The organism is Tenacibaculum aquaeponti, assembly GCF_052084715.1.
Classification (GTDB): Bacteria; Bacteroidota; Bacteroidia; order Flavobacteriales; family Flavobacteriaceae; genus Polaribacter.
Map to the genome: position 1 here is coordinate 3,641,372 of NZ_CP197288.1, position 57,671 is coordinate 3,699,042.

The following is a 57,671-nucleotide window of genomic DNA, read 5'->3' on the forward strand; positions in this document are numbered from 1 at the left end:
TGAAAAAGATTTTCAAAAAGCAATCGCCGCAGGAAAAAAATCAGATGTTATTGTTTTTATTGGTGGAGAAGAAGCAATTCTTTCTGGTGAAGCGCATAGTAGAGCGAATATAGATTTACCAGGAGCGCAAGAAAAATTAATTAAAGAATTGGCAAAAACAGGAAAACCAATTGTGTTGGTTATCATGGCAGGTAGACCAATTACATTAACAAATATTATTAACGATGTCGATGCTGTTTTAATGGCTTGGCATCCAGGAACTATGGGAGGACCTGCTATTCACGACATGCTGTTTGGTGTAAAAGAGCCTCAAGGGCGTTTACCAGTTACATGGCCGAAAGTAGCAGGTCAATTGCCATTGTATTATAATCATAAAAATACAGGAAGACCAGCAATTCCAAAAGAGTTTGTGCAAATGAACAATATTCCTGTAGGAGCTTGGCAAAGTTCTTTAGGTAATACTTCTCATTATTTAGATGCGGGTTACACGCCTCATTTTCCTTTTGGTTATGGTTTAAGTTACACTTCTTTTGAGTACAGTAATTTAAAATTATCAACGAATAAATTAACTGATACAAATGAAATAACTGTTGAGGTTACTGTAAAGAATACTGGTGAAAGAGACGGTGAAGAATTAGTACAGTTTTATGTGCAAGATGTTGTTGGAAGCATAACAAGACCTGTAAAAGAATTAAAAGGATTTAAAAGAGTAAGTTTAAAGCAAGGAGAAGAACAGAAAGTAAGTTTTTCTATTGGAGTGAAAGATTTAAAATATTACAACAGCGAACTTATTTACGGAGTAGAAAAAGGAGATTTTAATGTTTGGATCGGAAAAAACTCTGCAGAAGGATTAAAAGGTAGTTTCGTTTATGAGTAGTAAAATTATCATCTTAATGGGAGTAAGTGATAATGGAAAATCTACTTTAGTAATTGCTGTATTTTCTGGTGTATCAATAATGTCTCATGTTAACGATAGTGGATTTTGGCTCGTTGGAAAATATTTAGGATTAACAGAAAAACAAACGTTTAAAAGTTGGACGGTAATGACAACTATATTAGCTTTAACAAGTTTTACTATAATAACCATTTTATCATTACTCGTTTAAGCCATGATTACACTAAAAGATTTAGCCAAAGAATTAAATGTATCGATATCTACTGTTTCTAAAGCATTAAACAATAGTTACGAAATAAGTGAAGATACCATTGCTAAAGTTAAAGAATTAGCAAAAAAATATAATTACAAACCAAACAAAGCTGCGCTAAGTCTAAAGAAAAGTAAAACAAGAACCATTGGTGTTGTTTTACCAAATATTTTGAATCCATTTTTTGCAAGATCACTTCATAGTATAGAGCAAGAAGCTTCTAAACGCGATTACAGTGTTATTACCTGTATTTCAAATGAATCTATCGATAAAGAGAAAAAGAGTATCGAGCTTTTAACTGATGGAAGTGTAGATGGATTTTTAATTTCTGTAGCAGAAGAAACGCAAACTTCAGGTGAAGTAGAACATTTAGAAGAATTAATGTTATACAATCGATTACCTGTGGTAATGTTCGATCGTTTTATAAAATCTATCGATTGTGATAAAGTGATTATCGATGATTTAAAAGCTGTTTACGAAGCAACGAATTATTTAATTTCTGAAGGAAGAAAAAAGATTATACTCTTAGATTCTTTAACAGGATTAAATGTTGGAAAGTTAAGAGTAGATGGTTATAAAAAAGCAATTGAAGAATCTAATTCATATAAAAACTCACCAATAATTCTTGAAGTTACTAACGACGCTAATGTCGATGATAGTATTGAAAAAATCATGGCAGCAAATAAAGATATTGATGCAATAATTGCAATTGATAATGTGTTAGGTGTAGTTGCATTAAATATTGCTAGGAAATTCAACATTTCAATGCCTTCAGAACTTTCTATCATAGGTTTTTCAGGAAAGAATGTAGTGGTTTTTACCAATCCAAAATTAACAACGATAAGCCAACATACCGAAGAAATCGGAAAAAGAGCTTTACAGTTATTAATAGACAGAATAGAGAAAAAAGACGTGTCAGAAAACAAAACTTTAGTTATCGATACCAGTTTAATACATAGAGAAACAACCAAATACAAATAAAGTATATGTCAGAATTAAGTAAACTATCATTAAAAGAAAAAATAGGCTATGCCTTAGGAGATACAGCAGCTAATATTGCATGGAGGACAATGGGACCTTTCTTACCAATTTTTTATACCGATGTTTTCGGATTAGGAACGGCAGCTGTAGCAACATTGTTATTGGTAGTTCGCTTAGGAGACGGAGCAACAGATTTAATCATGGGAAATATTGCTGATAGAACCCGAACAAAATGGGGGAAATTCAGGCCATGGTTACTTTGGACAGCTTTGCCGTTAGGTGTAGCTTTAGTATTACGATTTACAACTCCCGATTTAAGTTTAGGAGGAAAAATTTTCTGGGCATATGCAACGTCTATATTTTATATTCTCGCGTATACGGCGAATAATGTTCCATATTCTGCTTTGATGGGAGTAATGACGACGAGTCAGAAAGAAAGAACAGTGTTATCTTCTTTTCGCTTTTTTGGAGCCTATTTAGGAGGTATAATTGCTACTATTGGTGTAATTACTTTAGTTGACTTTTTAGGAAATGGAGATAAAAATTCAGGCTATCAATACACTATGTATGTGTTGGCATTTGTTTTAGTGTGTTTTTCTTTGATCACTTTTTATACTACAAGAGAGCGTGTGAAATCTGTTGAAACAGGCGATTTATCAAAAGATTATAAAGATTTAGCAAATAATAAACCGTGGTTAATTTTATTATTTATTGGTTTTGTATTTGTTACATACAACATTATTAAGCAAAGTTCAATAATGTTCTATTTTACACATTATGTGAATGATGAAAATAATTTCTTCGGAAGTTTAACGAGTTGGGGTGGTAAAAACGGATTAGCAGGTTTGTATTTATTATCACTGTTAGTTATTTCTATGATTTCTACATTTTTTGCTCCAACTTTAACTAAGTTTTTTGGGAAAGTAAAATTATTCATTTTTAGTATTTTATTTTCTGCAGCTTCTGTTGCTGCAATGTATTGGTTAGAAGCAAATCAAATAGGTTCCATTTTTACTTTAGGAATTATCTCAGAATTCGGAGCAGGTTTAATGCCCATTTTATTCTTTGCAATGTTAGGTGACGCTGCTGATTATTCAGAGTTGAAAAACGGAAGAAGAGCTACAGGGTTAATTTTTTCTGCAGGAACTTTTGCTATGAAATTCGGTGGAGGTGTAGCAGGAGCTATCACTTTAGCAGTTCTGAATTTATATAACTACGACGGACAAGCAGCTGTCAAAACAGCAGAAATGTTACAAGGAATTAAACTAAATATGAGTATTGTTCCAGCGGTATTTGTGTTGTTAGGTGTTGTGGCATTATTAGCTTATCCATTAACTCAAAAAAGAATGAAAGAGATCGAAGAAGAGTTAAAAATCCAAAGAACAGCAGAAAGTAATTAACCAGTTTTTAAATGTATTCTTTAAAAGAAGAAATGATTGCTGTACTTTCAGAAGTCATGAGTTTTTGGTCTGCAAAAACTCATGATTTTAATCATGGAGGTTTTTATGGTAAACTTGATTTTTATGGTAATCCTATAGCAAATAGTGATAAAGGAATTATTTTAAATGCTCGATTGTTATGGTCTTTTGCAAAAGTGGCAAATCATTTAAAAACTGAACAGTTTTCTATATGTATAGAGAGAAGTTATTTATACATACAAAATCATTTTTTAGATATAATTCATCAGGGATATTTTTGGAATGTTGATTATAAGGGGAGGTCTATAAAGAGAAATAAAAAAGCGATAGCTCAGGCTTATACTTTATTGGCATTTACAGAGTATTATTTGTATTCTGAAAATGAGTTTGTAAAGAATGAATGTGTTGAATTATTTATGTTTATTGAAGATAATTTTTATGAAGAAAAATGTAATTTTTATTTAAGCGAAATAACATGTGATTTAAAAATAAATAGAGAGATAATAAATTTAGGAACTCATTTGCATCTTTTGGAAGCATATACTAATCTTTATAGATTTTATAAAACAGATCAACTTAAAGATCGAATTCAGAATTTATTTGAAATTTTAATGAATAAATTTCTACATCAAAATGAGTTTTGTGAGCTAGATTTTGATAAGAACTGGAAATCAAAAACTGAAAATATTTCAATTGGACATAACGCTGAAGTTCCTTCTATGTTGTTAGATTTTTCAAAGTTGGTTGATGAACATAAACTTCAAGAAAAGTTAGTTACTAAACTTGAAAATTATTGTCAACTTTCAATGGAGTTAATTGACGAAGTAGGAGGTATATATATGTTTCAAAATGTAAAAAATAAAAATTTCATTAAAGAGTTTCAATGGTGGATGCAAATTGAAACTATTATTGCTTTTCAAAAGCTTTATGAGTTTACGAAAAATGAAAAATATCTAACATATCTAAATAAGTTATTTAATTTTACCAAGAAATATTTTATTGATAACGAAAATGGTGAGTGGCATGAAAAGTTATCTGTAGATAGAAAACCAATAATTGTACCTAAAGTTACCATGTGGAAATCACCATATCATATCGTTAGAATGTGTACTTCATTTATTTAAAATTATGAAAAACCTTAGTGTGATTTTAGTTCTATTGTCTTTGGTTTCTTGTAAAAAATTTAGAAATCAAATTATTATAGAAGACGATTTTGAAACTTATGCAGTTGGTCAAACTATTTTTTTTCCTTGGGAAACATCAGGAAATGGTACAATAGAAATAGATTCTTTAAAACATGTTTCAGGAAATAAATCTTTAAAGTTTGTTTCTGGAGAAGGATATGATAATCGTGCATTTTTATCTTTTTCAAGTGAAAAATTAATAAAGCAATATGAGTATTATGGAAGTTTAAAAATGTTTGTTGAAGAAGCTTCGCCAGATGGAATTCATTGGACAATGATTCAAACGAGTGGTAAAACAGCTCAAGGTTTTTATGCTGAGGTTCGTTACGGTGGACAACATCACAAATGTTTAATGGCAAATTACGATACAAACCCAATAAAGTCAGATTGTTGGGATCATACTAAAGTGAAAATTCCAGAAAATGAATGGTTTGTTGTAAACTGGTATGTAAATAGAAAAACTAACAATATGCGATTGTGGATTAATGAAGAATTAGTTCACGATTTAAAAGAGCATCAATCTTTTGATAAAGGTTGTTTAGAAAATGGAAATAATGGAGAATGGAGTTTTCCTGTCTTTGAAAAAGTTACGTTAGGCTGGGTAGATTATCAAAAAGGAGGAGGTAATCGAAAAGTTTGGATAGATGATGTAATTTTGTCGAAAGAAAAATTATGAGAGTAGCTTTAATCTTAGTAGCTTGTATCTTATTTTCTTGTGGTGAAAAGAAACAAGAAGATAAAATGATTGAAAAAGTTATTACAACTAAAGAAGAGGTAAATCAACCTAAAGAAAAACTTCTTGAGAAAGAACAGCGTTTAGAAAAAGAACGAAAAGAACTTCGTCAAAAGTTGTTAGCTTCTAAACCAGACGAAAATCTTAAAAATAGTCTGTTGGCTGAATTGTATTTAAGAAATTTAATTCATAGAAATGAAGAATCTTTAGAGTTCAATTTAGTGTTCGATTTGCACGGTTTTGACTGTGGAGCTCCAGATTGTTATAGAACAACAATAAAGTTTAATATTCCTTATGTAAACCCTATTTCATTTCCGAAAACAATACTTTTTAGTTTTACAGAAGAAGGTTGTGGAATAGATAAAGAAATTTTAAGAACAGGAACCTTCCAACTTCAAGAGGAATCGGAAATAGGAGTGAATTATTATTCAAAATCTGAGCAAAGTAATCTTGTTATTCAGAAAGAAGGTACCCAAACAAATCTGTATTATTTCCCAAATACCACAGAAGGAAAAGTTCAATTAAAAAGTTTAAATCAATTTATTGAAAGTATAGATGAAACAAATAAAGAAAATAATGCACCATACACTTCAGGTATTATGAATATTCACGATTACTCAGTATTTCTCCAAAACAATTAATTAGTTCTTTTGTAATAAAGACACTGCTTTATTAATATTTTCCGTAGGTAATTTGCAAGTCTTGTTTTCACAAACATAAATCAAAGTCTTTTCATTATTATATTTCCCTTTTAATAGTGGTAAGTCACTATTTTCCATACTTCCAATTATTAAATGATTTGGAATGTAATTTAGATGTAGTTCTTTTAATGTATTCAAAGCATTTTTACCCGAAATGGCTGTTTCATAAAAAGGATAACTTAAGTTCAAATAAGAATCTAACCAGTTAGAATAAATATGCGGATACTTTTCTATTTTAGGTAACATTTTTTGTAGCATTTTTTCGCTTAATTTTAAATATTCATTATTCCCAAAATAATGCCCAAGCTTGAAAAGATTTTTACAAGCTACAGAATTTGAAGAAGGAATTACAATATCTTCAATCTCAAAGTTATTAGAAATTAATTGATCACTATTTTTAGCAGTGTAGTTAAAGAAATCATTTTCTGTATTAAAGAAATTTGTAAAAGTAGTCTCAGTAATTTTTTTTGCTTCCTGAAGCCATTTTTCATCTAAAGAAATTTCATAAAGAGAAATAAAACTCTGGGTCAATAAAACATAATCTTCTAAATATCCTTTAATATTTTTATCGGTAGTTGTAACGCTTCTTGTAATTTCTCCGGTATTAGAGATTGCTTTCTTTTTAATGGTTTCTGAACATTCTATCGCTTTCTTTTTAAATTTATGATCACCAAAAACTTTATATGCATCTACAAATGATTGTAACAATAAAGCATTCCAAGACGTTAAAATCTTTTGATCTGTAGTTGGTTTAATTCTTTTATTTCTAGCGTTTAATAAGGTAGAGGTCCATGAGTTGATTTTTAGTTGTAAATCCTCTACAGATAATTGATGTTTTTTACTGAAAGCGTCATCATTATATACTTTTATTAACGTATGTTTTCCTTCAACAGTTTCAACGCTATCAATTCCAAAATAAGATTCGAAAAGATTAAAATCAGTGGTGATTAATTGCTGTAAATCTTCTTTTTTCCAGGTATAATAAGCACCTTCTTCTAACTCACCATTTTCATTCTGGCTATCTGCATTTAAAGACGAAAAATATAATCCGTCGTTATAAAGTTCTTGATCTATAAAATCTAAGGTTTTATAAACAACTGCTTTATATTTCGGGTTTCTAGTGAGTTGATAAGCATAAGAAAAAAGAGAAATTAATTGTGCATTATCATAAAGCATTTTCTCAAAATGAGGAATATGCCATTTATTATCTACAGTGTATCTTGCAAAGCCTCCAGCTAAATGATCATTTAATCCACCATTAGCCATTTTGTTCAAAGTTTTGTAAATAAATTTTTCTAGTTTTTTATCTTCTTTTTGATAGGCATACCTTAATAAGAATTGATAATTATTAGCTCTCGGAAATTGGTTTTTTCCAATTAAACCCCCATTAATAGAATCTATTTTTTTTTTCCAATTAGATATAAAATTATCAAGTTTATCTCTAGAGAACTCCTGATTTAAATTTGTGTTATTAAATTCTTGTAGTGATTTTAAATCGTCTGTTAATTGATTAGCAAAACCTTTTGCTCGTCCAGGATTTTCTTCATAAAGTCGTTGTATCTCTTTTAAAGAAGTTAGCCAGTTTTCTTTGTTAAAGTATGTTCCTCCCCAAATTGGTTTTCCATCAGGTAAAATAACACAGTTTAAAGGCCAACCACCATTTCCTGTCATTATTTGAACAGCTGTTAAATAAGTTTTGTCAACATTAGGATGTTCTTCTCTATCGATCTTAATATTAATGAAATTTTTATTCATAAAATCTGCAACTTCTTTGTCTTGAAAAGTTTCTTTTTCCATAACGTGACACCAATGACAAGAAGAATAACCAATAGACAATAGCACTAATTTGTTTTGTTTTTTTGCTAAGTTCAAATACTTTTTATCCCAAGGAAACCAATTTACAGGATTATGCGCATGTTGTAATAAATAGGGACTAGATTCGTTAATTAAAGAGTTAGTGTATTGGTGTATATCTGATTTTTCTTTTTGTTTACAATTATTTGTGAAAAAAAGGAAGAGAATTAAAAAGAAAATATAAGTAGTAATTGTTGTTGTTTTGTTCATGTTTTATGTTGTAAACATATGTTAATGCAGAAAACTACTCGTCTATACTTTTCTACATTTTATCGTTTAAAATAAAAGATTAAACTAAAGAAATGATATTACGAATAGTATTATATTAAATTGCAGTTTAAGCTACCTAAAAATATAAAAAAAATGCAAAGAAAATTAACAATATTGTTAATTGAGGATGACCAAATAGAAGTAATGAAATTCAATCGGATTTTATCTAAAATAGAATCAAAGCATCGTGTTATAGAAGCAAATAATGGAGAAGAAGCTTTGAAAAAATTAGAAGATAAAGACAATTTACCAAATATTATACTTCTTGATTTAAATATGCCTAAAATAAATGGTATAGAATTTTTAAAGATTCTTAAAAACGATGACATTTTAAAATATATACCTACTATCATATTAACAACATCAACAAATCAAAAAGATATGTTAGAATGTTATAAAATAGGTATTGCAGGCTACATGGTTAAACCACTTAAATATGAAGATTATCAAAATAAACTAATAAAAGTATTATCTTACTGGAGTGCTAATGAGTTAATTTCAGTATAAATATTTAATAGTCTTTTTTGTTAGCATATCTTTATCAAACTTATCCTGTGAAAAATTACGGGATGTGTTATTTTTAAACTATATCCAAAAAATAATATGGGTGATATCGTTATCAATGACTTAAGAAAGGCTTTAGAGAATGAGAGAAAAGCAAGGTTAGAAGCTGAAAAGAAATTAGAGGCTTATATTAGTCAATCAGAACAAAAAATTAAGGCTTTAAAGGAAAAGACTCATTCATTTCAAGAAGAACTTTTACAAAAGGATTCTGAACTCAAAGGAATTTTTGAAAATATAAATGATGCATTTGTTTTAATTGATTTAAAAGGAAATGTAATTAAAATGAATGATATAGCTATAGCTATGTTTGGCTATAATTATGACGCAAGTAAACCGTTAAACTTAATGAAAATAGTTCACCCTGAGGACTATGAATATACGTTAAAAGCTTTTCAAAATTTAGTCAAACAAGGTTTTTATTCAAAATATAGATCAAGAATTATTACTAAAGATAAAACAATTAAAACTTTAGAAGTTAACTGTAGTTTGGTTTATAATAGAAAAGGTGAGGTTACTGGTGCGCAAGGTATTGCTAGAGATATTACTGAGGAAATAAAAATTCGAGAATTATTAGAAGAACAAAAACATCAATTAGATATAATTTTTAATAATTCACCAATCGGAATTGTTTTGTCTGAAGAACATGATGACGATTTTGTGTTTGCAAACAATACAATAACTAAGATGCTAGGTTATACTTTAGAGGAAATGAGAGCTTTAACTGTAAATGAGTTTACTCATCCAGATGATAGAGAAGTATCAAGAATTTTAAGGGGGAAAATATCTTCTGGAGAAATTAACAATTTTACTCAAGAGAAGAGGTACATTAAAAAAGATGGTGATATTTTATGGGCAAAAACTATCGTGAATTCTGTAAAAAGCCCAGAAAGTAATTTAAAATTTCAAGTAGCTACTGTTGAGGATATAACAGAAAATAAATTAGCAAAGCAGAAGTTAATTGAGTCGGAAAATAGATTAACATCTTTAATTTCGAATTTAGATAGTGCCGTTTTATTAGAAAATGAAAAAAGAGAAATTGTAATTTCTAATAAAAAGATGTGTGAAATTTTTTCAATTCCAATGGAACCTATGGAATTAATAGGGTTGAATTGTTTGAAAATGTTGGATGATACAAAGCATCTTTTTGAAAGACCAGATTATTTCGCTGCTAGAATTAATAAACTTATCAAAGATAAGAAAGTAGTTTTAGGTGATGAGTTGAGATTAATAGATGGTAGGATTTTAGAGAGAGATTATATTCCGATATCTAAAGATGATGAATATAAAGGACATCTATGGACATACAGAGATGTTACATTATCTAGAAATTACAGAAAAAGTTTAGAAACTCACAAAAAAAGATATAGCAATATAATTGCTAATCTTAAGCTAGGATTAGTTGAACTAGATCGAAGAAATAAAATTTTATCAGCGAATAATAATTTTATGAAAATGACTGGTTTTGAAGAAGAAAAAATTGTTAATAAAGATATTAGAGATTTATTCAAAAAAGAAAAAATTATAGAATTTATTCAGCAAAGAAATAAAGATAAAAAAGGAAAAAAATCTGGTTCTTATGAGTTTAAATTTATTAACAACTTAAATCAGGAAAAAGTATTATTAGTAAGTGCTGCACCAAATTTTGATATTCAGGGAGAAATTACTGGTTCTATAGGTATTGTTTTAGATATTACTCATATAAAAAAGTTAGAATCTCAAAAAGAAGAATTATTAAAAAAGTTAGAACAAAGAAATATCGAATTAGAAGAGTATGCTCATATTGTTTCGCATGATTTAAAATCACCTTTGCGTAGTATTTCTGCTTTAACTAGTTGGTTGAAAGAAGACTACGGTGTAGAGTTAGGGGAGGAAGGAACTCAGAATATAGACATGATTCAAGAGGTGGTTGAAAAAATGGAACGTTTAATTAATGATATTCTTAATTACTCTAGTATCAACAATGATGGCGCTCCTTCTGAAGAAATTGATACTTATAAAATAATATATGACATAAGTAAGCTAATTTATGTGCCTAAGCATATTAAAATACAAATTGATAAAAACTTGCCTAAAATTAAAGCAGATAAGGTAAGAATACAACAGCTTTTTCAAAATTTAATGAGCAATGCTGTTAACTATATTGATAAAAAAGAAGGATTAATTTCTGTTCATGTCAAAGAAAAAAAGAAAAGCTATGTCTTTAGTGTTAAAGATAATGGTGTCGGAATAAAGAAAGAATATCATAATAAAATATTTGAAGTTTTTCAATCTTTAGGAAATCATAAAGATTCTACTGGAATTGGACTTTCCATTGTTAAAAAAATTGTTGATGTTTACAATGGAAAAATATGGTTGGAAAGTGAAGAGGGGGTAGGAACAACATTTTATATAGAATTTAACAAATAAAATAATGAATTCGGAGAAACCAAATCTTAACTACATCAAAGAATTATCTGGAGGAGATCAGGAGTTTGAAGAGAAAATGCTTTCGATTTTAAAAAATGAACTACCAGTAGAGATAAAAACATATGAGAATCATGTTGAAAATCAAGATTTTAAACAAATAGCAGAGATAGTTCATAAAATTAAACATAAAATTAGTATTTTAGGCTTAGAGAAATCATATGAATCAGCTGTAACATATGAAAAAGAACTCTTAAATGGAGTTATAAAAGGGCATGCTGATTTCTTAGAAATATTAACTAAAATGTCTAGTTTTTTAGACAATGCGTAAAAATTATTTAAATACATGAATTGTTTAATTATTGATGATGAATCTACTGCAAGAACAATAGTAAACCAACTTTGTAAAAGTGAAGGGTCTTTAAATGTGTTAGAAGAGTTTTCTAACGCTTTACAAGCAATTAAGTATTTAAATCAGAATGAAGTTGATCTAATATTTTTAGATATTCACATGCCAGATTTTACTGGGTTCGATTTAATTCAAACGTTAAAAAATCCTCCAAGAATAATTTTAACAACTTCTGATCAAAAGTTTGCTATTGATGCTTTTGAATATGAATGTATTGTAGATTATTTGGTTAAACCAATAACTTTACCGCGTTTTATTAAAGCAGTAGAGAAAGCCAAAAAGTTTACGTTTAGTACTCAAAATAATTCAATTAATACCGCTAAAGATGAATCTAAAGAAAAAGAAGAAGATCAACAGTTGTATATTAATATTGATAGAAGATTAATTAAAATTGAAATACCAAGTATAAATATTGTTGAGGCAAAAGGAGACTATATTTTAATTAAAACTAAAGATAAAAATTATACAGTACATTCAACACTTAAGAAGATAGAAGAAAAACTACCAAACGACTTATTTTTAAAAGTACACAGATCATATATTATTAATCTTAAAAAAATAGTTGATATAGAAGATAATAGTGTTCTTATTGAAAAAGACGTTATTCCTGTAAGTAGATCTAATCGTTCTGAATTAATGAAAAGATTAAATTTGTTATAGACTTTTTTTATTAATATTATTTCAAACTCTATAATTTAGAGCCCAAATCCACGTACACTATTCAAAACATTTTAAGTTTGTGTTTTTAGTTTAAATACAAGTGTATATCGTATTTAATAACTTTATACTCAAGTATTATGTCTAATAAAACTTTCCTTTTATTAATTGGAATCCTATATTTTAATATAAGTTGATTTTTTAAATTCAAAGGTTAAAAAATATTTATAAAAAGTTTATGCATTTTTATGAAGTAATGAAGTATGAAAAATCAGTTTAACGAGTATACTAAACCGTTTATCTAAGGTTAAATGTACAATAGCTAAAAAATATTTTTTAGAGTGTAACTGTCTGTATATTTGAAGTGTAAATAAGAAATAGTTAAAGTATAATATATACATAAAAGTTTTGTTTTTTTCATTATTTGAAAATATCCTTCTTTAAATTGAAGGTTTTTAGATTTATTTGGTTGATTAAAAAAAGCCTTTTGCAGACCCCAATTGCAAAAGGCTTTTTATTTGATTTAAAAGCTATCATTTTTTGAGTGATAGTTTAAATTTTCTATTTATCGAATATTTTATACCGTTTGTCTAAACTAAAACGTATAGTGACTAATTAAATAGATTTACAGATGTAGGTAGTTGTATATTTACATTGTAGATTAAAAATTAAAAGTATAATATATACATAAAAGTTTTGTTTTTTTCATTATTTGAAAATATCCTTCTTAGAAATTGAAGGTTTTTTAGATTTATTTGGTTGATTAATAAAGCCTTTTGCAATCCCCAATTGCAAAAGGTTTTTTTTATGTTACAAATTTTGAAATGACATGTTATTGTTCGTGTAAAAGAGAATGGTTAATTTTTTCATAGTTTAAATCCAAAAAAACTTTGTTCTTAAAAAATTTAGTTTTTTATGTTTTTACAGTTTAGCGATATTGATTGTGTTTTTAACTTTGGAACTTATATTATGTGTCGAAATTTGCTATATCATAATATATATCAGTGCTATCTTTGAAGTGTAAGTTAGAAAGTATATTAATCCCTATATATTAAAAGTTTTTGTTTTTTTCATTATTTGAAAATATCCTTCTTAGAAATTGAAGGTTTTTTAGATTTATTTGGTTGATTAATGGAGCCTTTTGCAATTCTCAATTGCAAAAGGTTTTATTATTTAGGTAAAGTAGTTAAATAATTGATGCTCTTGTAATAAAGATGCTTTTATAATTCTTATTTTAATTTTAGATAGGTTTATTTTTTATGTATTTCAATTCAACGATACTGATTGTAGTTTTAGCTTAGTTAGTTGTATTATGTGTCGAAATTTGCTATATCATAATATATATCAGTGCTATCTTTGAAGTGTAAGTTAGAAAGTATATTAATCCCTATATATTAAAAGTTTTTGTTTTTTTCATTATTTGAAAATATCCTTCTTAGAAATTGAAGGTTTTTTAGATTTATTTGGTTGATTAATGGAGCCTTTTGCAATCCCCAATTGCAAAAGGTTTTATTATTTAGGTAAAGTAGTTAAATAATTGATGCTCTTGTAATAAAGATGCTTTTATAATTCTTATTTTAATTTTAGATAGGTTTATTTTTTATGCATTTCAATTTAACGAAACTGATTGTAGTTTTAGCTTAGGTAGTCGTATTATGTATCGAAATTTGCTGTGTCATAATAGGTTTCAATACTATCTTTGAAGTATAAGTTAGAAAGTATATTAATCCCTATATATTAAAAGTTTTTGTTTTTTTCATTATTTGAAAATATCCTTCTTAGAGTTGAAGGTTTTTTAGATTTATTTGGTTGATTAATGGAACCTTTTGCAATCCCCAATTGCAAAAGGTTTTATTATTTAGATAAAGTAGTTAAATAGTTGGTATTCTAGTAATAAAGATGCTTTTATAATTCTTATTTTAATTTTAGATAGTTTTATTTTTTCATGTATTTCAATTCAACGACACTGATTGTAGTTTTAGCTTAGTTAGTTGTATTATGTGTCGAAATTTGCTGTATCAGAATAGATATCAGTACTATCTTTGAAGTATAAGATAGAAAGTATATTATTCCCTATATATATAAAAGTTTAGTTTTTTTCATTATTTGAATTTTTTTAGATAAAAAAAGGTTTAGATTTATTTGGTTAATTAATAAGAGCCTTTTGCAATCCCCAATTGCAAAAGGCTTTTTTAATTTAAACATTTAGAGTCATTTTTTTGTGAAAACAGTTCGTCGAATATTTATGCTATTTTACCTATAGTTATATAGTAGACATCGATTTTAATAAATAAAGATGCTTAATGCTTTTTATTTTTAAATTATTAATAAGTTTTTTAGAATAGTTTATAGTAGATAGAAGTACCCCAAATCTTAAAAATTTTATTTTTCATTATTTGAAAAACCCGCTTCATATAGAAGCATTTAGATTTATTTGGTTGATAAACCCTTTTACAGCTTTGTAAAAGGGTTTTTTATTTTAATGCGCTTTTACCAAAATACCATTTCAAAGAAATACCAAGATTTGTAAAAGTAAAACCTCCAACTGTTGCTGACGCAATATTTGTGTGTTGACCAAAAACATGAGCAAAAAATCGATCTGAAAATTTATATCCTAATCTTGTTTGAATTCTATAAGTTAATTGCTTAGAATTATCTTCTATAAATTGAAAACCAGTAGCTCCGCTAATCCAATAATACCAGTTTTCAGGAAGAATATTATTGGCATCTTTCAATAATTCTAAGAAGATTTCTACATTGTTAAACTTTTCAGGACTAAAATATATTGAAGGAACCTGTTGATTAAAAGTAATAAATTGATAATTCAATCCACCTTTTAAAACTGGATCAGCCATAAAATTATAGTATAATGAAGTAAAGAATAAGTTTCTTTGATTACCATCGCTTAATTGAGTTAAAAAGTACTGATTAAACCAACCAAAATTGAAGTTTGTATTAATATTATAGTTTGCATAGTAATTATCGTTTACAATTCTTCTATTTAATAAATCAGCATTAAAACTTTCTAATTGTTTACTGTAACCAATTTCAAGATTTTGCAGATTAAATGGCTTAATGTGAAAAGCTAAATTGGCAGAGAATTGATTATAACTAATATTTTCAGAATCTACTTTATTTATTCCTATGCTAGAAACTAATTTCAATCTAGGTAAAAGAACATAGTTTAAACCTCCATTAAAATTAATAGCACTTGTGGAAACTCCAGTGTTTTTATTTTCTGTATCTCTAAAATCTAAACTAGAAGTTAGTGTAAAACGTGTATTTAAAGGATATTCAATAGAGGTGTTTGAAGCATACGAAACATTATCTCCACTGTCATAACTATAATTAAAACGTTGCTTTATATGAGGTGTAAATTGTAATAAGAGTTTTTTCTCTAAAGATATGGCATCTTTTTGGTTAGGGAATATTTCTAGAGTTTTTTTAACCGCAGCATATGTTTTTTTAAGTTGAGTGTTTGCAAAAAAAGCATTAGCAATTCCTAAATTACCATCAAAAGATTTTGTGTCATTATCTAAAATTTTCTGGTAATAGTTTATGCTTTCTGAAGCATTACCACGATATATTTGCAAAGTAGCGTTTAATGCATGAACCCAGTTTCGTTCACCATAATCATTATATAGTTTTTGTATTTCTGTTTTAGCTAAACCGTTTTTCTTATTCCAAACTAAAGCTTGTACATAACGTTCTTTTGTTCTTTCTATATATGGAGCTTCTTCATCAGAAGGAAGTTTTCTGATAGCTTTTTCTGATAATCTTAATGCTGTTCTGTCATTTTTTTCTAAATGAGCTATCAAAGACAATCCGTTTAAGGAAATGATAGAATCTTTTTTAGTGCTTAAATTTTTAGAATAATTAATTTTTGCTTTTTCATAGTCTTTTTGAGATAAGTAAATATTTGTTTGTAATTGAAGTGATTGCTTATCATCTTTAAAGTCTTTAAAGTTGTCTTCTAAAATAGATAAAGCTTTATTGTGTTCTTCTTGTTTAAACAATTGATCTGCTAAACCTAATCGAATAAATTTTCTAGATACCATTGCATTTGGATTGTTTGGCGAAACTTCCAAGGCTTTATTTACATATTCTAAAGCCGGTACATAATCTTTTAAATTAGACAATGTATTTGCATATCCTAATAATGCATTAAAACTATTAGGTTGCTCTTTTAAAAGGGTAGTGTAATAGGCTTTAGCTTTTGGGTATTCTTTTCCCCAAAGTAAAGATTCTGCATAATTTAATTTAATTTCAAAATCATTTGGATACTTTTCTAAAAGTTTAGAAAATAAAGAAGTTGCTTCTTGTGTACTTCCAGTTAAACCTAAGGCTCTTCCGTAACAAAGTTTAGCTGTTTTGTTATTAGGAGTTTCTTTTAATACTGTTTCGAAGAATAATTTGGCATTTTTAAAATCACCAGTTTCAAGCATTTTAAAACCTTTATCCATATTCACTTGTGAGAATAAAGAAGAAATGTTTAAACAAATGATAAGAATTATGAGGGACAGTTTTTCTTTCATTTACAAAATTTTAATATAATAAATAAAGTGATCTTAAATATACTTCTTTCTTTTTTAAAAAAAATATATGTTAATAGGTTAAAAATATGTAAATTAGAAGAGATATAACTTATGAGATCGAAATTATTATCCCCGAAATCAATTCGACCAGAACAAGTATTCATGATTAGTGCATTGTTTGTAAATGCAGGTAATTATTTATACAATTTAATTGTAGGAAGAATTTTAGGACCTACTGCTTTTGCAGATGCAGCAATACTAATTACTTTTTTGTTGGTTTTGTCTTTTATTGCAATGACTTTTCAATTGGTTACCGCTAAATATACTGTGATTTTCGATGGTGAAGTAGAAGATAGCTTTATAAAATATATTACCAAAAGGACTTTAATAGTAGGGATTATTCTAGGAATAGTAATAGTGGCTTTTTCAAAAAATCTTCAAGAAATATTCAATACAAGTACGTCATTAATGTTTACTATTTTCGGAATAGGTGTTCCTATTTATTTCGTAATGAGTGTAAATAGAGGTTTTTTTCAAGGGAATAAAAAATTTGTTGAATTATCGATAACCTACCAAGGAGAAATGTTAAGCAGGTTAATAATAACAATTTTATTATTGTACTTGTTATCTAATATGCAGTCATCAATAGTAATTTCTATAGGAATTCTTATTTCACTTTTCTTTAGTTTGTTCCCTTATGCTTTAAAAAAAGCTTTTAAACCAGTTTTAACATTAAATGAATCTCAAAAAAAGTTAGTGATAAAATTTTTCATTCTAACAGCTTTTTATGAGTGTACTCAAATAATCATTAACAATAGCGATATATTATTAGTTAAATATTATTTCGATAATTATAATGCAGGTTTATATGCTTCACTCGCTTTAATAGGAAGAGTAGTGTATTTTGTAGCTTGGATGTTTGTAATGTTATTACTTCCTGCTGTTGTAAATAAAGAGAAAGAAGGATTACCACATGGTGCGATACTTTTAAAATACGTTGGCTACATTAGTATTCTTTCTTTTACAATTGTTTTAGGAAGTTATTTATTCCCAGAACTTGTAGTGAATGTTTTATTTGGAGAAGCATATATTGCAATTGCTCCTCTATTATGGAAATATGCATTAGCAACTTCTATTTTTGCAATCTCTAATGTTTTTGCATATTATTTTTTATCAATAGATCAATATATACCAGTAATTATTACTGGAATTTTAGGTATAACTCAGGTACTTTTAATTATTTACTTTCATAGTAGTTTAGAGGAAGTTGTAATTGTACAAATAATTGCAATGTCTGTATTGCTAGTTGTACAACTTTTCTTTTTCTTTTTAAAAACTTTCAAAAAACAAAAGACTGAACTACAATAAAATGTATTTCATCTAAAGTTTAATGTTTATAAACGAAATCGGTTGTTTTTTAGTGGGTTAAGGTAGATATTTAGTAGTGCTCTAAAAAAAACTCAAGCATATGAAATTAGCTATAGTTACCGCATTTCCTCCAAGTAAAGTAACATTAAATGAGTACGGATATCATTTAGTGAAACAGTTCAGACTAAATCATAGAGTAGAAGAGTTAATTTTATTAACCGATGAAACTGTAAAAGAAGAGCACTTATTTTTTGAAGAAGAAGGTTGTAAAGTAAGTATTAAAAATTGTTGGAAATTTAATAGTTATAAAAACTTAATTAGAGTTAATAAAGCATTAAATGAAACCAAGCCAGATGCTGTTTTGTATAACCTTCAATTTTTAAAGTTTGGAGATAAAAAAATACCTGCAGCTTTAGGTTTAATGATGCCTTATTTAAGTAAACTTAAGAAAATTCCAACAATAGTTTTATTACATAATATTTTAGAACAAGTAGATCTAAACAGTGCAGGAATTACTAAAAATAAGTTGTTGCAAAAAACTTATGGGTTAATAGGAACTATTTTGACGCGATTTTTATTAAAAGCAGATTATGTAGCACTAACAATTCAAAAATTCGTAGATACATTAAAAGATAAATATAAGACAGATAAGGCAATATTAATTCCTCACGGAACTTTTGAAATGCCGCCAGAACCAGATTATGCTTTGCCTGAAGGACCAAAAAAAGTAATGGCTTTCGGAAAATTTGGAACTTATAAGAGAGTAGAGGTGATGATTGAAGCTGTTGAAAGAGTTAGAGAGTTAACTAATGAGAGTTTAGAAATTGTAGTGGCAGGAACAGATAGCCCAAATACACCAGGTTATATAGAAGAGATGAAGCAAAAATATGCTCACGTTCCAGGTTTACATTTTACAGGATATGTAGCAGAAGAAGATGTTCCTATTATTTTTGGAGAAAGCACAGTAGTAGTTTTTCCATATACATCAACTACTGGAAGTTCTGGAGTTTTGCATCAAGCAGGTAGTTATGGTAAAGCTGTAATTATGCCTAATTTAGGAGACTTAACAGATTTAATTCAAGATGAAGGTTATAGAGGTGAATTCTTTGAGCCAGATAATGTTGAGTCATTAGCAACAGCTATAAAAAATGTAGTAACAAATGATGTGTATCGTTTAGAATTAGCTCAGGCTAATTATAAAGCAGCAGCGTCTTTACCTATGTCTGAAGTAGCAGAGATGTACTTAAATTATTTCGATAAAATTTTAAATAAAAATGATGTAGTTAAAACTCCAGAATTTATTTCGGAGTAATAAATTCAAACGAAGGTTTTTTGTTTCCATTTTTATCGATAAAGCCAAAATGCTTTTGTTTGTTTCTTTTCCATGGCATTTTTCCTGCTACAGAAGATGGTATTTTTGTAAAATCATAAAGCGTCCACGACATGTGTGATACATTGTACTTAGTAAAGTAACCTTGCATTTTTTCATGGTATTTTGCTTGAGATTTTTTAGAATCACCCATAAATAAATTCCAAATACTTTTATAGGAAGGAACACCAAACTCTTCGACCAGTATTGGTTTTTTAGTAGTTTCTTTTAAAGATGAAAAATCATTTTCAAAATTATCGTTAAAATGGTGAAATGAGACTAAGTCAACAGTGTTTGTTAAGTTTTTAGCTGCTTTAAAATTCGACCAACCAATCGTTATTAAATGATTTGAGTCGTGTTTTTTTATCTCTTTAGTCATATACTCTAACCATTTTAAAACATTCAGTTCTCCTCTGTTTTTAAAATCTAAATCGGGTTCATTTTTTATATCCCAAGCAATTATAGTTGTATTATCTTTAAAATAAGTAACAATACTTTCTGCATGTCTATGAGTTAAAGTCCAATCTTGCACAGTATAATCACCATAAAAATCGAATAAAGTAACAATAACTTTTAAGTTATGTTTTTTAGCAAGATTTATAGTTTCTTCAAGTTTTTTTAATTTTTCAGGTTTAACATTCGCTTTTCCAAAATCTTCATACTGAACAAAAATTCTTATAGTATTTAATTTTAAATCACTAATAAATTTAAAATCTTTATCTATAATTTCTGTATTGAATTTTTTACCAAACATATCCCAAGGAGTTTCTTGCGGATAGTAATTTATTCCTTGTATTTTAAATGGAATGTTATTTAAGAAAATAGAGTCATTTTTTGTCGTAGCAAATTGACTTCCTTTTATTTCTTGTAGTTTCTTTTCGTTTTCGTCTTTAACCAAATGACGAATTCTCCAGAATCCATCTTCTAAAAGCATCATAACATGATATGTAGAAGATAATTCTGTGTCAAAAACAAATTTCCCATCTTTAAAAACACGTTGATATTCAACAACATTTTCATCAGTAAAAGTTACTAATTGTCCGTCTGCACTGTAGAAGTTTATTTTAGGTTGATGTTGTAAAGTGGTAGTTTCTACATTTAATTTTTGACTATTATTATATTTTATGGTGTTTATTAAGTTCTTTTGAACACTATCTGTATAATAATCTTTTAGTCCATAAGGATTATTTTCACGATAGGCTATATTTTTTATATGCCAAGCGTTAAGGTAATCTTTTTGAATTTCTTTTAATGTTTGTTTTTCCATAGGTCTACCAGGATTTTCTATAGAACTCCATTTTATTTTGGGTAGATAAACTTGAACACTTTCAATCGGGAGGTGTAGTATAGATGCACGATCTGCTCCTGTATTTAAAAAACTAAAAACGACACTAATTCCATAAATACAAATAGAACATAGAAAAACAAATAGAAAAACAAGTAAAGCTTTATGTCTTTTTTTAGTAGTCATATTATTTTTTTAATTCTTTAATAAAACTTTTAGTAATTCCTCCAGTTTTTACATCTAATCTATAAAATCCATTAACATAAAAATCTGGGTGTAAATGGAATTTTGCATATCCCTTACGTGTAGGGATTTCTTTAATCTCTATTAAAGAATCATTTTTTATAATTTTTAATTGAGTTAAAAAACCATCTGGGATTAATTGATTCATAAAACTTTTAATAGGTCCTATTTTAATTTCTCTGTTAGTTTTAGAAAAATTAATATTAAAATCGTTAAAAAGTTTTTTGAATTTAATGTTTAAAGTATCACTTTCTGCAATTCCGTCAATATAAGCATGTGTTTTCCATGATTCTTGATGATTTGGATGTAACATTTTAGCAGTTGCTATTCCAGAAATTGTATTTCCATATGATGTAAGTATATCACCTTCAGAGTTTCTGGTTATGAATGTTACATGGGTGCCATCGCTAACAATATTATCATATTCATCTTTAATGATGGAAGTTTTAAAACTTGTAATTTGATTTCCATCTGCAAAATCATGAAACCTAGATGAAGAAATAGTAAAATTTACAGCATTGTTAGGGTATACTTCTACAGTAATTTCTTTAGAAGGAACTTTGTTGCATTCTGAATTAACTAAAAAACGTCCAGACTTTTTATAAGAAAATACTCTTTTCCAAGCAACGAGTCTTTTTATTTTTTCAGTAGAAGAAATAATTCGAGATTCGAATTGATGATTAATAATAACATCTGTGTCATCAAGTAAAGGATTATCGAATTCATCAGTTGGAGAAACAGTTAACATAAAATAATCAACACCGCCAGCAACTATACTTGGAGGTCCGGCATAAGATTCCATTATAGTTTTTTTATTAGATGGAGTAACATTAATACTTCCAGATAAAATAGTTTTGTTTTTATTAAAAACTTTCCATTGAATAATTCCTCTTTTATTTGAAATATGCTCTGGTATTTTAAAATGAAGTTCATTTTCTTCTATTATTGGATTTAACACAACTGTTGAATAGGAATTAGTACAAAATAATTTAAAGCTTTTAGAAGATGAAGAAAAAATTAAATTGATAGGGTATCCAGCTCTAGTTTCATTGATTAGAGTTTTTATATTTATTTTATTATTTTCTTCATTTTTAATTGTTTTAAAAGAAGAAAAGAAAAAAACTAACACAATTTTAATTATAATATGTAGTTTCTTAAATATCATTAATTAGGGTTTCCAATATAGTTGTCAGTTTCTATTTTAATAAAATTAAAACCATTTCCTTTAACTTTAATTAAATTATTTTTTAAATGATTTGTTAAACGTTTCGGAACCATTTTTTCAGATATATCTTCATTAGGTAAACCATTAACAAAACAAAAATCTAACTTGTCATAAATTACTTTAATACTATCTAAACTAGGAGGATGAAAACTGAAATTTTGTTTTCTTTGTTGGCGAACACTTTCTTTTAGAAAATTATGATCAACCCATAATAATTCCTTTTTTTCATTATAGTATGAAAGTAGTAATTGTGTTATGGTAGCTTCTTCTGTTCCTGTATTAAAAAGATTTCCTTTAATCTCTGTTTTATTTACTTTTATACCATTTAAACTTATTTTCTTATAAAGATCTGTTTTAGCTACATTTCCTTCACAATGTAAGTTAAATAATATCGGTTGTTCTTCAAATTCTGTTGGTGTAAATTCATCTGGATTAAAGATTTTTGGAATAGAGTCTTTAGTTTTAGACCAAGCAATACCTTCAAAGTCAATTCTGAAATTAGAAGTTTCCTTAGGCATTAATTTATGTTTTATATGATGTTTTGCATTAAACTGAGCTAATAATTTATCGTTATTATTGTAAAGAGTAGCTTTTATTATTACATCGGCAGGAACATTATCTACATTCTGAATTGTTCCTATAACTGCATAACTTTTATCTTTTTTTACAAGTTTTGCTTGAAGTACTTCTAAAACAGGTTGTTTTAAAACATCTTCATGTAAAGTTTGTTGTGTTGTAATTCTTCTTCTACCGTGATTAAAGTATGTAGTTTTATTAATAATCATTAACTGATCAGGAGGAAGATCTGTGTTAGGTTTAGGAATTTTTATAAACCATTTTCCTTTACGTTTAATAACTTCAAAATTATGTTGTTTATTAATTTTTTCTAAAGGAGTAACCCATTTTGTTTTAACATGAGCTTTAGCCAAATTTTTTGTTTCATTTTTTATAATGATGTCAATAGAGTTTAATTTCGCATAAGAGCTAAGTAATCCATCATTAACAGCTATTTCTAACATATATTGATCTAGTCCAATATTGATTTCAGGATCTACAAAAGAATGAGCTTGTTCAAATCGTTTAAAATCTAAAGCATCAAAGTAAGCTTTAACAACACTTTTAGGAGATATTTGAGTTTTATTTTCAATATAAAAATAATACATTCCATAACTAATACAAATTAAAATTAAGGCTCCCCACAGAATAGAAAATTTTAAAAGCCTCTTAGAAAAATGATTATAATTAAAGTTAAAATTTAAATAATCTGGTTTTTCATGTTTTCTGATTTTTAAAACACGAATTGCTATAGATTGAATATTAATAAGTAATAAAGTTAAAATAACTGTAGAGAATGGTATAATTCCCCACATTATTTTTTGAAATTTAGGTACTTCCTCTTTGGGTAAAATTGTAGATAAAGGTGGAACACCTAAACGTTCCCATACCATAATTCCATTTTCTAATTGTCTAAGTCTTTGCCATCCACAGAAATAAAGGATGGGATCATAAAATTTGTCATTTGAAAAAATATATTTTAAGTTGTATTTCTCAGGAACTGTTAAAAATTGTTGTAATGAACCTAAGCCTTCTATTCCTCTAAATTTTGAATTTTCTAATCGTTCAACAGCTCTTGTTGTAAGTTCAGGAAGTCTTCTTGCCGAGTGATAATTACCATCTACACTCATAGCTTTTGTTTGTGCTCCTAACCAGGCTATTTGATCACCAAAACCTAAAGTTAAATACCTCCAGTGATCGTGTTGATCTTGATTTAAAAAATTAACAATAGGAAGCATTTTTATTTTTTGGGGTTGTAAAGGTCTAAAATAACCTAAACTAATAGTGAAAATAGACATGAATAAAAGTCCAGAAGCCAGTAATCCACCAATTATTCTATGGTTAACAGCACCAAATGTTTTTTGATACAATTCTTTTAAATCTGTTTCTATAAACCGGTAAGCAAATTCACCAAAAATAGGGATTGACATAATTGAAGCCCATAAAGTAAATCTATCTAAAGTAAGAATATTAAACGCATTATTTCCCAAAAGCATTTTAGGAATAGGTGTTGTACCACCAGTCCCTAAAATAGTAAACATAGTGATTGACAAACCAAAAAAGATATAACGTTTGTGATAATACCTGAAAAAGATATACGGAAATAAGAAGAGTAATATTCCCCAAGGAATTATGAAAAATACTAATCCAGAAGAAGTTACTTCTAAGAAATTATCTCGTGATCCATGAGGAATTGGAACTTGTGTTATAGGGTTTTTCTTTGTGTTTATCCAATATGGTAAAATACAAACTATAATCAAAAGTAAAGAAGTGAGACCAAAAAGTAACATTCTTTTGAATAGTTTTAAAAAAACTCGTATAAATAACTTTACATCTACATTTTTTAAACTTCCAGATTCTTCGGCGGCATAATCCATTATCACAGTTCCAATAAGAGGAAAAATAAAAAATACCATTCCAAAAATTGGAGTGACATGATGTGAGGTAACAGTAACTGATATTAAAGCTATAGATTTAAAAAAATATTTATACTCCCCTTTTTTAAGCCATAAATATATTTCTGGTAGAGAGTGCATTAAAACAGAAATGCCTATAATACTAGGTAATTGACCAAAAACATGTAGTGTTTCAGCAAATGCAGAAGAAAAAACAGCCAAAAGTGCGGCGTAACCAGCAACTTTTTTATTTCCAGTAATAAGTAAAGAAAATCGATAAGATCCTGTTATGAATAATATTACTGCTATTATAGCTACAGTAAATAACCCAAATTTTAATCCACCTAACATAGAAAAAAGACCAATAGCTTGATGAACCAGAGGAGGATACCCCATTACTGTAAAACCAGTATACCAACTATAATTCCATGGTTCAAACCAACTATTAGCATAATGGTTAGCAAAAAATAAATGAATTAAAGCATCATAAGTATATTCCAAAGTAAAGAAAATACAAGTAGTATGATAAACAATTCCTATTAGTAAGGCGGAGATTAAATATTTATTGGTTTTTTTACTCAATAATAGTTTTTCTTTAAATATACAATAAAGGAATATAGTTTGAAATAACATTCGTCGATTTAAATAAGTAATTGGTCTAAAAAGGGGTTTACACTCAGGTATTTAAATCTATAATTGTTATATTGTATTTACTATCCCAATAGTAAATGTTAATCATAAAAAAACAAGTAAGCGAATGAAAATTGTAGCCATTGATGACCAAAAACTAGTTCTACTTTCTATAGAAAAAAAACTTTCTGATTTGGGTTATGAGGTTTATACAGCTAAAACTGGCCAAGGTGGTGTTGAGTTGATAGATAAAATAAATCCATGTTTAGTAATTGTAGATATAAATCTTAGACATATGTCTGGTTTAGAAATAACAAAATATGTTAAAGAATCGCCTAATTTAAAAGCAAAAGTTATAATTTTATCAGGAGAAACACAAGAAGAAACAATCATAAAAGGTTATAATTTAGGAGCAGATGACTTTATGAAAAAACCCGTCTCTTTAAACGAAATTGTTGTAAGAGTTAAACGATTAATTGGAGCTCCGAATAAGAAGAAAAAAAATAATTTAGAAACCTATAGTTCAAATGGATTAATAAGAGAGAAGTGTATTGGTGTAGTTATTCCGTGTTATAATGAGGAAGATCGATTGTTAAGCGATGAATTTACAGAGTTTGTATATGCAAACTTAGGTTACCACTTGTGTTTTGTAAATGATGGTAGTACTGATAATACTCTTAATGTCTTAAATAAATTAAGTAAAGGAAGAGAAGATTATATTAGTGTATATGATTGTGAGAAAAATGGCGGAAAAGCAGAAGCAGTACGTTTAGGAATGTTACACTTAGCTAAAAATGTCGAACTGGATTATATTGGTTTTTTAGATGCTGATTTATCTACAGATTTTAAAGATTTTGATGATTTGGTAAAAACCATTGAAACAACAAATTATAAAATAGTTAGTGGTTCAAGAATTAGTAGGATGGGAGCTAATATTAATAAACAATCAGCTCGTCAGATTATTAGTTTAACAATTAACTATATTATTCAGAAAATTTTAGGGATGAAATTTCAAGACACTCAATGTGGAGCTAAAATTTTAGATAAAGATATTATTCCTCTTTTGTTTGAAAAAAAATTTGTTACAAGGTGGCTTTTTGATGTTGAAATGTTTCTAAGGTTAAAAAAGAAATATGGAGAAGAAACTAAAAAATTAATATGTGAACAACCTTTAAAAAGATGGGAACATGTAGATGGATCCAAATTATCAATGAAAGATTCGTTAAAGATTGCTTTTCAGTTAACTAAGATTGCTACACATTACAGATAAACCTATTTTTTATTTTAAAATATGAATTTTAAATTGTATATTTAAAACGGAAAGAATTTATATAAATATCGGGGATAGAGAGTGATTATTTACTAACCACAATACTATCGCGTATGAAAATAGTTGCTTTCGATCATAATAAATTGATCTTATTATCTCTTAAAAAAAAGTTATCTGAAATAGGATATAGTACCAAAATAGCTAGAACTAGTAAACAAGCTATACAATTAATTGAAGAAACTCAGCCAGACCTTGTCACTTTAGATATCAGCGATTCAGATTTTTCTGGAATCGATGTTTTAAAATATTTAAAAGAATCTTCATTAAAAACGAAAATTGTAATTATTTCTGAAGACACTGAAGATACAGACATTATTGATTTATTTGACTATGGTATCGATGATTTTATTAAAAAACCAGCTACACTAAGTGAAATTGTAGTTAGAATTAATAAAATAATAGGTTTATGTCCTATTCCCCAAGAATTACTTTTAAAAGGAGAGTCTCTTCTAATAAGGGAAAAGTGTATTGGAGTTGTTATTCCATGTTACAATGAAGAGAGTAGGCTTTCTGAAGTAGAATTCAAACGATTTGTTAGTACTAATATTGGTTATCATTTATGTTTTGTAAATGATGGAAGTTCAGATGGAACGTTGGAAGAATTAAAAGCTTTAAGGAAAGGAAGAGAAGATTATATTAGTGTTTTAAATTGTGAAAAGAATGGGGGTAAAGCAGAGGCTGTTCGTTTAGGTATGCTCCATTTAGCTAAAAATACTGATTTAAAATTTGATTATATTGGTTTTTTAGATGCTGATTTATCCACAGACTTGCATGATTTTGATGATTTATTTAGAACAATTACTACTTCTAATTATAAAGTTGTTAGCGGTTCTAGAATCGAAAGAATGGGAGCAAATATTACAAAACAATCGGCAAGGAAAGTTATTAGTTTAACAATCAATTTTATTATTCAAAAAATTCTAGGCATGAATTTTAAGGATACACAATGTGGAGCTAAAATTATGGAAAAAGATTTGATTCCATTATTATTCGGAAAGAAGTTTATTACAAGATGGCTTTTTGATGTTGAAATGTTTTTAAGACTCAAAAAGAAATACGGAGAAGAAACAAAACATTTAATATGTGAACAACCTTTAAAAAGATGGGTTCATATGGATGGGTCAAAGCTTTCAATGAAAGATTCTTTAAAGATAGCTTTCCAATTAACAAAAATAGCAACGCACTACAGATCATAAAAAAAGCTCCAAATTTGGAGCTTTTTTATTCTCTACAGGGTAAATAACCCGAGACTTGCCTCGTTTGTAAATGATTAAAGTTTAAAAACGTATTTCTTTAAAATGCTCCGATGGCTTGCCTCGGAGAAATTTACTTCAAAAATTGATTTATTTTTTTCTAAACCAATACGCTGTTCTACCTAGTAAAGAAAAACCTATATAACCTCTAATTTTAAGTTTATCTACTTCCTCTAATTTGATAAAACATTTATATTTTTTTCCATTTTTTGGATCTAAGATTTTCCCACCAGACCATTCATCACCGTCTTTTTCTAATCCAGTTAAGATATTCATTCCTAAAATTGGTTGATTCTTATTTTTACCACTACATTTATCGCAAACAGCAGTTTGTCTTTCAGAATCAGTGATTTCAATAATTTTAGCAAAAGCTTTACCATCTTTTTCGTATACTTCAATAACACTATCAACTTTACCAGTTTCTTCATCTCTATTCTCCCATTTACCAAAAATGCTTTGAGCATTAATAGAAGTTGAAATTGCAACTAATAAAAATGTAAATATTACTTTTCTCATATGTAATCTGTATTTAATTTGTTCTAAAGCAAAAATTATGATTTTACATCATGTTTAAAATAACAAATGTTATTTAATCGTATTTAGCATCGAAATTATCGTGCCATTTTTCTTGTAGGCGCATTATTTGTTCTATAACATCTCTAACGCAACCTTCACCACCTTTTTTATCAGAAATATAAACAGATATTGCCTGTAATTCCCTAACAGCATCACTAGGACAACAAGGAATTCCAACTTTTTCCATTACGGGTAAGTCTGGTATGTCATCTCCCATGTATAAAACATTCTCTGATTGTAAATTATATTTTTCAACCAATTCATTATACTGATCAATTTTCTTGTGAGCACCTAAATAAATATCAGTAATTCCTAAACCTTCTAAACGAGTACGAACTCCCTCATTCTTTCCACCAGAAATAATACAAACTCTATATCCCGCTTTAACAGCAGCTTTTAGAGCATAACCGTCTTTAATATTCATTTGACGAACTAATTCTCCGTTCGGAAAAACAGTAACTATACCGTTAGTTAGTACACCATCAACATCAAAAATAAAGGTGTTTACATCGTTAAAAAGTTCTTTATAGCTTTTATCCATTTTGGATTGATTTTGTTATTAATTGATAAATTTCTTTCTGATTAGAATCCAATAATTCTAAATGTCGTTCTATAGTTTTTTTATCTTTCCTTTTTGCAGGTCCGGTTTGTGCTAAATCTGGTTTAACTTCTTCTATTTTTAAAGCTGTTTCTTTAATTAAAGGTAACAATACTTCAAAAGGAACATTGTATGACTTACAAATATCATTCCCAATTTTATACATGTGATTGGTAAAATTATTTACAAATACAGCTGCAACATGTAATTTACTTCTCTGATCAGAAGTAATAGAATATACTTTTTCAGAAATAGAAGAAGCAAGTTGCTCTAACAATTTAAAATCAGTTTCATTTTCTGCCTCTATACATAAAGGAATAGAGGAGAAGTCTACTTTTTTATTTTTTGAAAAACTTTGTAAAGGATAAAAAATTCCTTTTTTACCATTATTTGCAAGAGTGTTCATAGGAACACTACCAGAAGTGTGTGCAATTAGTTTATGATGAGGTAGTTGAGGAGAAACTTCAGCTATAGCATCGTCTGATACTGCAATAATATAAACATCTGCATCAGTTAGCAACGTGATATTATCAGTGATAGAAACTCGATCTTGAAATTCAATAATCGAATTTATATTTCTGGCGTACAATTGTTTCAATTCAACATCATTACAATTTAAAAAAGCTTGTGAAAGATGATGAGAAACGTTTCCTCCCCCTATAATAACTACAGAAATCATAGTAGCGAAGATATTGAAATTATTTGAAGCTATGGAAAGCATTTAGTAATTTAGGAGCTAAATTTTTCAACATGGATTCAAATAAAAAACTAGGGATAAATTCAATTTGTACGCACGTAGGTGAAGTTAAAGACGAACAATTCAAAGGAGCCGTTTCACCAATTTATTTATCATCGTCATATCAATTTTATGATGTAGATATAAAAAGATATCCGAGATATTTCAATACACCAAATCAAGAAGCTTTATGTAGAAAGATAGCAGCATTAGAAAAAACGGAAAATGCTTTAATATTTGGTTCTGGAATGGCTGCAATTAGTACAGCTATGTTTGCTTTTTTACACAAAGGAGATCATGTTGTTTTACAGCAGACTTTGTATGGAGGAACTTATAATTTGGTTGTTGAAGAATTTGATAAATTCGGTATAGAATATTCTTTTACAAATAGTTTAAAAATTGAAGATTTTGAGAAGGAAATTAAATCAAATACAAAAGTGATTTTTATTGAAACTCCTTCGAATCCGTTACTAAAAGTTGTAGATATAAAAGCGGTTGCTGAATTAGCAAAGAAAAATGAAATCATAACGATGATCGATAATACGTTTGCTTCTCCAATAAATCAAACTCCTGTAGATTTTGGAATTGATATTATGATTCATTCAGCAACAAAATATATGGGTGGGCATTCAGATATCTTAGCCGGAGCGATTGCAGCTTCTAATGAACATGTTGATAAAATTTGGAATATTGCTAAGAACTTTGGTGGAAGTTTAAGTGATTTCACAGTTTGGATGTTAGAAAGAAGTATGAAAACAATGAGTTTACGTGTAAATCATCAGAATACAAATGCGATGAAAATGGCAGAGTATTTAGAGCAAAATCCGAATATAGAGAAAGTATATTATCCAGGGTTAACATCTCACGAAGATCACGAATTAGCTAAAAGTCAAATGAAAGGATTTGGTGGAATGTTGTCTTTCGAGTTAAAATCGAATTTAGACGCTATGCAATTTCAACGTAATTTAGAGTTAATAAAACCATCTATGAGTTTAGCTGGAGTAGAAAGTACTTTGTTAAGTCCGACACAAACTTCACATGCATTATTAACTCCAGAAGAAAGAGCAAATCAGGGAATTAAAGATGGATTAATTCGTTTTTCTGTTGGAATAGAAGAGGTAGAAGATTTAATTGCAGATATAGAACAAGCTATAGATAAATTATAAGATGATTAATAAAGTTTTATTTTTTTTATACCTAATATTTGCTAGTTACAGAGTAGAAGCACAAAAAAGGATAAAAGAAGATAAATATTTAGATAGCTTAGCAAAGAAAATTTATTTTCAACACAAAGAATTGTATTTTAAAAGAGGCTCTTTAGAAGCGATGAAAGAAATTATTCTTTACATCAAAAACAATGATAAATATTACTTATTGGAGTGCCATACCTCCAGAGATGGTTTGAAAGAAGAAAATCAGTTGTTAAGCGAAAAAAATGCTGGTATGATTGAAAGGACTTTGATTAATTTAGGACTAGATACTTCAAGGTTTACTGTAATAGGAAAAGGAGAATTGTTCCCTTGTTGTCATGCACATACTAGGGCTGAAAGATATAAAAATAGAAGAATTCAAATTAAAGAAGTTAGTGAAGAAGAAATCAAACAATTAAAGAAAAGTAAAAAATGAAACTAGATATATTAGCTTTTGGATCGCATCCAGATGATGTAGAATTAGGTTGTTCTGCAACTATAGCAAAAGAAATTTCTTTAGGAAAAAAAGTAGGAATAGTAGATTTAACACGAGGAGAACTAGGAACAAGAGGTTCTGCTGAATTACGTGATGAAGAAGCCGCTAAAGCTGCAGAGATTTTAGGAGTTTCTGTTCGAGAAAATTTAGCGTTTGCAGATGGTTTCTTTAAAAATGATAAAGAACATCAGTTAGAAATTATCAAAATGATTCGAAAGTATCAGCCAGAAATTGTTTTATGTAATGCTATAGATGATCGTCATATTGATCATCCAAAAGGAAGTCAATTGGTTTCTGATGCGTGTTTTTTAAGTGGTTTGTTAAAAATAGAAACAACATTAGATGGAAAACAGCAAGAAAAATGGAGGCCAAAACAAGTTTATCATTATATCCAATGGAAAAATATCGAACCAGATTTTGTTGTAGATGTAACTGGATTTATGGATAAAAAAGTAGCTTCTGTATTAGCTTACAGCTCTCAATTTTTTGATCCAAATAGTAAAGAGCCTGAAACTCCGATTACTAGTAAGAACTTCACTGAGAGTGTTGAGTATCGTGCAAAAGACTTAGGAAGATTAATAGGAGTAGACTATGCAGAAGGGTTTACAGTAGAAAGATATGTTGCTGTAGAAAATTTAAGTAAATTAATTTAAAAAATATTTTGTCATACTTTAAAAAAGTTATATATTTGCACCCGCTAGTTAAATGGTGATTGTAGCTCAGTTGGTTAGAGCGCCGGATTGTGGTTCCGGAGGTCGCCGGTTCGAACCCGGTCTTTCACCCATAATTTAAGAGTTCAGTATTTACTGGACTCTTTTTTTTTGTTTCAATAAATTTTTGTGTTTTGTGTTTTTCGTGTCAGCTAATGTGTCAAGAAAATGTCATGATTACTCCTTTTTAGAGTTATAAAGTTCAAAAAAAGATAGAAGTTTAATTTGTGAGTAATAGGTCAAAAAAAATGATTTGTAATCCAGATGTTTAATACTAGTTTTAAAAAATATGAAAAAAGTGTTAAACTGCTTTCAGTTTGTAGTAGTAAAAAAAAACTTCTAAGGGTAAACCCTGAGATAAAATTCAGGGTATTTCTATTTTTTGTAAATAAATAATTGTCTTTAATATTGTACTTGTAAGTAAGTTCATTAAAAAGGAATCATTATTGTGGTTTTTATAATTGAATTTTGATTGATTATGTTTTTAAAGAACTTATCTATGTTATAGAGGTATTAGAAATGAATATGAAGTTTGTACGGATATCTTTATTTTAAAATATGTAACCTCAAGTCAAGTCCAGTGCATGAAGAATCTTGATAAAACGAGAGTGCTGGTACATATATGAAAAAAGAGACTTTAATAAGTCTCTTTTTTATTTCTCAGGTTAAGAGTGTGAATATTACTCTATTCTCTTTTGAATTTTTCAACCCACATATCGTATTTATCTTTATGTTTAAAACGTTTGTGAGTCCATAAATAATTCTCGGGTTGTTCCTTTATAGATTTTTCAGTTATTTTAAGGTATTTGTCGATAATCTGATAGTTTTCATATTTCTTAGGAGTATCGGTAATTAATTCAAAAGTGGTTTCATAATACCCTCTTTTGATTTTTTTTGTAGTGTAATTAACTACGGCCATATTGAATTTTTTAGCTAAAATTTCTGCACCTGTATGAACGGGTACTTTAACACCAAAAAACTTTTGCCAGTAATAGGTTTTCTGAAGCACAGGAGATTGATCGCTTAATAAAATGTATGCTCCTATATTACCGTTTTTGATATTTTTTACCATATTAGGTACGGTGTCTTTTGTTTTGTACGCAATTAAACCAAATTTTGTTCTAGAGCTTTTTACAAATTTTTCAAAATAAGGATTCTTGATTGTTGTATAGGCTCCATAAATTTGAACATCACTAACCAATGGCATAGATACCGACCATTCCCAATTGTTGAAGTGAGCTCCAGTTAGAATTATATTTTTTCCTTGTTTACCAACTTTATTTAAAACTTCTGGGTTAACAAATTTATATCTTTTTCGAGCTTGTTTTTCTGTTAAAGAAAAAGCTTTAATACTTTCAACTATAAAATCGCCAAAATGGCGTAAACTTTTTTTACGCAATATTTTTAATTCTTTATCTGTTTTTTCGGGGAAAGCTAATTTTAGATTGTTGTAAACAACGTCTTTTCTGTATCCTACTACATAGTAAACTAAGAAAAATAGAAAATCAGAAAGCATATATAGTAAACGCATTGGTAGTCTTGATAAGCACCAAACGATAGGGTAGATAATAAGGAATAAAATATATTTCATTCAGTAAAATTTTGTGCAAATATCGTATTTAAAATGTAAAATTAGTGAAACCAAACTTTTCATTAAGTTTGTGAATATATATCTACTTATGAATAAAGTAATTTTAGGGCTAATTTTGGTCAATGTATTGACTTCAATTAAAGGATTTGATGATCAAGCTTTCTTTAATAAATTTAAATTTCAAGTTGGTAAAATTCTCGAAGGAGAAAAAATTAGAATGCTAACTTCAGGTTTTTTACATGCAGATTGGGTGCATTTAGGGTTTAACATGTATGCTTTGTATTTGTTTGGCGGTGGAGTTGCTATACGGTTTGGAAATACAAAGTTTGTTTTAATTTATTTGGTTAGTCTTTTATTTGGGAGCTTATATACATTGTATAGAAATAAGCAGAACTATTATTATTCTGCTATTGGAGCATCTGGTGCGGTTTCAGGAATTATGTTCGCTTCAATTCTTTTGTTTCCTGGAAAGTTATATAGTTTTATATTTTTTCCGTTTTTTAGTTTTCCGGCTTATGCTTTGGGTATAGGATACCTGTTGTATTCTATATACGGAATGAAAAAACAATTGGGTAATGTTGGTCATTCAGCGCATTTAGGAGGCGCTATTGGAGGTTTTGTGATAACATTGTTACTAAAGCCTAGTGTAATTCATAATAATCCTAAGATGTTATTATTGCTAGGAGGGATTATATTGGTTTTTCTTTTGTTTGGAGGTAAAATAGATAAAAAAGTATAAAGGGAGGTGCTGAAATTAACTTAATAGAAATATAATTAGATAAAAAAAACCGAAACTAATGTTTCGGTTTTTTTTGAGCGGGAGACCGGGTTCGAACCGGCGACATTCAGCTTGGAAGGCTGACGCTCTACCAACTGAGCTACTCCCGCGTTGGTATTGCGGGTGCAAATATAGAAACCTTTTTCGTTTATGCAAACAATTATTTGTAGAATATTTGTAAAAAAAAGTGTTTTTATATATGAGGTTAGAAATGAGGGGTGTAGAAATAAAAAAAACCGAAACTAATATTTCGGTTTTTTTGAGCGGGAGACCGGGTTCGAACCGGCGACATTCAGCTTGGAAGGCTGACGCTCTACCAACTGAGCTACTCCCGCATTGGTATTGCGGGTGCAAATATAGAAGCTTTTTAGTTTCTGACAAAATTTTTAAAGAAAAAATCTAATAAAATTTTTGATCTTCCCTTAAGATTTTGGCAAAATGAAAAGCATAAATATTAAATCCTTCATTATAATAAAATTTATGAGACTTAGTATTAGTACTATAAGTATTTAATTCCATAGCTTCACATCCTTTTTGCTTGGTGTATTCATAAATCCATTCGAAAAAAAGTTTTCCTAAACCTTTACCTCTGTAAGTTTCAGAAATAATTACATGATCAGGTTCAACACTTCTACCTAAATAATGCCTAGTAGAATACCATAAACCACAAACTCCGATGAGCTCATTATCATCAAAAACAGCTACACACTCATAATTTGGACAATTTCCCATTTCTATGATTCTATTTTTTAATAAATCAGGAGGTGTTTTAGTATTAATTTTAGAAAGTAAAGGAAAAATACTTAGTATATTGTCTTTATCAATAGTATTAAAAGATATATTCATTTATTTTTCTGTTAAAAGTAATGGTTTTAGTAAAAAGAATTAAAGCGGAGGAAACTTATTTCTTAAGAAAAGAAATTTTAAGAAAAAACATAGATCTTCCTTATGAATTTGAAGGCGATTTAGATAAAACTACATTTCATTTAGGTGTTTATGAAGAGGATACATTAGTTTGTATTGGAACCTTTATGAAGAATAATTTAGAAGATTTAAAAGGAAATCATTATCAATTACGAGGCATGGCAACTTCTATAGAGGGAAGAGGGAAAGGTTTTGGAAAGTTATTGTTAGGTTTTGCGACTAATGAGTTAGAAAAACAAAAAATTGATTTTCTATGGTGTAACGCTAGAGAGGTTGCTCTTAAGTTTTATGAAAAAAACAATTTTGAAATCATTGGAGAAAAGTTTATTAACAAAGCAGGACCACATTTTAAAATGTATAAATCAATAACTAAATGAAATTAATTAGACAAGTAAGTTTTTTCTTTTTATTAACGAGTGTTTTTACAAATTTCGCTCAAAAAAGAGAGGTTAAAATTGAATCAATCAAAATAACGGAAAGTATATACATGCTTAAAGGACAAGGAGGTAATATCGGTCTTTTTGTTGGTGAAGATGGAGCTTTTATGATCGATGATCAATTCGCACACTTAACGCCAAAAATTCTAAAAAAGATTAAAAAAATTACAAATAAGCCCGTTAAATATTTAATTAATACGCATTGGCATGGCGATCATACTGGTGGTAACCAAAATATGAGCAAAGAGGGAGCTGTAATTATATCTCACAAAAATGTAAGAAAAAGAATGGGGATGGAAAGTGTAGTTAGAGGTAAAACTAAACCAGCTTCACCAAAAGAAGCTTTGCCAGTTATAACATTTACCGAAGATATGATGGTTCATTTCAACGGAGAAGATGTTTTAATATCTCATGTTCATGAAGCGCATACAGATGGAGATGCACATATTTATTTCACAAAAAGTAATGTGTTGCATATGGGAGACACCTATTTTCAAGGTAAATATCCTTATATAGATTTAACTAGTGGCGGAAGTATTGAAGGTTATATAGCTTCAGCAGAAAAAGCATTATTAATGATAGATGATACAACAGTCATCATCCCTGGACATAGAGAAATATCTAATAAAAATGAATTACTAGCTTACAAGAATATGTTAGTTACGTTAAGAGATAGAGTACAGAATAAAATAAATGAAGGGAAAACAGTAGAAGAGGTTAAAAATGATATTTCAATTACCAAAGAGTATGATGACTTGAAATATGGAGATTGGTTTATAACTAGTGAAGGTATTAGAGAAACTATATATAAAAGTTTAACATCTAAATAATAATTTTTAAAAGTTCATTTATTTGGAGTGAAGTAGAGTGTTTTATACACTCTACTTTTTATTTTGTATGATTTCTGCTATTGTTTTATTTTCAATTTTACTTTCTAGCCAAGAAAGTATATCTAGATATAAGAAAGCTCTTTTCTCATACGGATGATGCTCAAAAGCTTTTAGTTTTGTGTGGATTTTTTGAAATTCTTTTTTAAATTGATGTGGATATAAATCTCCTAAAGAACGAATAGATTCAATAAAAACTTTTTGAACTTCTTGTAGATTTTCCATTTTTAATAAGAATTTGTATGTTTCTTTAAATTGTTTTTCTAAATGATAATCTAAACCGCATTCATAGTGGGCAATCAAGTTTAAAATTCGAGCAAAGCACTGTAAGTCTTCTCCAACATAAAGCTTTTTGGCTTCAATAATTTTGGTGAGATATTCAATACACATTTTATTGTTACCCATACCAAAATATAAACAGGCAATCTTATAATAAAATTGAATAATATGGTGTTTATCTAATCTCTTACTAAATTTTTTTATTTTTTCATTTATTTCATAAATTAAATATTCTCCATCTTTAAAATTTCCTTCGAAAAAATGTTTATGTAACTTATTAGCATAGAAATATTGAAAAATTAAAATTTCTGTATTACTATTTACAGGAATTTGATTGTTTTTTATCTCTATTTCAAATAAATTTAATTCTTTATTAAATTCATTTTTATGCCTTGTGAAAAAAAGAGATTCTAATAAATAATTTCTTCCTTTCAGATAAAATACAGGGTTTGTGGCAATCATTTTCGGATATTCTCTAAAAAGAGAAACCCATTTACTAGCGTACTTATATCCATTCAAAAAATCTTGAGTTAAAAAACAACGCCAAAGATGTGCTTTATAAAGCCATAAGCGTTCTCTAAAGCCAAGTGAATTATAATCGATTTTTGGCAGTCTTGCATTAAAGTAATCATTTATTTTTTGTAATTCTTCGTCATTTCTAACATAACCAGTTTTTAATAAAATTCCATACAATTGTAATGAAAGATTAGAAAGTTTACTTGTAATTACATTTTGTTGACTTAGTTCTTTTGCTTGTATAGTAAGTTCATCAGCTCTGGTACTAATACTTCGAGTTATGTATTGACTTTCAATTACTTTTTCTAATTCAACAATTTCATAGGCAACATTTTTTTCTTCATTTTCAATTGCTAGAATTTTAGCTTTATCTAAAAGCTTTAAACTTTGTTTGTATAACCCTTTTTGATATAAAACTGTAGCAAAATCAAGTTGCTCACGAATTTGAACTCGTAAGTTTTTATGAGATGGATTCATACGTAAACTCGTTAGAATTTGTTTGTATAAATGTGCTTTTAAATTAGATAGTTGTTGCTTACTAACAATACCACTATTAATAATAGCTTTTTCATCATATTTTTTCTGTTTTTCTAAAAACTTAAATAAAGAGAAAAATTTTGCATGATTATTTCCTTCTAATCTACCAATATATAAATTGAATTGCCTTTTTTCTGACTTTGTTAAAGATTGAATTAAGGCAAATAAAGCATCTAGATTTTGATTAGCTTTTGTAAAATTATTCATTTTAATGTATTGATAATGAGTGTATAGTGTTTTATTGGAGTCTCTTTTGATATCGTAAAGATATGGGTGAAATCAAAAGAGATTTTAAAGCCAATATATAAATTTGAGTTAGATAATAACAACTATTAGTTACAATGAAAGATAATAAAATCCAAATTTTTGACACCACTCTTAGAGATGGAGAACAGGTGCCAGGCTGTAAGTTAGATACTAATCAGAAACTAGTAATAGCTGAACGATTGGATAGCATGGGGGTTGATATTATAGAAGCTGGATTTCCAATTTCAAGTCCTGGTGATTTTAATTCAGTGAATGAAATCGCAAAAATAGTTAAAAATGCTACAGTTTGTGGTTTGTCAAGAGCTGTGCAAAAAGATATTGAAGTTGCAGCTGAAGCATTAAAATATGCAGTAAAACCTAGAATTCATACAGGTATAGGTACAAGTGATTCTCATATAAAACATAAGTTTAATAGTACTAGAGAGCAAGTAATTGAAAGAGCAATTGCAGCTGTTTCTCATGCCAAAAAGTATGTGAATGATGTTGAGTTTTATGCAGAAGATGCTGGTAGAACAGAAAATGAATTCTTAGCAAAAGTTTGTGAAGCTGTAATTAAAGCTGGAGCAACAGTTTTAAATATTCCTGATACCACAGGATATTGCTTGCCAGAAGAATATGGAGCGAAAATAAAATACTTAAAAGATAATGTGAAAGGAATCGATGATGTTATCATTTCTTGTCATTGTCATAATGACCTTGGTTTGGCAACTGCAAATTCAATTTCAGGAGTTGTAAACGGAGCTAGACAAATAGAGTGCACAATTAATGGAATTGGTGAACGAGCTGGAAATACAGCTTTAGAAGAGGTGGTTATGATTTTAAAACAACATCCTTATTTAAATCTTCATACAGATATCAATACAAAATTATTGTATGATACAAGTTTAATGGTGAGAGAAAAAATGGGAATGCCTGTTCAACCTAATAAAGCTATTGTTGGAGCAAATGCATTTGCACATAGTTCTGGGATCCACCAAGATGGAGTGATTAAAAATCGTGAAACTTATGAGATTATCGATCCAGAAGAAGTTGGAGTAACAGAAAGCGCAATAGTTTTAACAGCAAGAAGTGGACGAGCAGCTTTAGCATACCGAGCTAAGAAAATTGGTTATGAATTGACTAAGGTTCAGTTAGACAAAGCATATCAAACTTTCTTGCAATTTGCTGATAAACAAAAAGAAGTAATAGATGAAGACATTCATCTAATCATGAAAAAAGTTAGTAATATTTCAAAAATAGCAATCGCATAATGGGAAAAACATTATTCGACAAAGTGTGGGATAAACATGTAGTAGATACTATAGAAAATGGTCCGCAAATATTATATATCGATAAGCATTTAATTCACGAAGTTACAAGTCCTCAGGCTTTTAATGAACTTAAAGAAAGAGGGGTTTCAATAGCAAGGCCAGATAAAATCGTAGCAACTGCAGATCATAACACACCTACTGTAAATCAGCATTTACCTATTAAAGATGCTTTATCCAGAAATCAATTAGAACAATTAGAGAAAAATTGTAAAGAAAATGATATTACGTTGTATGGTTTAGGTCATAAATACAATGGAATTGTTCATGTTATGGCTCCAGAATTAGGAATTACACAACCAGGAATGACAATGGTGTGTGGTGATAGTCATACATCTACTCACGGTGCTTTTGGAACTATTGCATTTGGAATAGGTACAAGCCAAGTGGCGCAAGTTTTTGCAAGTCAATGTTTGTTGATTCAAAAACCGAAAAGTTTAAGAGTTAGCGTAAACGGAAAACTTAAAAAAGGAGTATTACCTAAAGATGTGATTTTATATATCATATCTAAGTTAGGAACAAATTCAGGAACTGGATATTTCTGTGAATATGCAGGAAATGTATTCGAAGAAATGTCTATGGAAGGTAGAATGACAGTTTGTAATATGAGTATTGAAATGGGAGCTCGTGGAGGTATGATTGCTCCTGATCAAACTACTTTCGATTATGTTGAAGGAAGAGAATTTGCTCCTAAAGGCGAAGAATTTCAATCTAAAGTAAATTATTGGAAAACATTAAAGACTGATGAAGACGCAGTTTTTGATCAAGAATATTCTTTTGATGCTGAAGATATAGAGCCCATGGTTACTTATGGAACTAATCCAGGAATGGGAATTAAAATATCAGAAAGCATACCGCAAAATAGCGATGAATCTTTCGAGAAGTCATTGTCTTATATGAATTTCAAAAAAGGAGAAAGTTTAGTAGGGAAGCCAATAAACTATGTTTTTATAGGAAGTTGTACAAATTCAAGAATTGAAGACTTTAAAGTTGCTGCTAGTTTTATTAAAGGAAAACAAAAAGCAAAAAATGTAAATGCTTGGTTAGTTCCAGGTTCACAACAGGTGGCTAAACAAATAAAGGATGAAGGTTTACAAGAAATATTTGAAGCTGCAGGTTTCGAATTACGTCAACCTGGGTGTTCTGCTTGTTTAGCAATGAATGATGATAAAATCCCAGAAGGAGAATACTGCGTGTCTACATCTAATAGAAATTTTGAAGGAAGACAAGGACAAGGTGCTAGAACAATTTTAGCAAGTCCTTTAGTTGCAGCAGCAACAGCAGTAGAAGGAAAAATAATTAATATAACGGAACATTTAAACTAATGGAAAAGTTTCAAATATTAAAAGACACAGCGGTACCGTTACCCGTAGAAAATGTTGATACAGATCAAATTATTCCTGCTCGTTTTTTAAAGGCAACAGATAAAAAAGGTTTTGGAGATAATGTATTTAGAGATTGGAGGTTCCATAAAGATGGAAGTGTAAATAAAGATTTTGTTTTAAACAATAAGAATTACAAAGGAAGTATTTTAATTGCTGGAGATAATTTTGGTTGTGGTTCTAGTAGAGAACATGCAGCTTGGGCTTTAGCAGGTTATGGTTTTAAAGTAGTTATTAGTAGTTTTTTTGCTGATATTTTTAAAGGAAATGCTTTAAATAATGGGATTTTACCAATACAAGTAACTCCTCAATTTTTAAGTGATTTATTAAAAGAAATAACTAATAATCCTAATACAGAATTAACTATAGATCTTGAAAATCAAAGTTTAAAAACTACAGTTGGAACGGTAAATTTTGATATTAATCCCTATAAAAAGTTGTGTTTATTAAATGGTTATGATGACATAGACTTTTTAATTAGTAAAAAAGAAGAAATACAAGCATACGAAACATCGTTGTAAAAAGAATACAAGTATATGAAATTTAATATAACAGTAATTCCCGGAGATGGTATTGGTCCAGAAGTAATAGATCAAGCTAAAAAAGTATTACAAGCTATTGGTGAAGTTTACGATCATACTTTTGTGTATGATGAGGTACTAATGGGAGCTTGTGCTATAGATGAAACAGGAAACCCATTACCTGAGAAAACTTTAGCTTCTTGTAAGAAAAGTGATGCAATTTTATTTGGAGCTATCGGAGATCCAAAATATGATAATGATCCTTCAGCTAAAGTAAGGCCAGAACAAGGGTTATTAAAATTAAGAAAAGAACTTGGTTTATATTGTAACATTAGACCAGTTAAAGCATATGATGCATTGATAAAAAACTCACCTTTAAAAGAGAACATTATTAAAGGAACAGATATTGAAATTTATCGAGAATTAACTGGTGGTATTTATTTTGGTATAAAAGAATTAAGTGATGATGGTAAGATAGCTTTTGACGGATGTTCTTATTCTGTAGAAGAAATTGAGAGAATGGGACATTTAGCTTTTAAATCAGCCAGAAACAGAAGAAAAAAATTAACATTAGTCGATAAAGCCAATGTGTTAGAAACTTCTCGATTATGGAGAAAAACGATTACAGCTTTAGCGAAAGAATATCCAGATGTTGAAGTAGATACAATGTTTGTAGATAATGCAGCAATGCAGTTAATCTTAAATCCAAAACAGTTTGATGTTATTCTTACAGAAAACTTATTTGGAGATATTTTATCAGATGAAGCAAGTGTAATTGGAGGTTCTATAGGTTTGTTAGCTTCAGCTTCAGTAGGAGATAAAGCAGCTTTATTTGAGCCTATACATGGTTCTTTTCCGCAAGCAAAAGGTAAAGATATAGCAAATCCACTAGCTTCTATTTTATCGGCGGCAATGCTATTAAGACATTTAGATTTAGAGACAGAGGCTACAGTGATTGAAAACGCTGTACAAAAGTCTTTAGAATTAGGAATAACAACACAGGATATTGATTCTGAGAACGATTTTACTACCTCAAAAGTTGGAGATTTTATAACCGATTATATCCATAATCAGGAGGATAGTAATATTAATTTTACAAATGTCCATATGGGACAGAGTACTATAATTTAGTTAAGTTTTGTTTTGAATTTAAGCACTCCTAAATTTGGGGTGCTTTTTTATTTGCGTTATTTTTAATTTTTATGTTAAAAAAATATTTTTTATTTATTTTAAATGAAGTTTTTGATTATTTGATTGTTGAATTTTTTTGTTTTTTAATTTTTTTTTAAAAAAAATGCATTTTTATGAGATTCGTAATTTCAATCACTTCGTTTAAGTATTTCATAATTACAATATCTTTTTAATATTTGGAATTATCGTATTGTTATTTTTAACAGTTTTTTTTTGACTATTAACTTTTTGAATACAACGTTTTCGTTTGTTTTACAGGTGGTTAGGTTTTGTTTTTTGCTTGTTGGTATTTAGTTTTGGTAGGCGATTAACTGATTCAAATTTTTAATTATGTCAAGTGTAAAAAAACTAAAACTTTTTATTTTAACGTGTTTATTACATGTAACTATTATTGCTCAAGAAAAAGAGAGTAAGAACAATTTTTCAATTACCGGAAGTGTAGATGTTTATGGAACAACAAACTTAGCCGACAATGCACGAGGCACTATTGGAGTTTTATCTTCAAATAGCGCAGGAGAAGGCGCGCATGGTTTTGGTTTAGGAATGGTAAATACTATTTTTTCTTATGACTTAGGAAAAGCAGGTGTTGTAGCTGACTTAGCTTTTGGACCAAGAGCAAATGCAGCTAATGCATATGAAGGAAATATCAATCAATTATATGTGTATTATAAAGCTTCTGATAAAATCACGATTTCTTTAGGACAATTCAATACATTTTTTGGATATGAATTGATTTCGCCAGTTGATAACTTTAATTATTCTGTTTCTTATTTATTTAATGCAGGACCATTTTCTCACACAGGTATCAAAACTGATTATCGAGTTTCAGAAGATTTGTCTTTTATGTTAGCGGTTACAAATCCTCATGCATTAACAGCAGGAACTAATATTACAAATGATTTTCAGTTTGGTTTTCAAGCAGGATATAAAGATCAATACTTAAATATAGTTTATGGAGCTGTAGATACTTCTGGAATAGATGATGTTTTCTTTATCGATTATACAGGAGGCTTTAATGCTTCAGAATCTTTTTATGTAGGAATAAATGCAGCATATTCTAATTCAAGTGAAGCAGATGCTGGATATTATGGAGCGGCATTGTATTTACAAAATTCATTTTCAGAGACTTTTGCTTTAGGTTTAAGACCAGAATATTTTACAACTACAGCAGGTAGTGTAGATTCTAGTGTTTTAGCATTAACTCTTTCTGCAAATCAATCATTAACAGATAAACTTAAGATAATAGGAGAAGTAAGATTCGATACTTCAGATGATGTTCCAGTAATTGGAACAAAAGAAAATGTTACAGGTTTAACATTAGCAGCAGTGTACAAATTTTAACTAACAAAGATTTAATTATATATTATTATGACTGACTTTTTATTAACTATCGCAGAGCCAGAAGTAGTTCAAGATGTAGCAAAGCAAGTAGAGGCTATCAAAGGAGATTTATCTATGCTATGGATACTATTGTCTGGTATACTTGTATTTTTAATGCAAGCTGGATTTACTTTAGTAGAATCTGGAATGACAAGATCTAAAAACGTGGTAAATATTGCAATGAAAAATGCTTTAGATATTGCAGTAGGATCACTTGTGTTTTGGGCTGTTGGATATTCATTAATGTACGGTAGTACAAATGGGTGGATTGGATGGAGTGGATTTGCTTTTTACAATAAGCAAGACCCTTCAGATTTATTTTTCCAAACAGTATTCTGTGCTACTGCAGCAACGATTGTTTCTGGAGCAATTGCAGGTAGAACAAAATATACTACCTATATCATTTTCTCTGTAGTTATGACAGCATTAATTTATCCAATTGCAGGAGGATGGCAATGGAATGGAGATGGTTGGTTAGCTAAGCAAGGTTTTATTGATTTTGCAGGTTCATCAATTGTACATTCAGTTGGAGGATGGGCTGCATTAATTGCTGCTATTTTAGTTGGACCTAGATTAGGAAAATATACTAAAGATGGTAAAGCTATTACTATTCAGGGGCATAATAAATTATTAGCAACTCTAGGTGTATTTATTTTATGGTTCGGATGGTTTGGTTTTAATGGAGGTTCTCAATTAGCTTGGGGAGGTGATGATTCGGTAGGAGCTGCAAAAGTAGTCTTGTTAACAAATTTAGCTGCAGCTGCAGGTACTTTAGGAGCGTTAATTATTTCTTGGATGAAATATAAAAAACCAAATTTAGATATGACATTAAATGGAGCCTTAGCTGGTTTGGTAAGTATTACTGCAGGTTGTGGAAACATGACGGAAGGCGGAGCGGTGTTAGCTGGTTTAATTGGAGGAGTTATCGTTGTATTTTCTATGGAATTTATTGAGCAAAAATTAAAAATAGATGATGCTGTTGGAGCTGTTTCTGTTCATGGTGTTGTTGGCGCTTGGGGAACTTTAGTAATTGGATTATGGGGGGTGGATGGAACTACTGGTATTGGGTTATTTAACGGTGGCGGAGCTACGCAATTTTTAACACAATTAATAGGTACGGTTGCTTATGCAGTTTGGGCTTTGGTAACATCTTTTGTGTTTTTATTTGGTCTCAAAAAAACTATTGGTTTACGAGTGACAGAAAAAGAAGAAATAGAAGGGTTAGATTTATCAGAACATGGTGCATTAGCATATCCTGGTAAGAGAAATAGAGGTAGTGAATACCTTGAAGAAAAGAAAGAAAAAGAATTAGAACTTGTATGATTTTGTTTAATAATAATTAAATGAAATCTAAAAGTGAAGTAAAAAAGATTGATGTATTAACTAATACAACACAATTAAGCTTTACTTAAATGAGAAATGTATAATTCATTTTATGCATTTCTCATATTACACATAAACAAACTAACAAATCAATTTTTTTATATGAAAGATCAAGGTTTATATTTAAGTGAATTTGAAAGAGATAATTGTGGGGCAGGATTTATATGTAACTTAAAGGGTGAAAAATCGAACCAAATTATACACGATGCTCTAGAAATTCTAATAAAATTAGAGCATAGAGGAGCTGTTAGTGCAGATGGTAGAACCGGAGATGGAGCTGGAATTTTAATAGATATTCCTCATGACTTTTTTAAAAGAGTATGTGATTTCGAATTACCAGAAATAAAAGAATATGCAGTCGGACAAGTTTTCTTACCAAGAAAATTCAATCAAAGCAGTTATTGTGAAACTGTTTTAGAAGATGAATTTAAAAAGCAAGGATTAAAAGTTTTGGGCTGGAGAGATGTTCCTGTAGATACGTCTAATTTAGGAGCAATAGCTGCAAAAACGCAACCAAAGATTAAACAGGTTTTTGTAACCAAAGGAGATAAAGATTTAACAGATTTACAATTTAATGCGAAGTTATTTGCAGCTAGAAAAATTAGCGAACATAGTATCGGTAAATCAAAAATCTCTGAATCTAATTATTTCTATTTATCAAGTTTATCAACAACTACATTAATCTACAAAGGATTATTAATGCCTGAAGATATTGGGCGTTTTTATGTCGATTTAAGACAACCTGATTTAGTTACTAGATTAGCATTAGTACATCAACGATTTTCAACAAATACTTTCCCTTCATGGGATTTAGCTCAACCGTTTAGGTTCATGTGTCATAATGGAGAGATTAATACACTAAAAGGTAATGTTAAAAGAATGTTAGCTCGTCAAGAGTTAATGGAATCAGATTTATTCGGTGATGATATGAAAAAGTTATTTCCTATTATCACGGAAGGAAAATCAGATTCTGCTTCCATGGACATGGCAGTTGAGCTGTTGTTAATGACTGGTAGATCACTTCCTGAAGTAATGATGATGTTAGTTCCAGAAGCTTGGGAAAAGGATACTACTATGAGTGCAGAAAAAAGAGCATTTTATGAGTATAATTCTTGTATTATGGAACCTTGGGATGGGCCAGCTTCTGTTCCTTTTACCGATGGAAATTATATTGGAGCTTTATTAGATAGAAACGGATTAAGACCATCAAGATATACAGTTACCAAAAGAGGTAATGTGGTTATGTCTTCTGAAATTGGAGTATTAAATATTAAACCAGATAACGTAGTTAAACATGGTAGATTAGAGCCAGGAAAAATGTTCTTGGTTGATATGAATGCAGGAAGAATCATTGAAGATGAAGAAATAAAGAACAAAATTGTTTCTAAACATCCATATAAAGAATGGTTAAAAGAGCATTCACTACCATTAGCAGATATACCTTATACAAACAATTCTATACCTAAAGAGAAAACAGATTACAAAACAAGATTACGTTTATTTGGTTATACTACAGAAGAGATAGATCATTTAATAGCACCTATGGCTATTAATGGTAAAGAAGCTATTGGTTCTATGGGAACTGATACTCCTTTGGCTGTGCTTTCAGATAAATCTCAATTACTTTATAATTATTTCAAGCAGTTATTTGCACAAGTTACAAATCCGCCTTTAGACGGAATTAGAGAAGAAATCATCACAGATATTAGTTTAGCATTAGGTTCAGATAGAAATATTTTCCATGTAATACCAGAGCAAGCTAAGAAGCTCAGAATCCAAAACCCTGTAATTTCAAATGAAGATCTAGATAAGATTAAAAATTTAGAGCATGATGATTTTAAAGCAGTAACTATTCCTATGCTTTTTCCTTTAGAAAAAGGTGTTAATGGTATAGAGAATGCATTAGAAGGAATTCTATATAAGGCAACTGTTGCTGTTGAAGATGAAGGAGTGAATATTATTATTCTTTCAGATAGAGGTGTGAATAAAGAATGGGCGCCAATTCCAGCATTATTAGCATGTTCTTATCTGCATAATTCAATGTATAGAAAAGGAACACGTTCTAAAATTGGAATTATCATAGAGAGTGCAGAGCCAAGAGAACCGCATCATTTCGCAACTTTGTTTGGTTATGGGGCAAGTGCTATTAATCCGTATATGGTTAATGAAATTATAGCGCGTCAAGTAGAGAAAGGAGAAATCTCAGATATTCAAGTAGGAAAAGCAGTTAAAAATTTCAATAAAGCAATTGGTAAAGGTTTGTTGAAAATTATGAATAAAATTGGTATTTCAACTTTACATTCATATAGAGCTTCTCAAATATTTGAAATTTTAGGATTAAAGAAAACATTTACAGATAAGTATTTTCCAGGAACACCTTCAAGAATTGGAGGGATTGGATTATATGTGCTTCAAAAAGAGATTTATAAAAGATGTACAGAGTCATTTAGAGAAAAAGATATCGATTCAGTTTTAGATTTAGAAATTGGAGGTGATTATCGTTGGAGAAGAAATGGCGAACGTCATATGTTTAATCCAACTACAGTTTCTAAATTACAGCAAGCAGTTCGTTCTAAAAGCAAGGAAAGTTATAAAGTTTATGCAGATAAAATCAATAAGCAATCTAAGGAATTAATGACGCTTAGAGGTTTGTTTGAGTTTGTAAACTTAGATCCTATTCCGATTGAAGAGGTAGAACCTTGGACCGAAATTGTTAAGCGATTTAAAACAGGAGCAATGTCTTATGGTTCTATAAGTCAAGAAGCTCATGAGAATTTAGCAATTGCAATGAATAGAATTGGAGGAAAATCTAATTCTGGTGAAGGTGGAGAAAATAAAGAGCGTTTTAAGAAATTATCTAATGGCGATTCTAAGAATAGTGCTATTAAACAAGTAGCTTCAGGTAGATTTGGAGTTACAAGTAATTATTTGACAAATGCTAAGGAAATCCAAATTAAAATGGCTCAAGGAGCTAAGCCTGGTGAAGGCGGACAATTACCAGGAAAAAAAGTACTGCCTTGGATTGCAGAGGTTAGAAATTCTACACCTTATGTAGGTTTAATTTCACCGCCACCACATCACGATATTTATTCTATCGAAGATTTAGCACAACTAATTTTCGATTTGAAAAACGCTAACAGAGAAGCAAGAATTAATGTAAAGTTGGTTTCTAAAGTTGGTGTTGGAACTATTGCTGCTGGAGTTGCAAAAGCAAAAGCAGATGTGATTTTAGTTTCTGGTTTCGATGGAGGTACAGGAGCTTCTCCTTTAACATCTTTAAAACATGCAGGTTTACCTTGGGAATTAGGAATTGCTGAAGCGCAACAAACTTTAGTGATGAACAATCTCCGTAATCGTGTAGTTTTAGAGTGTGATGGACAATTAAAAACAGGTAGAGATGTTGCTATTGCTTGTTTGTTAGGAGCGGAAGAATTTGGTTTTGCAACAGCGCCATTAGTAGCTTCTGGTTGTATTATGATGCGCCAATGTCATTTAAATACTTGTCCAGTAGGAATTGCTACGCAAGATCCAGAGCTTCGTAAAAACTTCAAAGGAACTCCAGAGCATGTAATTAACTTCATGTATTTCGTAGCAGAAGAAGTGCGACAAATTATGGCAACTTTAGGATTCAGATCTATCAAAGAAATGGTAGGACAGGTTGAAAAGTTAAATGTAAATAAAGCTGTAGATCATTATAAAGCAAAAGGAATAGATGCTTCTGCAATTCTTCACAAAGTGAATTCAAATGAGAATCCAATTTTATACAATACAGAAAAACAAGATCATGGCCTAGAGAAAGTTTTAGATCTTAAGATTGTAGATGATGCTAAAGGAGCAATAAAAAATAAAATTAAATCAGAATTTACTTATGAAATTCAAAATACAAACCGTTCAGTAGGAGCTTTAACAAGTAATGAAATTTCAAAACTTCATGGTGATGAAGGGTTGCCAGAAGACACTTTAACGTTACAATTTAAAGGTTCTGCTGGACAAAGTTTTGGTGCTTTCGCAACAAAAGGTTTAAAAATGGTTGTTAATGGTGAAACTAACGATTATTTAGGTAAAGGATTATCTGGAGCCAAAATCATTGTAAAAAAACCAGATGAGGCCGATTTTATTGCCGAAGATAATATCATTGTTGGAAATGTATGTTTCTATGGAGCTGTAAAAGGTGAAGCTTATGTAAACGGTGTCGCAGGTGAACGTTTTTGTGTAAGAAACTCTGGAATCACAGCCGTTGTAGAAGGAATTGGAGATCATGGTTGTGAGTATATGACAGGAGGTAAAGTTGTTGTACTTGGTAAAACAGGACGAAATTTTGCTGCAGGAATGAGTGGAGGAATTGCATATGTTTATGATCCATCTCATCAATTTAGAAACGAGTTGTGTAATCTAGAAATGGTAGAGTTGATTCATTTAGAAACTGAAGATCAGAAAGATTTAAAAGAATTAATACAGAAACATGTAGGGTATACAAATAGTACTTTAGGAGTTAAAATATTAGAAGAATGGGAAGTTAATAAAATGGATTTCATTAAAGTATTCCCAACAGATTATAGGTTAGCTTTAGAAAGAATAGCGCAAGAAGAAACAACTAAAATAACTGCATAGATCATGGGAGAATTAGGCGGATTTAAAAAATACAATAGAAAACAAGAGACAAATACAGCTGTTAAAGATAGAGTAAGGAATTTTAAAGAATTTACAAGTCCATTATCAATTACAGAGCAACAAAAACAAGGTTCTCGTTGTATGGATTGTGGAATTCCTTTTTGTCATAGTGGTTGTCCTCTAGGAAATTTAATTCCTGATTTTAATGATATGGTTCATAAAGGAGAATGGAAAAAAGCATTAGATATTTTACATTCTACTAATAACTTTCCAGAGTTTACTGGAAGATTATGTCCAGCTCCTTGTGAAAAAGCTTGTGTTTTAGGAATTATAGATCAACCAGTTTCTATAGAAAATACAGAAAAGTATATCGTAGAAAAAGGATTTGAAAAAGGTTGGATAAAACCAAAACTTCCAAATTACAGAACAGGAAAAAGTGTTGCTGTAGTAGGTTCTGGTCCTGCTGGTTTAGCGGCTGCTCAACAATTAAATAGAGCTGGGCATTTGGTAACTGTTTTTGAAAGAGAAGATGAAGTAGGAGGTTTGTTACGTTACGGGATTCCTAACTTTAAACTAGAGAAAGAAGTTATCGATAGAAGAGTAAAAATTCTAGAAGCAGAAGGGATTACATTTAAAACAAATGCAAATATTGGAGTAAATGTTTCTGTTGATAAACTAAAAGAGTTTGATGCTGTAGTATTATGCGGCGGAGCTACAAAAGCTAGAGCGTTAAATATTCCTGGAAGTGATGCAAAAGGTGTACACCAAGCGATGGATTTTTTAACAAAGCAAACAAAAGCGTTATTTAATTCAGATTTAGAAAGTGAAGTTATTAGTGCTAAAGGTAAAAATGTAATTGTAATTGGAGGAGGAGATACAGGTTCAGATTGTATTGGAACTTCTAATCGTCATGGAGCAAATTCGATAACTAATTTCGAAATTATGCCAAAACCTCCTAAAGCAAGAAGTGTACAAACACCTTGGCCATTTTGGCCTTTACAGTTAAAAACTAGTTCTTCTCACGAAGAAGGTTGCGATCGTAATTGGCTTATTAATACAAAAGAATTTATAAAGAATGATAAAGGTGAACTTATTGCATTAAAAACTGTAGAAGTAGAATGGAAAGTTATTCCAGGTGAGCGTCCACAGCTTATAGAGATAGAAAACACGGAAAAAACTTGGCCTTGTGATTTGGTATTTTTGGCTTTAGGATTTACTGGTCCAGAGAAAACATTACCAGAGTTATTAAATTTAGATTTAGACATTAAATCTAATATTAAAGCAAGTACAAGTAATTATCAAACGAATGTTCCAAATATATTCACTGCGGGTGATATGAGAAGAGGTCAATCACTTATTGTTTGGGCTATTTCAGAAGGAAGACAAGCAGCTCATCATGTAGATGCTTATTTAATGGGAAGCTCAAGTTTACCATTAAAAGACAGTAATGATTTGTTAAGTGCATAATGTTTTTTTAAAATTGATTAGGATAATTCAAAAAAAAATAACAATATTTGCACTATCAGATGAATACAAGAATTTTAAATATCATTTCTATCATTGTCGTTGTGATTATTATTTCACAAGGATAAGGGAAGTGATATTTAAATTTTAAGATATAATTAAAGGCTTCCTAAATTTTAGGAAGCCTTTTTTAGTTTATAAACATGAACATTATAGTAAACATTATTATTAGCGTAGTCATTATTAACTCACCACCGAGTTGATATAGTTTGCTATTGTATAAAAAGGCCTGTATCAATTACTTGATACAGGCCTTTTTTTTAACTATTGATTGTCGTGTTGTTGTTTTGTTATGTTGTTGATTATTAGGTTTTTGTGTGTTTTTTAAAAGTGTTAAAAATCATAAGGAGCAAAATTTTAAAAACTAAATAAAAAAGGGATAAAATAAATTAGAATTATAAATAGATGAATCATGTATTTCAACGAAAAAAGTATTGTTTTTTTTAATGGAGAATTTATCAAAGCAACAGATGCTAAGATGAATATGTATAGTCAAAGCTTACATTATGGAAATGGGGTTTTTGAGGGTATACGTTCCTATAAAACAGAAAATGGAACTAGAATTTTTAAGTCGTACGAACATTATAAAAGATTAAAGTATGGAGTCGATGTAATGGGGATACAATTTAAGTATTCTGAAGAAGAATTAACAGAAATTACTTACAAACTTTTAGAGTTAAATAATCTCCAAGATGCTTATATAAGACCTTTGGTTTTTACTGGAGAAAATATGGGGTTAGCAACTTCACCTGAAACTAATTTAGTCATACAATGTTGGGAGTGGGGAAAGTTAATGGGAGATAAATTATTACGAGTAAAAACTTCAAAGTTTCAAAGACCTAACCCGAACTCTTGTTTTGTTGAAGCTAAGATTACAGGTCATTATGTAAACTCAATTTTATCTACGAATGAAGTAAAAAGCCAAGGTTACGATGAGGCTTTGCTACTAGATATGAATGGAAATGTAGCAGAATGTTCAGGAGCTAATGTTTTTATGCAGAAAGATGGGAAATTATATACTCCACCTAAAGGTCATATTATGGCTGGAATTACTAGAGCTACAGTAATAGATTTATGTAAAAAAGAAGGTATTTCAATACAAGAAAAGCATTTTACTCTAGAAGAATTAAAAAAAGCAGATGCTTGTTTTTTTACAGGAACAGCTGCTGAAGTTGTTGGTTTAGAGTCTATTGATGATTATAAATTTCCAATGGATTGGAAAATATCACATGGATATAATTTAATGAAACTATATAAAGCAGAAGTACTAGAAGAAAGAGTACAAGAAAAAGCATTTTAAAAATGGAATTAAATAAATTTAGTAAACAAGTAACTCAAGATGATACACAGCCAGCTGCTCAGGCTATGTTGCATGCAATTGGTTTAACAAATGAAGATTTAAAGAAACCATTGGTAGGAATTGCAAGTACTGGATATGAAGGTAATCCTTGTAATATGCATTTAAATGATTTGGCAAAGTTGGTGAAGAAAGGAACCAAAAATGTCGATTTAGTAGGTTTAATTTTTAACACTATAGGTGTTTCTGATGGTATATCAATGGGAACACCAGGTATGCGTTACTCTTTACCATCAAGAGATGTAATTGCAGATTCTATGGAAACTGTAGTGCAAGCAATGTCATATGATGGCTTAGTTACTGTTGTGGGGTGTGATAAAAACATGCCAGGAGCTTTAATGGCGATGTTACGTTTAAACAGACCTTCAGTTCTTGTTTATGGAGGTACAATTGCTTCAGGGCACCATGGAGGGAAAAAATTAGATATTGTTTCTGCTTTTGAAGCTTGGGGAAGTAAAGTAGCGGGAACCATAACGCAACAAGAATATCAAAATGTAATAGAAAAGGCTTGCCCTGGAGCTGGAGCTTGTGGTGGTATGTATACAGCCAATACAATGGCTTCTGCAATAGAAGCTTTAGGTATGAGTTTACCATATAATTCTTCTAATCCAGCAATTAGCAATAATAAAGAAGAAGAAGCTGTTAGTGCTGGAGAGGCACTTCGAGTACTTTTAGAAAAAGATATAAAACCTTCTGATATAGTTACAAAGAAATCACTTGAGAATGCAGTTCGTTTAGTAACAGTAATGGGTGGTTCTACTAACGCAGTTTTACATTTTTTAGCTATTGCAAAAGCTGCTGATGTAAAATTTACATTAGAAGATTTTCAGCGTATTTCAGATGAAACCCCTTTTCTAGCTGATTTAAAACCAAGCGGACGATATTTAATGGAAGATGTACATAGAGTAGGAGGAACGCCAGCTGTATTAAAATATCTTTTAGAAAAAGGATTACTACATGGTGATTGTTTAACAGTTACAGGAAAAACTTTGGCTGAAAATTTAATAGAAGTTCCAAGTCTTACTAACGGACAAGAAGTGATAAAGTCTGTTGATAATCCAATTAAAGAAACTGGACATTTAAGAATGTTATACGGAAACCTTGCTAAAGACGGATCTGTAGCAAAAATTACTGGTAAGGAAGGATTGTTTTTTTCTGGAAAAGCCAAAGTTTATGAAGGTGAATTTGCAGCAAATGATGGAATAAAAAATGGAGAGGTTAAAAAAGGTGATGTAGTGGTAATTCGTTATGAAGGACCAAAAGGAGGGCCAGGAATGCCTGAAATGTTAAAACCAACAGCTGCTATTATGGGAGCTGGACTTGGTAAAGAGGTAGCTTTAATTACAGATGGTAGATTTTCTGGAGGAACACACGGATTCGTAGTGGGGCATATTACTCCTGAAGCTCAGGAGGGTGGAGTAATTGCTCTGGTAAAAGATGGAGATGAAATTTCTATTAACGCACAAACAAATACAATTAATCTTGAAGTTTCAGATGAAGAATTAGAAACAAGAAGAAAAGAATGGAAAGCTCCTCCATTAAAAGTAAAGAGGGGAGTACTTTATAAATATGCAAAAACAGTAGCATCTGCATCTAATGGATGTGTAACAGATGAATTTTAAAAAGTAACAACATGGAAACTAGAACAAAAAAAGTTAAAGAACAAAGTGTAAAAGCTAGTGTGACAATTTCTGGTGCTGAAGCAGTTATTAAGTGTTTGTTAGAAGAAGGAGTAGATCTTTTATACGGATATCCAGGTGGAGCAATCATGCCTGTTTACGATGAATTGTATAAATATCAAAAAGAATTAAATCATGTATTAACTCGGCATGAACAAGGAGCAACACATGCAGCTCAAGGTTATGCGAGAGCTACAGGAAAAGTTGGTGTTGCAATAGCAACTTCTGGACCTGGAGCAACAAATTTAATTACAGGAATCGCAGATGCTCAAATCGATTCTACACCGATGGTTTGTATTACAGGCCAAGTAGCAGAACATTTATTAGGGACTGATGCATTTCAAGAAACTGATATTGTTGGTATTTCAACACCTGTAACAAAATGGAATTATCAAATTACAAAAGCTTCAGAAATACCAGAGGTTTTCGCTAAAGCTTTCTATATCGCTCGTTCGGGTAGACCAGGGCCAGTTTTGATTGATATTACAAAAAATGCTCAGTTCGAAAAGTTTGAGTTTTCTTACGAGCCTTGTACAGCTGTTCGTAGTTATCAACCTGTGCAAAAAATAGATTTAAAAGCTGTTAAAGAAGCGGCAAATTTAATTAATGGAGCTAAAAAACCAATGGTGGTTTTTGGTCAAGGAGTAATATTAGGGGAAGCAGAAGAAGAATTTAAAGCATTCATTGAAAAAGCTGGAATTCCTTCAGCATGGACACTTTTAGGTTTATCAGCATTACCAACTTCTCATGAGCTAAATGTAGGAATGGTTGGAATGCATGGAAATTACGGACCTAACCGATTAACGAATGAATGTGATGTTTTAATTGCTGTAGGAATGCGATTTGATGATCGTGTAACAGGTGATTTAAGTCGTTATGCTAAACAAGCTAAGGTGATTCATTTTGAAATTGATCCTGCAGAAATTAATAAAAATGTAAAAACAGATGTTGCAGTTTTAGGTAATGCGAAAGAAAGTTTACAAGAAATACTTCCGTACTTAAAAGATAATGAACATAAATCTTGGTTACAAGAATTTAGAGATCACGATGCTATTGAGTTCGATAAAGTCATTAAGAAAGATTTATATCCAACAAAAGATGGTTTAACCATGGGAGAAGTAATTAAAGAAATTAATAATGCTTCTAAAGGAAATGCTATTGTAGTTACAGATGTTGGTCAGCATCAAATGATTGCTTGTCGATATGCAAATTTCAATAAGAGTAAAAGTAATATTACTTCAGGAGGTTTAGGAACCATGGGATTTGCTTTGCCAGCTGCAATTGGTGCAAAAATGGGAACTCCAGCACGAGAAGTTGTTGCGGTAATTGGAGATGGTGGCTACCAAATGACTATTCAAGAGTTAGGTACAATTTTACAAACAAAAGCAGCAGTTAAAATTGTAGTATTAAATAACGAATTCTTAGGAATGGTTCGTCAATGGCAGCAATTATTTTTTGATAAGAGGTATGCGTCAACTACAATGACAAATCCAGATTTCGTAGCCATAGCTAAGGGATATCATATCGATGCTAAGAGAGTAACACAAAGAGAGGAATTAGCTGATGCAGTTTCGGAAATGATGGCATCAGAAGAAGCTTTTTTCTTAGAAGTATGTGTAGAGAAAGAAGACAATGTATTTCCAATGATACCTACAGGATCATCAGTTTCAGATGTAAGATTAAGTTAAGAATTATGAGTGAAAAGCAAACGTATACCGTATCAATATATACCGAAAATAACATTGGAGTTCTAAATAGGATTTCAGCAATATTTCAAAGAAGACATATCAATTTAGAAAGTGTTAATGTATCAAAATCTGAGATTCGTAGTGTTTCTAGGATTACATTGTTAGTAAGAGTAGAAGAAGAACAGATTAAAAAAATCATTGGGCAATTAGAAAAACAAATTGAAGTGATAAAAGCATATTATCATGTCGATGAAGAAACTGTGTATCAAGAATCGTGTTTGTTCAAATTAAGAACAGATTTACTTACTGAAAACGATGAAATACAAAAAGTAATTAACGGAAGTAAATCAAGAGTAATTAATATTAATAAAGATTTTTTTGTTTTAGAAAAATCTGGAACAAAAGAAGAAGTAGAGGAGCTTTATCATTTACTAGATAAACATGGAATTAAGCAATTTGTACGATCAGGTCGAATTGCAATTACAAAAGAAGAAATGCCTGTATCAGAACTATTAGAATCAATAAAAAAATAAAAACTTACGAGTCATGAAAAATTATTTTAATCAATTATCATTAAGAGAGCAATTAGAGCAATTAGGAAAATGTAGATTTATGGAATCTACAGAGTTTTCTGAAGGTATTAAAGCCCTTGAAGGTAAAAAAGTAGTGATTGTAGGTTGTGGGGCACAAGGTTTAAATCAAGGCTTAAACATGCGAGATTCTGGATTAGATGTTTCGTATGCTTTACGTGAAAATTCAATTAAAGAGCAACGTCAATCGTATAAAAATGCAACGGAGAATAATTTTGTGGTTGGAACTTACAATGAGTTAATTCCGTCTGCAGATTTAGTGTGTAATTTAACGCCAGACAAACAACACAGTAATGTAGTAAAGGCTGTAATGCCTTTAATGAAAGAAGGAGCAACATTGTCGTATTCTCATGGGTTTAATATTGTTGAAGAAGGAACTCAAGTTCGTAAAGATTTAACAGTGATTATGGTAGCTCCAAAATGTCCTGGTAGTGAAGTTCGTGAAGAATATAAAAGAGGATTTGGAGTGCCAACTTTAATTGCTGTACATCCAGCAAATGATCCTCAAGGAAAAGGGTTAGCTGAAGCT

The 57,671-nt window shown here is 29.6% G+C and carries 45 protein-coding genes and 3 tRNA genes (2 of these 48 running past the window's edge); 35 read left to right on the top strand and 13 right to left on the bottom strand.

Going from position 1 to position 57,671, the window contains the following annotated elements; genetic code table 11:
- The 7 genes in view from ACSIGC_RS16610 to ACSIGC_RS16640 are tightly spaced (at most 11 nt apart) and all read left to right on the top strand, a layout consistent with a single transcriptional unit that may run on beyond the window.
- Nucleotides 1–877 carry the end of a glycoside hydrolase family 3 N-terminal domain-containing protein gene (locus ACSIGC_RS16610; protein ID WP_442265894.1) on the top strand. Its footprint begins 1,379 nt before the window's first position, so only the last 877 of its 2,256 coding nucleotides appear in the window; the start codon falls outside the window, past its left edge; the stop codon is at nt 875–877.
- Nucleotides 870–1,106, top strand: a complete 237-nt coding sequence (locus ACSIGC_RS16615; protein WP_442265895.1) for a GntT/GntP/DsdX family permease — start codon at nt 870–872, stop codon at nt 1,104–1,106. The genes ACSIGC_RS16610 and ACSIGC_RS16615 overlap by 8 nt, the downstream gene beginning before the upstream one ends.
- A gap of 3 nt (nt 1,107–1,109) precedes the next feature.
- Nucleotides 1,110–2,126 (top strand): LacI family DNA-binding transcriptional regulator, encoded by a 1,017-nt coding sequence (locus tag ACSIGC_RS16620; RefSeq protein WP_442265896.1) that lies wholly within the window; start codon nt 1,110–1,112, stop codon nt 2,124–2,126.
- Nucleotides 2,127–2,131: 5 nt separating this feature from the next.
- Entirely contained in the window at nt 2,132–3,526 is a 1,395-nt protein-coding gene (locus tag ACSIGC_RS16625) for an MFS transporter (protein WP_442265897.1), read from the top strand.
- Between the two features lie 11 nt (nt 3,527–3,537).
- Nucleotides 3,538–4,668: an AGE family epimerase/isomerase gene (locus tag ACSIGC_RS16630; RefSeq protein WP_442265898.1), complete on the top strand. Its 1,131-nt coding sequence runs from the start codon at nt 3,538–3,540 to the stop codon at nt 4,666–4,668.
- Nucleotides 4,669–4,672: 4 nt separating this feature from the next.
- Nucleotides 4,673–5,404, top strand: coding sequence for a hypothetical protein (locus tag ACSIGC_RS16635; protein ID WP_442265899.1), 732 nt, complete (start codon nt 4,673–4,675; stop codon nt 5,402–5,404).
- On the top strand, nt 5,401–6,102 hold the full coding sequence (locus tag ACSIGC_RS16640; protein ID WP_442265900.1) for a hypothetical protein: 702 nt from the start codon (nt 5,401–5,403) through the stop codon (nt 6,100–6,102). The genes ACSIGC_RS16635 and ACSIGC_RS16640 overlap by 4 nt, the downstream gene beginning before the upstream one ends.
- Here the strand turns inward: ACSIGC_RS16640 and ACSIGC_RS16645 are convergent, their stop codons facing one another.
- Nucleotides 6,103–8,226 carry a thioredoxin domain-containing protein gene (locus tag ACSIGC_RS16645; RefSeq protein ID WP_442265901.1) on the bottom strand — a complete coding sequence of 708 codons (2,124 nt, stop codon included), beginning with the start codon at nt 8,224–8,226 and terminating at the stop codon, nt 6,103–6,105.
- 153 nt (nt 8,227–8,379) lie between these two features.
- On the opposite strand from ACSIGC_RS16645, the gene ACSIGC_RS16650 reads away from it, so the two are divergent.
- The 4 genes from ACSIGC_RS16650 (at nt 8,380) to ACSIGC_RS16665 (ending at nt 12,322) form a co-directional block, all read left to right on the top strand.
- Complete coding sequence (locus ACSIGC_RS16650; RefSeq protein ID WP_442265902.1) at nt 8,380–8,793, top strand: response regulator; 414 nt, start codon at nt 8,380–8,382, stop codon at nt 8,791–8,793.
- A gap of 96 nt (nt 8,794–8,889) precedes the next feature.
- Nucleotides 8,890–11,256 (top strand): PAS domain-containing sensor histidine kinase, encoded by a 2,367-nt coding sequence (locus ACSIGC_RS16655; protein ID WP_442265903.1) that lies wholly within the window; start codon nt 8,890–8,892, stop codon nt 11,254–11,256.
- A 4-nt stretch (nt 11,257–11,260) separates the two neighbouring features.
- A complete protein-coding gene (locus ACSIGC_RS16660) occupies nt 11,261–11,584 on the top strand; it encodes an Hpt domain-containing protein (protein ID WP_442265904.1) in 324 nt (107 codons plus the stop codon).
- Between the two features lie 15 nt (nt 11,585–11,599).
- On the top strand, nt 11,600–12,322 hold the full coding sequence (locus ACSIGC_RS16665; protein ID WP_442265905.1) for a LytR/AlgR family response regulator transcription factor: 723 nt from the start codon (nt 11,600–11,602) through the stop codon (nt 12,320–12,322).
- Nucleotides 12,323–14,793: 2,471 nt separating this feature from the next.
- On the opposite strand, the gene ACSIGC_RS16670 is transcribed toward ACSIGC_RS16665, so the two are convergent.
- Nucleotides 14,794–16,854: a tetratricopeptide repeat protein gene (locus ACSIGC_RS16670; RefSeq protein WP_442265906.1), complete on the bottom strand. Its 2,061-nt coding sequence runs from the start codon at nt 16,852–16,854 to the stop codon at nt 14,794–14,796.
- 162 nt (nt 16,855–17,016) lie between these two features.
- Between ACSIGC_RS16670 and ACSIGC_RS16675 the strand changes: the two genes are divergently transcribed.
- Entirely contained in the window at nt 17,017–18,222 is a 1,206-nt protein-coding gene (locus ACSIGC_RS16675) for an oligosaccharide flippase family protein (protein WP_442265907.1), read from the top strand.
- A 100-nt stretch (nt 18,223–18,322) separates the two neighbouring features.
- Nucleotides 18,323–19,534 carry a glycosyltransferase gene (locus ACSIGC_RS16680; RefSeq protein WP_442265908.1) on the top strand — a complete coding sequence of 404 codons (1,212 nt, stop codon included), beginning with the start codon at nt 18,323–18,325 and terminating at the stop codon, nt 19,532–19,534.
- Here ACSIGC_RS16680 and ACSIGC_RS16685 read toward each other — a convergent pair.
- Genes ACSIGC_RS16685 through ACSIGC_RS16695 form a run of 3 tightly spaced genes read right to left on the bottom strand, consistent with a single transcriptional unit; the run spans nt 19,521 to nt 25,376 of the window.
- Nucleotides 19,521–21,062, bottom strand: a complete 1,542-nt coding sequence (locus ACSIGC_RS16685) for a glycosyl hydrolase family 5 (protein WP_442265909.1) — start codon at nt 21,060–21,062, stop codon at nt 19,521–19,523. The genes ACSIGC_RS16680 and ACSIGC_RS16685 overlap by 14 nt on opposite strands.
- 1 nt (nt 21,063) lies before the next feature.
- Complete coding sequence (locus ACSIGC_RS16690; RefSeq protein WP_442265910.1) at nt 21,064–22,284, bottom strand: hypothetical protein; 1,221 nt, start codon at nt 22,282–22,284, stop codon at nt 21,064–21,066.
- Nucleotides 22,284–25,376, bottom strand: coding sequence for a hypothetical protein (locus tag ACSIGC_RS16695; protein ID WP_442265911.1), 3,093 nt, complete (start codon nt 25,374–25,376; stop codon nt 22,284–22,286). Before ACSIGC_RS16695 ends, ACSIGC_RS16690 begins: the two co-directional genes overlap by 1 nt.
- Before the next feature lie 175 nt (nt 25,377–25,551).
- Between ACSIGC_RS16695 and ACSIGC_RS16700 the strand changes: the two genes are divergently transcribed.
- The gene (locus ACSIGC_RS16700; RefSeq protein WP_442265912.1) at nt 25,552–26,694 is read left to right on the top strand and encodes a response regulator; all 1,143 of its coding nucleotides are present in this window, start codon (nt 25,552–25,554) and stop codon (nt 26,692–26,694) included.
- A 113-nt stretch (nt 26,695–26,807) separates the two neighbouring features.
- A complete protein-coding gene (locus tag ACSIGC_RS16705) occupies nt 26,808–27,950 on the top strand; it encodes a glycosyltransferase (protein ID WP_442265913.1) in 1,143 nt (380 codons plus the stop codon).
- Between the two features lie 147 nt (nt 27,951–28,097).
- Here the strand turns inward: ACSIGC_RS16705 and ACSIGC_RS16710 are convergent, their stop codons facing one another.
- The 3 genes from ACSIGC_RS16710 to ACSIGC_RS16720 all read right to left on the bottom strand — a co-directional run bounded on the left by ACSIGC_RS16710 (nt 28,098) and on the right by ACSIGC_RS16720 (nt 29,902).
- Nucleotides 28,098–28,523, bottom strand: coding sequence for a DUF2147 domain-containing protein (locus ACSIGC_RS16710; RefSeq protein ID WP_442265914.1), 426 nt, complete (start codon nt 28,521–28,523; stop codon nt 28,098–28,100).
- A gap of 73 nt (nt 28,524–28,596) precedes the next feature.
- Nucleotides 28,597–29,124, bottom strand: coding sequence for a KdsC family phosphatase (locus ACSIGC_RS16715; RefSeq protein WP_442265915.1), 528 nt, complete (start codon nt 29,122–29,124; stop codon nt 28,597–28,599).
- Nucleotides 29,117–29,902 (bottom strand): Rossmann-like and DUF2520 domain-containing protein, encoded by a 786-nt coding sequence (locus ACSIGC_RS16720; RefSeq protein WP_442265916.1) that lies wholly within the window; start codon nt 29,900–29,902, stop codon nt 29,117–29,119. Before ACSIGC_RS16720 ends, ACSIGC_RS16715 begins: the two co-directional genes overlap by 8 nt.
- A gap of 29 nt (nt 29,903–29,931) precedes the next feature.
- Here ACSIGC_RS16720 and ACSIGC_RS16725 point away from each other — a divergent pair, with 29 nt between their 5' ends.
- From ACSIGC_RS16725 to ACSIGC_RS16740, 4 genes are all read left to right on the top strand, one after another.
- Nucleotides 29,932–31,083 (top strand): trans-sulfuration enzyme family protein, encoded by a 1,152-nt coding sequence (locus tag ACSIGC_RS16725; protein ID WP_442265917.1) that lies wholly within the window; start codon nt 29,932–29,934, stop codon nt 31,081–31,083.
- Nucleotide 31,084: 1 nt separating this feature from the next.
- Nucleotides 31,085–31,543, top strand: coding sequence for an OmpA family protein (locus ACSIGC_RS16730; RefSeq protein ID WP_442265918.1), 459 nt, complete (start codon nt 31,085–31,087; stop codon nt 31,541–31,543).
- The gene (bshB1, locus tag ACSIGC_RS16735) at nt 31,540–32,256 is read left to right on the top strand and encodes a bacillithiol biosynthesis deacetylase BshB1 (protein ID WP_442265919.1); all 717 of its coding nucleotides are present in this window, start codon (nt 31,540–31,542) and stop codon (nt 32,254–32,256) included. Before ACSIGC_RS16730 ends, bshB1 begins: the two co-directional genes overlap by 4 nt.
- 54 nt (nt 32,257–32,310) lie before the next feature.
- Nucleotides 32,311–32,386: transfer RNA gene (locus ACSIGC_RS16740), tRNA-His, on the top strand.
- A 612-nt stretch (nt 32,387–32,998) separates the two neighbouring features.
- Here ACSIGC_RS16740 and ACSIGC_RS16745 read toward each other — a convergent pair.
- The gene (locus tag ACSIGC_RS16745) at nt 32,999–33,904 is read right to left on the bottom strand and encodes a lysophospholipid acyltransferase family protein (RefSeq protein WP_442265920.1); all 906 of its coding nucleotides are present in this window, start codon (nt 33,902–33,904) and stop codon (nt 32,999–33,001) included.
- Between the two features lie 88 nt (nt 33,905–33,992).
- Between ACSIGC_RS16745 and ACSIGC_RS16750 the strand changes: the two genes are divergently transcribed.
- On the top strand, nt 33,993–34,643 hold the full coding sequence (locus tag ACSIGC_RS16750) for a rhomboid family intramembrane serine protease (RefSeq protein ID WP_442265921.1): 651 nt from the start codon (nt 33,993–33,995) through the stop codon (nt 34,641–34,643).
- Nucleotides 34,644–34,719: 76 nt separating this feature from the next.
- On the opposite strand, the gene ACSIGC_RS16755 is transcribed toward ACSIGC_RS16750, so the two are convergent.
- The 3 genes from ACSIGC_RS16755 to ACSIGC_RS16765 all read right to left on the bottom strand — a co-directional run bounded on the left by ACSIGC_RS16755 (nt 34,720) and on the right by ACSIGC_RS16765 (nt 35,528).
- Nucleotides 34,720–34,792 (bottom strand) — tRNA-Gly (locus tag ACSIGC_RS16755).
- A gap of 152 nt (nt 34,793–34,944) precedes the next feature.
- Nucleotides 34,945–35,017, bottom strand: a tRNA-Gly gene (locus tag ACSIGC_RS16760).
- A gap of 64 nt (nt 35,018–35,081) precedes the next feature.
- Nucleotides 35,082–35,528 carry a GNAT family N-acetyltransferase gene (locus ACSIGC_RS16765; protein ID WP_442265922.1) on the bottom strand — a complete coding sequence of 149 codons (447 nt, stop codon included), beginning with the start codon at nt 35,526–35,528 and terminating at the stop codon, nt 35,082–35,084.
- Between the two features lie 20 nt (nt 35,529–35,548).
- On the opposite strand from ACSIGC_RS16765, the gene ACSIGC_RS16770 reads away from it, so the two are divergent.
- Both ACSIGC_RS16770 and ACSIGC_RS16775 read left to right on the top strand, forming a co-directional pair.
- A complete protein-coding gene (locus ACSIGC_RS16770; RefSeq protein ID WP_442265923.1) occupies nt 35,549–35,983 on the top strand; it encodes a GNAT family N-acetyltransferase in 435 nt (144 codons plus the stop codon).
- Entirely contained in the window at nt 35,980–36,873 is an 894-nt protein-coding gene (locus ACSIGC_RS16775; protein ID WP_442265924.1) for an MBL fold metallo-hydrolase, read from the top strand. The genes ACSIGC_RS16770 and ACSIGC_RS16775 overlap by 4 nt, the downstream gene beginning before the upstream one ends.
- 51 nt (nt 36,874–36,924) lie before the next feature.
- Here the strand turns inward: ACSIGC_RS16775 and ACSIGC_RS16780 are convergent, their stop codons facing one another.
- Nucleotides 36,925–38,469 carry a hypothetical protein gene (locus tag ACSIGC_RS16780; RefSeq protein WP_442265925.1) on the bottom strand — a complete coding sequence of 515 codons (1,545 nt, stop codon included), beginning with the start codon at nt 38,467–38,469 and terminating at the stop codon, nt 36,925–36,927.
- Between the two features lie 134 nt (nt 38,470–38,603).
- Here ACSIGC_RS16780 and ACSIGC_RS16785 point away from each other — a divergent pair, with 134 nt between their 5' ends.
- The 13 genes from ACSIGC_RS16785 to ilvC all read left to right on the top strand — a co-directional run.
- Nucleotides 38,604–39,779, top strand: coding sequence for a 2-isopropylmalate synthase (locus tag ACSIGC_RS16785; protein ID WP_442265926.1), 1,176 nt, complete (start codon nt 38,604–38,606; stop codon nt 39,777–39,779).
- A complete protein-coding gene (leuC, locus tag ACSIGC_RS16790) occupies nt 39,779–41,161 on the top strand; it encodes a 3-isopropylmalate dehydratase large subunit (RefSeq protein ID WP_442265927.1) in 1,383 nt (460 codons plus the stop codon). The genes ACSIGC_RS16785 and leuC overlap by 1 nt, the downstream gene beginning before the upstream one ends.
- The gene (gene leuD, locus ACSIGC_RS16795; protein ID WP_442265928.1) at nt 41,161–41,739 is read left to right on the top strand and encodes a 3-isopropylmalate dehydratase small subunit; all 579 of its coding nucleotides are present in this window, start codon (nt 41,161–41,163) and stop codon (nt 41,737–41,739) included. Before leuC ends, leuD begins: the two co-directional genes overlap by 1 nt.
- A gap of 15 nt (nt 41,740–41,754) precedes the next feature.
- Nucleotides 41,755–42,870, top strand: a complete 1,116-nt coding sequence (gene leuB / locus ACSIGC_RS16800; RefSeq protein ID WP_442265929.1) for a 3-isopropylmalate dehydrogenase — start codon at nt 41,755–41,757, stop codon at nt 42,868–42,870.
- Between the two features lie 390 nt (nt 42,871–43,260).
- A complete protein-coding gene (locus ACSIGC_RS16805) occupies nt 43,261–44,271 on the top strand; it encodes an outer membrane beta-barrel protein (protein WP_442265930.1) in 1,011 nt (336 codons plus the stop codon).
- 27 nt (nt 44,272–44,298) lie between these two features.
- Nucleotides 44,299–45,633 carry an ammonium transporter gene (locus ACSIGC_RS16810; protein ID WP_442265931.1) on the top strand — a complete coding sequence of 445 codons (1,335 nt, stop codon included), beginning with the start codon at nt 44,299–44,301 and terminating at the stop codon, nt 45,631–45,633.
- Between the two features lie 162 nt (nt 45,634–45,795).
- A complete protein-coding gene (gene gltB, locus ACSIGC_RS16815; RefSeq protein ID WP_442265932.1) occupies nt 45,796–50,304 on the top strand; it encodes a glutamate synthase large subunit in 4,509 nt (1,502 codons plus the stop codon).
- A 3-nt stretch (nt 50,305–50,307) separates the two neighbouring features.
- A complete protein-coding gene (locus ACSIGC_RS16820) occupies nt 50,308–51,771 on the top strand; it encodes a glutamate synthase subunit beta (protein ID WP_442265933.1) in 1,464 nt (487 codons plus the stop codon).
- A 469-nt stretch (nt 51,772–52,240) separates the two neighbouring features.
- Nucleotides 52,241–53,128, top strand: coding sequence for a branched-chain amino acid transaminase (locus ACSIGC_RS16825; RefSeq protein WP_442265934.1), 888 nt, complete (start codon nt 52,241–52,243; stop codon nt 53,126–53,128).
- A gap of 2 nt (nt 53,129–53,130) precedes the next feature.
- The gene (gene ilvD / locus ACSIGC_RS16830) at nt 53,131–54,807 is read left to right on the top strand and encodes a dihydroxy-acid dehydratase (RefSeq protein ID WP_442265935.1); all 1,677 of its coding nucleotides are present in this window, start codon (nt 53,131–53,133) and stop codon (nt 54,805–54,807) included.
- An 11-nt stretch (nt 54,808–54,818) separates the two neighbouring features.
- Nucleotides 54,819–56,552, top strand: a complete 1,734-nt coding sequence (gene ilvB, locus ACSIGC_RS16835) for a biosynthetic-type acetolactate synthase large subunit (protein WP_442265936.1) — start codon at nt 54,819–54,821, stop codon at nt 56,550–56,552.
- 2 nt (nt 56,553–56,554) lie between these two features.
- The gene (gene ilvN, locus ACSIGC_RS16840; RefSeq protein ID WP_442267773.1) at nt 56,555–57,085 is read left to right on the top strand and encodes an acetolactate synthase small subunit; all 531 of its coding nucleotides are present in this window, start codon (nt 56,555–56,557) and stop codon (nt 57,083–57,085) included.
- Nucleotides 57,086–57,098: 13 nt separating this feature from the next.
- Nucleotides 57,099–57,671, top strand: partial view of a ketol-acid reductoisomerase gene (gene ilvC, locus ACSIGC_RS16845; RefSeq protein ID WP_442265937.1) — the 5' end (the start) only. 930 nt of this gene lie beyond the right edge of the window; 573 of the gene's 1,503 nt are visible here — the first part of the coding sequence; its start codon is at nt 57,099–57,101; its stop codon lies off the right edge, out of view.

Coding starts and splice junctions, on each gene's coding strand:
- ACSIGC_RS16615 (WP_442265895.1), top strand. CDS start 870: ATGAGTAGTAAAATTATCATCTTAATGGGAGTAAGTGATAATGGAAAA.
- ACSIGC_RS16620 (WP_442265896.1), top strand. CDS start 1,110: ATGATTACACTAAAAGATTTAGCCAAAGAATTAAATGTATCGATATCT.
- ACSIGC_RS16625 (WP_442265897.1), top strand. CDS start 2,132: ATGTCAGAATTAAGTAAACTATCATTAAAAGAAAAAATAGGCTATGCC.
- ACSIGC_RS16630 (WP_442265898.1), top strand. CDS start 3,538: ATGTATTCTTTAAAAGAAGAAATGATTGCTGTACTTTCAGAAGTCATG.
- ACSIGC_RS16635 (WP_442265899.1), top strand. CDS start 4,673: ATGAAAAACCTTAGTGTGATTTTAGTTCTATTGTCTTTGGTTTCTTGT.
- ACSIGC_RS16640 (WP_442265900.1), top strand. CDS start 5,401: ATGAGAGTAGCTTTAATCTTAGTAGCTTGTATCTTATTTTCTTGTGGT.
- ACSIGC_RS16645 (WP_442265901.1), bottom strand. CDS start 8,226: ATGAACAAAACAACAACAATTACTACTTATATTTTCTTTTTAATTCTC.
- ACSIGC_RS16650 (WP_442265902.1), top strand. CDS start 8,380: ATGCAAAGAAAATTAACAATATTGTTAATTGAGGATGACCAAATAGAA.
- ACSIGC_RS16655 (WP_442265903.1), top strand. CDS start 8,890: ATGGGTGATATCGTTATCAATGACTTAAGAAAGGCTTTAGAGAATGAG.
- ACSIGC_RS16660 (WP_442265904.1), top strand. CDS start 11,261: ATGAATTCGGAGAAACCAAATCTTAACTACATCAAAGAATTATCTGGA.
- ACSIGC_RS16665 (WP_442265905.1), top strand. CDS start 11,600: ATGAATTGTTTAATTATTGATGATGAATCTACTGCAAGAACAATAGTA.
- ACSIGC_RS16670 (WP_442265906.1), bottom strand. CDS start 16,854: ATGAAAGAAAAACTGTCCCTCATAATTCTTATCATTTGTTTAAACATT.
- ACSIGC_RS16675 (WP_442265907.1), top strand. CDS start 17,017: ATGATTAGTGCATTGTTTGTAAATGCAGGTAATTATTTATACAATTTA.
- ACSIGC_RS16680 (WP_442265908.1), top strand. CDS start 18,323: ATGAAATTAGCTATAGTTACCGCATTTCCTCCAAGTAAAGTAACATTA.
- ACSIGC_RS16685 (WP_442265909.1), bottom strand. CDS start 21,062: ATGACTACTAAAAAAAGACATAAAGCTTTACTTGTTTTTCTATTTGTT.
- ACSIGC_RS16690 (WP_442265910.1), bottom strand. CDS start 22,284: ATGATATTTAAGAAACTACATATTATAATTAAAATTGTGTTAGTTTTT.
- ACSIGC_RS16700 (WP_442265912.1), top strand. CDS start 25,552: ATGAAAATTGTAGCCATTGATGACCAAAAACTAGTTCTACTTTCTATA.
- ACSIGC_RS16705 (WP_442265913.1), top strand. CDS start 26,808: ATGAAAATAGTTGCTTTCGATCATAATAAATTGATCTTATTATCTCTT.
- ACSIGC_RS16710 (WP_442265914.1), bottom strand. CDS start 28,523: ATGAGAAAAGTAATATTTACATTTTTATTAGTTGCAATTTCAACTTCT.
- ACSIGC_RS16715 (WP_442265915.1), bottom strand. CDS start 29,124: ATGGATAAAAGCTATAAAGAACTTTTTAACGATGTAAACACCTTTATT.
- ACSIGC_RS16720 (WP_442265916.1), bottom strand. CDS start 29,902: ATGCTTTCCATAGCTTCAAATAATTTCAATATCTTCGCTACTATGATT.
- ACSIGC_RS16725 (WP_442265917.1), top strand. CDS start 29,932: ATGGATTCAAATAAAAAACTAGGGATAAATTCAATTTGTACGCACGTA.
- ACSIGC_RS16730 (WP_442265918.1), top strand. CDS start 31,085: ATGATTAATAAAGTTTTATTTTTTTTATACCTAATATTTGCTAGTTAC.
- bshB1 (WP_442265919.1), top strand. CDS start 31,540: ATGAAACTAGATATATTAGCTTTTGGATCGCATCCAGATGATGTAGAA.
- ACSIGC_RS16745 (WP_442265920.1), bottom strand. CDS start 33,904: ATGAAATATATTTTATTCCTTATTATCTACCCTATCGTTTGGTGCTTA.
- ACSIGC_RS16750 (WP_442265921.1), top strand. CDS start 33,993: ATGAATAAAGTAATTTTAGGGCTAATTTTGGTCAATGTATTGACTTCA.
- ACSIGC_RS16765 (WP_442265922.1), bottom strand. CDS start 35,528: ATGAATATATCTTTTAATACTATTGATAAAGACAATATACTAAGTATT.
- ACSIGC_RS16770 (WP_442265923.1), top strand. CDS start 35,549: ATGGTTTTAGTAAAAAGAATTAAAGCGGAGGAAACTTATTTCTTAAGA.
- ACSIGC_RS16775 (WP_442265924.1), top strand. CDS start 35,980: ATGAAATTAATTAGACAAGTAAGTTTTTTCTTTTTATTAACGAGTGTT.
- ACSIGC_RS16780 (WP_442265925.1), bottom strand. CDS start 38,469: ATGAATAATTTTACAAAAGCTAATCAAAATCTAGATGCTTTATTTGCC.
- ACSIGC_RS16785 (WP_442265926.1), top strand. CDS start 38,604: ATGAAAGATAATAAAATCCAAATTTTTGACACCACTCTTAGAGATGGA.
- leuC (WP_442265927.1), top strand. CDS start 39,779: ATGGGAAAAACATTATTCGACAAAGTGTGGGATAAACATGTAGTAGAT.
- leuD (WP_442265928.1), top strand. CDS start 41,161: ATGGAAAAGTTTCAAATATTAAAAGACACAGCGGTACCGTTACCCGTA.
- leuB (WP_442265929.1), top strand. CDS start 41,755: ATGAAATTTAATATAACAGTAATTCCCGGAGATGGTATTGGTCCAGAA.
- ACSIGC_RS16805 (WP_442265930.1), top strand. CDS start 43,261: ATGTCAAGTGTAAAAAAACTAAAACTTTTTATTTTAACGTGTTTATTA.
- ACSIGC_RS16810 (WP_442265931.1), top strand. CDS start 44,299: ATGACTGACTTTTTATTAACTATCGCAGAGCCAGAAGTAGTTCAAGAT.
- gltB (WP_442265932.1), top strand. CDS start 45,796: ATGAAAGATCAAGGTTTATATTTAAGTGAATTTGAAAGAGATAATTGT.
- ACSIGC_RS16820 (WP_442265933.1), top strand. CDS start 50,308: ATGGGAGAATTAGGCGGATTTAAAAAATACAATAGAAAACAAGAGACA.
- ACSIGC_RS16825 (WP_442265934.1), top strand. CDS start 52,241: ATGTATTTCAACGAAAAAAGTATTGTTTTTTTTAATGGAGAATTTATC.
- ilvD (WP_442265935.1), top strand. CDS start 53,131: ATGGAATTAAATAAATTTAGTAAACAAGTAACTCAAGATGATACACAG.
- ilvB (WP_442265936.1), top strand. CDS start 54,819: ATGGAAACTAGAACAAAAAAAGTTAAAGAACAAAGTGTAAAAGCTAGT.